Origin of the sequence: Kribbella sp. NPDC003505, from assembly GCF_040610875.1 — a bacterium.
Classification (GTDB): Bacteria; Actinomycetota; Actinomycetes; order Propionibacteriales; family Kribbellaceae; genus Kribbella.
Map to the genome: position 1 here is coordinate 1 of NZ_JBEXNA010000014.1, position 44,392 is coordinate 44,392.

Sequence of the window (44,392 nt, forward strand, 5' to 3'; positions counted from 1 at the left end):
GAGGTGCCAGCGGCCCTTGTGCAGGTCGGTGTGGTGACGACGGCAGAGCAGGGCCAGGTTCGAGACTTTGGTGTGGCCGCCGTCGATCCAGGAGATCAGGTGATGGGCGTCGCACATGACCGGCGGGGCTCCGCAGACCACGCAGCCACGGTCACGGACCTCCAGCGCTCGGCGCATCGCCTTGGTGACCAGCCGCACGCGGCGGCCGACGTCGAGCGGTTCCGAATTCGAGCCGAGCACCAACGGGATGATGTTCGCGTCACAGGCCAGCCGCCGGATCGTGGCGGCCGATAGCCCGCCGCTGTAGACGGTGCGCCCGACCGCGTCCGCGGTCGCGGCCTTCAGGTCGTCGAAGTCGATCGTGACCGTGATCGTCGCCTTCGCGCCGTACCCGGCCACCCGACCACCGGTCCCCGCGGCGCCCGCGGCACCGGCTGTGTCCTCGGCGCTCTCAGCCGCCGAAGCCGCGGCACCCGCGGTGCCTGCCATGTCCCCTGTACCCGCGGTGCGCGCGGCGCCACCTGTACCCGCAGCGCCCTCAGTACCCGCAGTGCCCGCGGCGGGGCCGGGTATGGGGCTGGTGGTGGGGCTGGGTGTGGGGCCGGTGGTGTCCCACGCGGCGGCGGCGATGCCCAGGGCGGTGGACAGCGCGTCGGCCTGGCGCTTGTCACGCGGCCGCGGGTCGTGTTCGCCGTCGACGGTCTTGTGCGGGCGGGCACCGGCATGCACGACCGCCCGCAACAGCTCGGCGTTCTCGTTGGCCAGGAAACCTTTGAACTTCACGCCGTTGTCCGCGGCCGACAGCGTCAGGGACTCCCGTTCATACGCCTTGTGCTCGTCGGGTTCGGGGCCGTCGGAGTCCAGCAGGTCGGCGATCTCCTTCGCGGCCGTCCGCAGTTCGCCGGGCGACAGGTGACCGGCGAGCCCGACCAGCTGCTCCGCGGCCGCGTCCAGGTGCTCCACCGGCACCCGGGAGCGGACCCGGTCCAGCCCGAACACGATCGCGGCCGCCTGCGCCGGCCGCAGCAACCACCCGCCGTCGGATCCGCCGTCGCCCGATCCGCTGTCATCGGCTTGGTTGTCGCCGGATCCGCTGTCGTCGGATCGGCTGTCGTCGGGGGCGTCGGCGGTGGCGGAGGAGGCCGTGCGGTCCAGGGCGGCCGCCACGGCCGGGTAGTGCGGGGCGGTCTGGGCCAGGCGCAGGGTGCGGCGGGCGGCCGGCGCGTCCAGACGGTACCGGAACCGCAGCAGCTCGGCGGTGTCGCGGGCGCCGAGCTCTTCGGCGTACCCGGTGGACTCGATCGCGGCGATCACGCTCAGCCGGTACGCCTCCCGGCGAGCCAGCTCGGCCTCCACCTCGTCGAGAGTGGACAGCAATTCGCTGCCACTCATCGACCACACCGGCCGCTCGCCCAGAAGTTCCATGGCATTGACTCTAGACGGCGCCACCGACATCCGAGCGAGATTCCCCTTATTTTGTGGGCTTTTCGTGGGCCCACACTCAGCAAACACCCCGGCCCACACACACCAACACCTGCGCTCAGGTCTGGTCGACGGTCGCGCAGACGTCGTCGAGTCCGACCCGCGAACTACTGGTGGAAGTCAACACGCAGCCGGTCGGCCCCAGGCACGCACTCCTACTCTTTCCGTGCTGCAGGTACTCGATGACCGGCCGCTGGGCTCGGGGCGCTCGGCGGCACGTCAGGACTTTCTTGCAGGGCGCGAGCTACCTGGTGAGCTGGCTGACGCACCAGGTGTAGTGGCCGTCGGTGGCGTTCTCGTCGTAGATGGTTGCGGTGATGATTGCGTAGGCCTTGCGGTAGACGCGCATGCGGTGCCGGTCGTGGCCCAGCTCTGCGAAACGCTCCGTCAGCAGGTCGTCCAGGCGGCGGGCCTCGGGTGAGTACATGTCGAAGAAGCCGGCCGCCAAGGAAGCCTCGAAGGTGCTGTCACCTGCTGTGGACAAGAAACCCCAATCGAGCACCGCCGCCACCTGCGTGCCGTCCATCAGGACGTTCGGCGGGCAGATGTCGCCGTGCACCACACTGAGCCCACCCTCGACCTCGGCAAGCTCGGCCAGCACCGTGTCCAACAGGATGGCGAAATCGGGTACGTCGCGCGCCAGGTGAACCCCCGAGGCGTTGGCGCGGCGGCGTACCAATGCGGCGAGGCTCTCGCCCCAGGACCCCTCCCAGAACGGCTGATTGAGGACGGGCAGCGACGTGCCGGCCGGGCCGGGTGTCGTGGCACCCAACGCCTCGACGACTGAGACGAAAGCGTCCACGGCGACTTTTTCAGGCAGCCCGGCCTCGTGCAGCGGGACACCGGTCAGCTTGTCCTCGACGCTGATCGCCAGCCCGTCCTCCCCCGCGGTGACCTCCCGGATCCGCGGCGTCCGGAACGGCAGCTCCGGCAGCTCGTCCAGGAACGCCTGCAACGGCCTGACATCCTCCGGCCGCCGGTCGAACCAGACCTTGCGGACCGTCCCGTCGCCGAGGTCGTAGACGGCGCCTTCCATGCCTTGCCCGATGAGCTCCACCGGGCCGACCCTAACGGACGAGGCGAATCGTCAACGGGTACCTGTAGTCGTTCCCGCCGGAGGCGGCGACCGTCGCGAGGATGATCACCACCAGCGCCACGACTGCTCCGATGACCACCAGCGGTACGACGATCAGCACCCCGAGGCCGAACGTGACGAAGATCAGCACGGCCGCGACCGCGGAGTAGATCAGCAGCGAGATCTGGAAGTTCAGCGACTCCACCGCGTGCCGGCGGACGAAGTCCGAGCGGTACCGGAACACCAGCCAGATGATCAACGGGCACAGGAACCCCATCGCGAACCAGGCCGCGACCAGCACCCCGATGTGCGCGACCATCGCCCACGTCCGCTCTTCCGAGGCCGAGAGCGGCGGCCCGGCGTTCGGCGTACTCATACTCAAGTCAAGCACACCGATTCCTTTTCGCGGGATTCTCGGTCTGTACCGGTGACAGACCTGCAACGAGAGGAACGGGCGATGGCGGCGGTGCCGAGCGAGGGAGTGGTGATGGGTGAGTTCGGTGTGACCGAGCCGTTCCGCAGGGAGTTGCTGGCGCACTGCTACCGGATGCTCGCGTCGGTACACGAGGCCGAGGACGCGGTGCAGGAGACGTACCTGCGGGCCTGGCGGTCGTGGGGCGACTTCGAGGGCAGGTCGTCGGTGCGGGTCTGGCTGTACCGCATCGCGACCAACGTGTGCCTGACCGCGCTCGAGCAACGTCGCCGCCGCGCGCTGCCGTCGGGGATCGCCGCACCGAGTACGGATCTGGCCGCCCCGTCGCCGGCCGAGCCGGACGGGACCGCCTGGATGGAGCCGATCGCCGAGTCGCTCGTCGCCGCCGATCCCGCGTCGATCGTCACGCTGCGGGAGAGCCTGCGGCTGGCTCTGATCGCTGCCCTGCAGTACCTGCCGCCCAAGCAACGCGCCGTACTGATCCTGCGCGAGGTGCTCGGGTTCCCGGCGGCGGAGGTGGCGGCGATGCTCGACACGTCGGTCGCCGCGGTGAAGAGCACGCTGCAACGCGCGCGGGCCCGCCTGGACGAGACGGCGCCGGCCCAGGACGAGGTCCTGGAGCCCACCGACCCGGTGGCTCGCGCCTTGCTCGACGACTACGTCACCGGCTTCGAGAACGCCGACACCGCGGCGCTCGAACGTGCCCTGCGTGCGGACGCCGCGATCGAGATGGTCGGTACGACGGCCTGGTTCGACGGCCGCGTGATGTGCCTGCAGGTGCTGGCCGCCGCTGTCGGCTCCCCCGGTGACTGGCGGATGCTCCCGATCGTCGCGAACGGCCAGCCCGCGGTCGGCGCGTACTTCAAGGGCGAGCCGTACGGCGTCGCCGTACTCACGCCGACTCGCACCGGTCTGACGCACATCCACGTCTTCAGCGACCCGGATCTCGTCACGCGCTTCGGGCTACCTGCACAGTCCGATGCGCCCGACGGCTCGTACTGAACAGGGCCAGCGCCAGTACGACGAGGCCGACCGCGACCGTCGGCCACCAGACCACGTGCTCGGCGCGGACGAACCGTTGTGGATCGGTCGTCGCGGTGCCGATGATCGACCCCGCGACCGCGACGCCGAGCGACGTACCGGTCTGCCGGCCGACCGACGCGAGCGACCCGGCCAGACCGGCCATCGACCCGGGCATGCCGGACACCGCCGCGTTCGCGATCGGCGGGTTGATCGTGCCGAGGAAGACGCCGAACAGCAGAAAGATCCCGAGCACGACCGGCAGCGGCGTCGCCGGCCCGATCCCGAGCGAGGCGAACGCGCCGAGCGTCAGCGCCGTACCGGCCACGACGAGCGGCAGCCGCGGGCCTCGCGCGCCCACCACCCGGCCCGTGAGCGGTGAGAGCACGGTGATCAGCAGGCCGACGGGGAGCAGGCACAGGCCCGCGTCCAGGGCGGACAGGTCGCGGATGCTCTGCAGGTACAGCGTCGTGACGAACAGGAACGCGCCGAACCCGGTGTAGGCGAACATCGCGATCACCACCGCGGAGCTGAACGGGATGCTGCGGAACAGGCGCAGTTCGAGCAGCGGCTCCGCCCGGCGGCGCTCGTACGCGATCAGCAGGACCGCGGCGACGGCGGCCGTGACGATCAACGGCGGACGCCACGCGTTCTTCTCGATGATCGCGGACACCACACTGCCGAGCAGCAGCGCCACCAGGAACTGGCCGACCGGGTCGAAGCGCCGGCCACGCGCGGCGCGGGACTCCGGCACGTACAGGCTGGTGAACAGCACCGCGAGCGCGACGATCGGCAGATTCACCCAGAAGATCGAGCGCCAGCCGAGGCCGTCGACGAGCGCGCCGCCGAGGATCGGGCCGAGGACCAGCGACAGCCCGGCGGTCGCGCCGAAGATCCCGATCGCGCGAGCGCGCTCGGCGCGGTCCGGGAAGACCGTCACCACGATCGCCATCGCGACCGGGTTCAGCATCGTGCCGCCGGCCGCCTGCACGGCGCGGGCGGCGACCAGCGCCTCGATGCCGGGCGCCAGGCTGCAGAGCAGCGAGCCGAGCCCGAAGACGATCAGCCCGAGGCGGAACATGCGCTTGCGGCCGAAGCGGTCGGCGGTGGAGCCGGCCAGCAGCAGGAAGCTCGCCAGCACCAACGTGTAGGCGTCGACGGTCCACTGCAGGCCGGCCGTCGAGGCGCCGAGGTCGTCGCGGATCGCGGGCAGCGCCATGTTCACGATCGAGATGTCCATCACCGAGACGAGCAGGCTCGCGCAACAGATCGCGAGCACGGCGTACCGGCGGGTGCCGACGGTTTCCTCGAGCAGTGTCATACCGGCCACGCTAGGATTTAGAGCGTGCTCGAAGTCAACGAACGCGGGATCAGTATCGCCGAAGCCGCCGAACACACCGGCGTCAGCGTCCACACACTGCGGTACTACGAGCGCGCCGGGCTGGTCGTCACCACGGTCGACCGGACCGCCGGCGGGCGCCGCCGGTATCGCCAGATCGACCTGGACTGGATCAAGATCTGCACCCGGTTCCGGGCCACCGGGATGCCGATCCGCACCATCCGCAAGTACGCCGAGCTCGTCACGGCCGGCCGCGGCAACGAGAAGGACCGCCTGGAGCTGCTGGAGACGCACCGCTCGGAGATTCTCACCCAACTCGCCGCGCTGCAGGACAGCCTCGAGCTCATCGACCACAAGATCGACGTCTATCGCGGCCGCCTCGAAGCAGGCGACGCGGACAGGCTCTGGGCGCCTAGCGCAGACTCCTGAGCCGGGCGGTCAGGAAGCGGCGCTCGGTTTCGTTGGCGGTCAGCTCGATCGCCTTCTCGTAGGCCTCGGCCGCTTCCGCCTGCCGGTCGAGGCGGGTCAGGACATCGGCCCGGGTCGCCGGCAGGTACGCGTACGCCGCGAGTGCGGGCTCGTTGCCGAGGGCATCCAGCTCGGCGAGCACCGCCGCCAGGTCGGCGCCGGGGACCAGACTGCGGGCGGCCACCCGGTTGAGCGCGACGATCGGGGTCGGCCAGCTCACCATCATCGCGTCGTACATCCGGACCACCTGACGCCAGTCCGTCTGCTCCCACGACGGCGCGGTCACGTGCAGACCGGCGACTGCCGCCTGCAGCGCGAACCGCCCGTGCCCGCGCTGCAGCGCCGCCGTGGCCCGCGCGACTCCCTCGGCCAGCAGCTTCCCGTTCCAGCGCGACCGGTCCTGGTCCGCCAGGAGTACCAGCTCGCCGTCGGCGCTGACCCGTGCATCGCCGCGCGCCTCGGTCATCAGCAGCAACCCGAGCAGCGCCTGCGGTTCCGGCTCGTCCGGCATCAACCGCTCCAGCAGCCGCGCCAGCTCGATCGCCCGCCCGGTCAGGTCGGTCCGGGTCAGCTCCGCCCCGGTGGCGACGTACCCGGCCGTGTAGACCAGGTGGACGACGGTCAGCACCACATCCATCCGCGCCGGCAGCTCGTGGTCGGCCGGGATGCGGTACGGGATCCCGGCCGCCGCGATCTTCTTCTTCGCCCGGGTGATCCGCGCCGCCGCCGTCGCCTCGGCGATCAGCAGCACCGCGGCGACCTCGCGCGTGGTCAGCCCGCAGATCAGCCGCAGCGTCAACGCCACCTGCGCCTCCCGCGCGAGCGCCGGGTGGCAGCAGGTGAACACTAGCCGCAACGGATCCGTCGGCTGCTCGGCGTCGCCGGGCTCCTCCACCAGCAGCGGCAGCTTCCGCCGCAGGTTGGTCTCGCGGCGCAGCCGGTCGAGCGCGAGCCGCCGGGCGACCGTGGTCAGCCAGCCGGCCGGGTTGTCCGGGATCCCGTCCGGCCAGGTGCGGAGCGCCCGGACGAACGCGTCCTGCGTGCAGTCCTCCGCCAGGTCCAGGTCGCGCGTCAAGCGGACCACGGACGCCAGCACGGTCGACCAGCTCTCCCGGTGCACCCTGTCCACCACCCGGGTCACCTCAACGGCTTCGGTCACCTTCTCCCCCTGCCCGACGGGTACGCCGGCGCGGCAGTACGCCGACGTACCCGGGTCGACGACACGCTCAGGCCGGCGGTGCGGCGTCCTCGGACGTCGGCATCACGGGCCGGACCTCGATGTTGCCGGACGGGCAGAGCTTCGCCAGCTCCAGCGCCTGGTCGAGGTCCCGGGCCTCGATGAGGTAGAACCCGCCGAGGGCTTCCCGGGTCTCGATGAACGGCCCGTCGGTGACCAGCGGCTCCGCGCCTTCACGGTTCTTGACCGTGCTCGCCGTGCTGGACCGCTCCAGCGCCTCCCCGCCGAGGATCCGCGCCCCGGCCTTCTCCACCGCGGCCGCGAACTCCCCGTGCAGCTTCATCGCCTGCTGCCACTCGTCGCGGGTCAGGTTGTCGTACCACTCCTCGCTGTCGAACAGCAGGAACATGTACTGCGCCATCTCGGACTCCCCTTGTCTCGCGCTTCCTCCGTGCGCTTCCTACTTGGACATCTTGCTGACGAACGCCCCGACACGGAATCGACAACACCCGGGAAGAATCTTTATTACCGTGGGGTACATGGAGCACCTCGACGTCCTGATCGTCGGCGCCGGCCTGTCCGGCATCGGCGCGGCGTACCGGATCCAGACGCGCTGCCCGGACCGCACGTACGCCGTGCTGGAGGGCCGTGCCGCGCTCGGCGGCACCTGGGACCTGTTCCGGTACCCGGGGGTGCGGTCGGACTCGGACATGTTCACGCTCGGGTTCCCGTTCCACCCGTGGAAGGCGGCGCAGGCGATCGCCGACGGTCCGGCGATCCTCGACTACCTGCACGAGACCGCGGCGGCGTACGGCATCGACAAGCACATCCGCTTCAACCAGCGCGTCGTCAGCGCCTCGTGGTCGTCCGCGGACGCGCTGTGGACGGTGCGGACCGCGGACGCGGCGTACACCTGCTCGTTCCTCTACGTGTGCAGCGGGTACTACGACTACGACTCGGGGTACGTCGTCGACTTCGACGGCAAGGAGGACTTCCAGGGGCAGATCGTGCACCCGCAGCACTGGCCGGACGAGCTGGACTACGCCGGCCGGCGGGTGGTGGTGATCGGCAGCGGCGCGACCGCGGTGACGCTGGTGCCCGCGATGGCGGGTACGGCGGAGCATGTGACCATGCTGCAGCGGTCGCCCAGCTACGTCGCCTCCCGTCCGGCGCGCGACGCACTGTCCGACCGCATCCGCGCCGTACTGCCGGAGAGGCTCGCGCACAGCGTCATCCGCGGGAAGAACGTCGCGCTGAGCACCGCGGTGTACGGCGCGTTCCGGAAGTGGCCGGCGCACGCAGCGTGGCTGCTGAACAGCACAGTCGCCAAGCAGCTTCCTTCGTCGATCCCTGTGGATCCGCACTTCACGCCCCGGTACAAGCCCTGGGACCAACGGCTCTGCCTGGTCCCGGACGCCGACCTGTTCAAGGCGCTGCGCAACGGCTCGGCGTCGGTGGTGACCGACGAGATCGACCGGTTCACCCCGACCGGACTGCGGCTGCGGTCCGGCCGGGAACTGGAGGCCGATCTCGTGGTCACCGCGACCGGCCTCCGCATGGTTGCGCTCGGCAACATCGAGGTGACGGTCGACGGGCGGCGGGTCGCGCCGCACGACACCTTCGTCTACAAGGGCATGATGCTGAGCGGCGTACCGAACCTCGCCTGGTGCATCGGCTACACCAACAACTCCTGGACGTTGCGCTCCGACCTCACCTCGAAGTACGTCACGCGGCTGCTCAACCACCTCACCGCGACCGGCACCCGGATCTGTGTCCCTGAGATCGACCCTGCCGAGTACGACGCACCACCCCGCCCGGTCGTCGACCTCACCTCCGGCTACATCCGCCGCGCCGCCGCCCTCCTCCCCCGCCAAGGCACCCAGGGCCCGTGGCGGCTACGGCAGAACTACCCACGAGACCTGCTGGCCCTCCGCTACAACCGCCTCGACGACGGCACCATGCACTTCAGCTGACCCGCCCCGTCAGCTGACGGGTGCCGGCGGTTGCGGGCCGACGTAGGTCGCGATCGGGCGGATGATCTTCGGGTCGGTGGACTGTTCGAGGATGTTGGCGGACCAGCCGATGATGCGGCTGACGGCGAACGTCGGGGTGAACATGGCGCGCGGGATGCCGCACAGCTCCATCACGACACCGGCGTAGAACTCCACGTTGGCGTAGAGGTTGCGGCCCGGCTTCAGCTCCGCCAGGACGTCGACGATGCGCTGCTCGACGGTGGTCGCGAAGTCCACCAGGTCGCCGCCGATCCCGCGGGCGATGTCGCGCAGCATCAGCGAGCGCGGGTCCTCGGTGCGGTACACCGCGTGCCCGAAGCCCATGATCCGGTCGCCGGCCGACACCTTCGCGCGGACCCAGTCGTCGATGCGGTCCGGCGTACCGATCTCGTCGAGGCTGGCGAGGGCGCGGTCCGGCGCGCCGCCGTGCAGCGGCCCCGAGAACGCACCGATCGCGCCCGCGACGCCCGCAACCACGTCCGCACCGGTGGAGGCGATCACCCGGGCGGTGAAGGTCGACGCGTTGAAGCCGTGGTCGACGGTCGAGACCAGGTAGTGCTCGATCGCGGTCGCGTGGACGGCGGTCGGCTCGGCACCGGTGACCAGATACAGCCAGTTCTCGGCTGCTGAGAGGTCAGCACGGGGTTCCAGCGGCTGCTGTCCCTCGCGGAGCCGGTAGAGGGCCGCGAGGATGGTCGGCGTCACGGCGCAGACCAGCATGGCGTCGGCCTTGCGACGGGCCGGGTCTGCGTCCCACAGCGGCGGCAGACCGCGCACCGCGGCGAGCAGCGACAGCGCGGTGCGGAGACCGGCGAGCGGGTTGAACGTCGTACCGGCGGTCGCGATCGCCGGGAGGACCGCGGCAACCTCGTCGGGGAGGACGCGCAGCGGGGCGAGCTCGGCGGTGAAGCGTGCCCGCTCGGCGTCGGTCGGGAGGCGGCCCTCGAACATCAGGTACCAGACGTCTTCGAGCGTCTTGGACTTGGCGAGATCGATCGCCGAGTACTGGCGGTAGTGGTAGAACCCTTCGTCGCCGCGGACGTCACCGAGGGTCGTCTCGGTGACGACGACGTTGCGCAGGCCGGGCGGTGCAGTGATCGTTGATGACATAGCTTCAGAGTTGACAGACGATCAACAGTTGTCAATATTGATCCAGTCAATATGAACGCTGTGAGGAGCGGGGAATGCCGGGCGAAGGTGACGAGAATTACCTGACCACCGCGGAGGTGGCGCGCCGTCTGCAGGTGAAACCGGCGACGGTCTACGCCTATGTCAGCCGCGGCCTCCTCACCAGCGTCCGCGCCCGCGGCCGCCGCGGCAGCCTGTTCCCCGCCGCCGACGTCGAACGCCTCGCCGCCCGCTCCGTCGAGCACTCCGGGGTCGTGGAACGCATCGAATCCGAGCTCACCCTCCTCGAGAACGACACCCTCTACTACCGAGGACGGTCCGCCCGCGACCTGGCCACAACCGCCACCCTCGACCAGGTCGCCACGCTCCTCTGGACACCCGGCGGCACGAGCGCGGTTGCCGGAGAAGGCTTGTTCACGGCGGATCGGGAGGGGGTCTTGCTGGCTCAGCGGGCTATGGGGGTGGTGCCGGAGGGGGCTCGGGTGACGGATCGGTTGCGGGTGGCGGTCGCGGTGTTGGGTGCGGCGGATCCGTTGCGGTTCGATCTGTCGCCGCCTTCGGTGACGGCTGCGGCCGGGAGGTTGATCGGCACGTTGATCGCGGCGCTGCCGGGACCGACGGCCGTCGGTACGACGCTGGGCGGGAAACTCTGGCCGAAGCTCTCGGACGCGGAACCGCGGCCGGAGGTGCTCGACGCCGCGCTGATCCTGCTCGCCGACCATGGGCTCGCGGTCTCCACCATCGCGGCGCGGGTCGCGGCCAGCGCCCGCGCGAACCTGTACGCCGTCGTCTCGGCAGGCCTCGGCGCGCTCGACGGGCAGTACCACGGCGCCGCACCGACCCTCGCGTACGAGTTTCTGGAGCGCGCGCAACGGGATCCGGTGCAGGCGCTCTCGGACCAGCTGCGATCCGGCGAACCCGTCCCCGGCTTCGGCCACCGGATCTACCAGCACCGCGACCCGCGCGCCGACGTACTGCTCGAGCTCCTCGGCGATCACCCGATCGTCGGCACGGTGCAAGCGATCGCCGAGCGGACGCCGACGTTCCCCAACAGCGACCTCGCGATCGCCGCGATCATGCACGCGTACGACTTCCGCCCCGACGCCGGGGACGCGCTGTTCGCCCTGGCCCGGATGGTGGGCTGGACCGCGCACGCCCTGGAGGAGTACGCGGCCCCAGCCCTCCGTTTCCGGGCCATGGGCATCTACACCGGCCAGACCACCTGACCGCCGGCCGGCACCGGACTACTTGGCGGTGAGTTTCACCAGCGCGGCGGCACCCGGGGCGAGGGTCAGCGGGAGCTGGCCGACGCGCTGCGCCGCGTACTGCTGACGGGCCGGCTGGAACAGCCCCACGGTGGCGACAGTCTGGCTGTTCAGCGACACCACCGCCCGGGCGCGGGTGCTGTGGGAGCGGTTGGCGACCAGGAGCCAGCGATCGCCGGAGGTGGTGTCCCGCGGGCGGAACGTGCCGACGACCACCGGATCGCCGGAGATTCCGGACACCAGGCTCGTCGGCGTGAAGCCGACGGTCCCGTTCGGCAGCGGGGTTTCGTTGACATGTTCGACGGTCTCGGACACCAGCGGCTTGAGCTCGCGTCCGACCTGGTGCAGCCAGGTGGTGTTGATCTGCTGCGCGGCGTAGTAACGCGACGTGCGTTCGCCGTCCACCGTGATCAGCGCCGGCCCGAACCCTTCCCCGCGGGCGGCTTCCGGCGTCCAGTAGGTGAAGTACTGGATCCCCTTCGCGCCGTACGCGAGGCTGATGTTCACCTGCCAGAGCAGCTCGGCCGCGGTCGGCTCGCGATGGTTGTTGTAGGCAAGCGTCTGGATGAACACCCAGGACGGGATGTCGCCGTGCAGCGCGGCGTCGCGGACGATCGCCCAGTTGTGGAAGTAGTTCGCGTCCTCGCGGCCCTCAGACAGCAGCGGGTACCGGTCGAACGAGATCAGCGACGGCTGCACCACGTCGACGAAGTTCCGGTAGTACGACGCGTCGTCGGACGGGAACAGGTTGATGTACGGCAGCAGCTGCGGCGCCAGCTCGCGGGAGATCGTCAGCGCCTTGGCCAGCGTCGCGAACCAGCCTGCGCCGGGTTCGTCGTAGAAATTGAAGCCGGCCAGCGATGAGTACGGGCCGTACGCGTTCCGGGCCCGGGTGTAGAGCTCCTTGGCCTCGGCCGGGGTGACGCTGAGGAAGTCCGTCGTGGTGTCGGAGATCGAGAACCAGCGGGACATGTTGCGGATCTGGATGTCGTCGGAGATCAGCATCTTCAGACCGGCGTCCCGGGCGAGCCCGAGCTGGTAGGTGAAGATGTTGCCGTCGCCGGCGTAGTTGCCGGAGATGACGAAGTCGAACCCGGCGCTCTTGATCTCCGCGAACCGCTCTGCGGTGCTCGCGAACGGGTGCGGCGGCCAGAACAACCCGATCGGGAAGTCCGGCCCGCCCGTCAGCGGCAGTACGTCCGGCGACGGTACGGCGGCCTCGGCAGCAGCCGAAGCGATCGAAGCGGAGGCGGTGGAGGCGGAGGCGACCGAGGCGGACGCCGCGGTGAGGGCGGTGGCGCCCGCGCCGAGCAGCAGGCTGCGGCGGCTGGGGCCAAGGGTCTGGTGTGGACTCTGCATGACTCTCCTTTGGAAGGCGGTCGAACGGAGTGCGGGAGTTCAGGAGCGGTGGCGATGCGTCGACACCGCGTCGGCCGTGGCGTCGAAGGCCTGTTCGGCCAGGGGGTAGTCGCGTTGCGCGACACCGAGGTAGAGCGCGTCGAGGACGATCATCTGGGCGTGCCGCCCGGACAGTCCGCCGGTGCGGAACGTGACGTCGCGGGCGGCGGTGACCAGCACGATGTCGGCCGCCTGCGCCAGTGGCGACCGCGGATAGTTGGTGATGGCAACAGTCGTCGCGCCCTGCCGGCCGGACCGGGTCATCGGCTCCAGCACCTCGAGCGTCTCGCCGCTGTGCGAGATCCCGATCGCGACATCACCGCTGCCGAGCAGCGCGGAGCTGGCCAGCGCGGTGTGCACGTCGCTCCAGGTGCTCGCGCCGCGACCGATCCGGTGCAGCCGCAGGCGCAGGTCCTCGGCGACGGCGGCTGACCCGGCGACGGCGTACAGGTCGATCCGGCGGGCGTTCGAGATCGCCTCGACGGCGCGTCCGAGCGCGTCCACGTCGAGCGCGGCGACGGTGTCCTCGAGCGCGCGGGTGTCGGCGCGCAGCAGGGTCCGCAGTACGTCGTCGAGCGAGTCGTCCGGGCCGACCTCGGAGCCGGTGCCACGCTCCCAACTCGGACTGGTCCGCCCGCTCTCGGCCGCCAGCGTGAGGCGCAGCTCGGCGTACCCGGACAGCCCGAGTGCGAGACAGAACCGCGTGACGCTGGGCAGCGACGTGCCGCACCGGGCCGCCAGCTGCCCGATCGTCGACGAGGCGACCGCCGCCGGGTCCCGCAGGACCTCGGCGGCGATCCGCGCCTGTGCCGGGCTGAGCGCCGGCAGCAGGCCGTGGATGCGTGCCTCCAGGCTCGGCGGCGGCGATTCGACAGCGCTCATGTGAAGAATTCTCAGAGCACTCCGGCGTTATTTACAAGAATTCACGCCGACCGGTTCCGGCCAGCCGATTCACACGCGATCAGAACAGGGCGGCCATCAGCCGGCGGCGGGCCTTGACGACCCGCTCGTCGTCCGCGCCGACGACCTCGAACAGCTCGAGCAGGTGCAGCCGCACGGTGTTCCGCTCGTCGCCCGCGGTCGCCTGGACGGTGGCGATCAGCCGCGCGAACGCGTCGTCCACGTGCCCGCCCATCAGGTCCACGTCGGCGACCAGCATCTGCGCCTCGACGTCCGCAGGGTCGTCGGCCGCCCGCGTGCGGACGTCGGCCGGCACGTCCTGCGTCCGCTTCACCAGCTGCACACGGGCCAGCCCCGACTTCGCCTCGGCGTCGTTCGGCGTCTCCTTCAGCAGCTCCTCGTACGCCGCGATCGCGCCGTCCAGGTCGCCCGTGCCGATCGCGTTCTCGGCCTTCTCGTACCGCGGGTTCGGCGCCTCTTCCGCGTCCGCAGCGGGACCGTCCGCCGCCGGGGCGACCGGCTCGGCGCGGCCGGTGATCCCGTTCGCGACCGCGACCGTCAGCAGCTGGTCGAGGTACTGCCGCGCCTCCGGCTCGCCGAGCGCACCCTGGAACAGCGGCACGACCTGCCCGCGCAGGACGGCGATCACCAGCGGAACCGTCTGCACGCCGACCGCCTGCGCGAGCTGCGGGTTCGCGTCGATGTCGATCCGGGCGAGCAGGAACTTCCCGGCGTACTCCGTGGACAGCGCGGCGAGCACCGGGCCGAGCGCGACCGACGCCTGCGAGCGCGGCGACCAGAACTCGACGACCACCGGGACCTGCAGCGAGCGCTCGATGACGTCGCTCTGGAAGGTCGGCTCGCTCACGTTCAGCACGTACGACCCCGCGGCACCGCCGCCGCCGGCCGGGGCACCGCCCGCCGGGCCGCCGGGCGCCGGCGCACCGGCGGGCTTGCGCAGGGCCGACAGGTCGATCGCCCCGGGACGGGAGAAGTTGGACTGGCTCACCACTGTCCTCGCAATCCGTACGTACCGTTCACAGCTCTATCCTCTACGACGCGGCCGAACCGCGCTGCGCCCGGGTCGCCATCAGCAGCCGGGCGAGCCCGCTGCGGGTGCCCGCGACCGCGAGCCGGTCCCCCGGGCGCAGCACCCGATCCGGCTCCGGATCCCAGTCCCACGGACCGTCGAAGTCCTGCCGGGCCAGCACCCGCAGCCCGCCGGCCTCGTCCAGCTCGCCGAGCCGCAGCCCGCCCGCGACCGATCCGGACTCGACGTTCACCTCGGTCAGCAGCAGGACGCGGCGCCCGGCCGGGATCGTCACCTGCTTGCGCCGGTTGGCGACCGCGGCCGCGACCGCCGGCGCCACCAGCATCGACACCGACCGGCTGTGGCCGAGGCCCAGCCGGCGCTCGACACGCTGCGCGAGGTCGTGGTCGAACATCCGCATCGTGATCCGGGCCTCCGGGTTCAGGTCCCGGGCCACCATCGCCGACTCCAGGTTGGTGATGTCGCCGTCGGTGATCGCGAGCACCGACTGGCAGCGCTGGACGCCGGCCGACCGCAGCGTCTCCTCGTTGCTGCTGTCCCCGATCACGACCGGGATCCGCAGCCGGTGCGCGACCTGGACGCCGGGCGCGTCCTCGTCCTGGTCGACGCCGACGACCGCGACGCCGCGCTCGGTGAGGATCTCCAGCACCCGCGCGCCGACCGTCCCGAGGCCGCACACCACGACGTGGTTGCGCGGCCGGCCGCGGACGCCGCCGATGATCCGCGACAGCCGGGCGCCGATCAGCGAGTCGACCACGACCGCGGTCAGCAGCGCCATCAGCACGATCCCGGTCAGCTGCACCATGACCGCACTGACCTTCACCCACGGCTGGGCATCGTTGAACTTGTCGTCGTCGATCCCCGCCGAGGTCACCACGCCGACCGCGAGATAGAGCGCCCGCCACCACTCGATCCCGCCGAAGTAGTGGACGATCGCCGTACCGGCCGCGACCAGGAGCGCCATCACCGCGGCGATCTTGCGCACCCGGCTGTCCAGGATGTCGCGAACCGCCATGAACCAGCCCGCGGGACGGACGTCGCGGCTGCGCCAGATCGGCCGTACGCCGGTGCCGAGCACGAGGTCGCCGTCCGGGTCCGCGCTCGACGTCGGCAGCAACTGCGGTGTGGCCGACGAGGTGGTGTCCGCGAGCACCGTCAGGTGCGGCTCGCGGATCAGGTCGGCCGGCCCCACGACGACGCGCTGACCGCCGAGCTCCATCCAGGTCAGCTCGTCGTCCTCGAGCGCGTCCGACACGAACGCGGGCGCGGCCAGCGACGGCCCGTTGATCACCACGCAGTCGCCGAGCAGGTCGTTCAACTGCTTGCTGAGCCGCGGGTTCACCATCTGGACGACGATCCGCAGCTCCGGATCCATGTCCCGCGCGGTCAGGGCGGTGTGCACGTTGTGGACGTCGTCGGTGTCCAGCAGCACCAGGGCGCGGGCAGTGGACGGCGTACCGTCGTCGTCCGCATCGACCCCTGCCCGGCGCAGCAGTCCCTCGCTGATCACCCGCGCGCCCATCACGGTCGCGCCGAGCTCGCCGATCCGGTCGTAGTGCCGGGACGCCGGGTTCACGATCGCGGTCACCCGCTCGCCGGAACTGACCAGCTCGGTCACCACGCGCAGCATCGTCCGGTCCGAACCGCAGACCACGACCCGGCGGCCGTCGGCCGGATCGCGGGCGCCGTCCTGACCGGACGGTGGCGGCTCGTCAGAATCGGGCGGGCTCTCGGTACTCTCCCCACTGTTCCCGAAGAACGTGACAGATTTCCCCCATCGTGGCCTCCGCACGCACCGCCTCCAGCATGGGCTCGATCAGGTTGCCAGTGCCGCTGGCCGCCTCCACCAGAGCCGTTAGCGTACGACGTACCCGGTCCTCGTCGCGGTGGGACTTGCGCTCCGCCAGCACCCGGCACTGCTCGACCTCGACCTCGTGCGAGACCCGGAGGATCTCCAGCTCGCCGGACACCGTGTCGGTGAGCGTGTTCACGCCGACGATCTTCTTCTCCCCCTTCTCGAGCTTCTGCTGGTACTCGAACGCGGCGTCGGCGATCTCGGCCATGAACCAGCCGTCCTCGATCCCGCGCAGGATGCCGCCGGTCATCGTCTCGTCCGGGCTCAGCTCCTTGATCCGCGCGAAGATCTCCTCGGCCTCGGCCTCGATCTCGTCGGTGAGCGCTTCGACGTACCAGGACCCGCCGAGCGGGTCGGCCACGTTCGTGACGCCGACCTCCTCCATCAGCACCGACTGGGTGCGCAGCGCGATCTCGGCCGACTCGGCGGTCGGCAGCGCGAGGGTCTCGTCGAGCGCGTTGGTGTGCAACGAGTTCGTCCCGCCGAGCACGGCGGCGAGCGCCTCGACGGCGGTCCGTACGACGTTGTTGTACGGCTGCTGCGCCGTCAGCGAGACACCCGCGGTCTGGGTGTGGAACCGCAGCCACTGCGCCTTGTCGGTCTTCGCCCCGTACACGTCGCGCAGCCAGCGCGCCCAGATCCGGCGGGCGGCCCGGAACTTGGCGATCTCCTCGAAGAAGTCCAGGTGGCTGTCGAAGAAGAACGACAGGCCGGGCGCGAACACGTCGACGTCCAGGCCGCGGGACAGCCCGAGCTCGACGTACCCGAAGCCGTCGGCGAGCGTGTAGGCGAGCTCCTGCGCGGCCGTCGAGCCGGCCTCGCGGATGTGGTAGCCGGAGACACTGAGCGGCTTGTACGCCGGGATCGTGGTCGCGCAGTACTCCATCAGGTCGCCGATCAGGCGCAGGTGCGGCTCCGGCGGGAACAGCCACTCCTTCTGCGCGATGTACTCCTTGAAGATGTCGGTCTGCAGCGTCCCGTTCAGCTTCGAGATGTCCGCGCCCTGGCGCTCGGCGGCGACCAGGTACATGCAGAAGGCCGGTACGGCGGGGCCGGAGATCGTCATCGAGGTGGTGACGTCCTGGAGCGGGATGTCCTTGAACAGCCGGTCCATGTCGGCGGCCGAGTCGATCGCCACACCGCAGTGCCCGACCTCGCCGAGCGACTTCGGGTCGTCGGAATCGCGGCCCATCAGCGTCGGCATGTCGAACGCGACCGACAGGCCGCCACCGCCGCCGTTCAGGATCATCTTGTACCGCTCGTTGGTCTGCTCGGCGTTGCCGAAGCCGGCGAACTGACGGATCGTCCAGGTGCGGCCGCGATAGCCGGTCGCGTACAGCCCGCGGGTGAACGGGAACTCGCCCGGCCAGCCGATCCGCTCCATCCGCGGGTCGTCGACCCCCTCGGGCGGCCCGTACACCGGCTGGACCGGGGTGCCGGAGAGCGTGGTGAAATCCGCCTCCCGCTTCCGAGCCGCGTCGTACCGCTGCTGCCACCGGCTCCGGCCGGCCGCGATCTGCTCGGCATCCATCAGTCAGACCTCCCTAGAGACTGGTCCCAAAATACTAGGACGTCCAACTATTTTCCAATGCCGGACGCCCGTCACTCACCAACCTTCGCGGAGCGCGCCGGGTCGCCCGGCCCCAAGCGTGCCGGCGTGGTTCGTGGCGCGGTTGGTGAGCGGTGGGCGTCCGCCCGTCAGGTGAAGTCGCCGGCGTTGTGGCGGAGCGGTTCGAGGACCGACCAGAGCATCTTCAGCTGGTCGTCGGTGAGGCCGGACAGCGCGAAGTCCGCGGCAACCAGGTCGGCGGTGGCGCGTTCGACCAGGTCGCGGCCCTCGGGGGTGATCTCGCAGAGCACCGCGCGGCCGTCGTCGGGGTGCGGCGTCCGGGTCACCAGCCCGGCCGCCTCCAGCCGGCGCACGATCGACGTCACCGAGGTCGGGTGCACCTGCAGCCGCTCCCCCATCTTGCCGAGCGGCAGCGACCCGCGGCGCGAGAACGTGAGCAGCACCAGCGCCTCGAACCGGGCGAAGGTCAGACCGTGCTTGCGGAGGATCTCGTCCAGCTCGTTGATCACGATCTGCTGCGCGCGCATCAGCGACGTGACCGCCCGCATCTGCTCGACGGCGCCCCAGCGCCGGCCCCACTGCCGCGACGCCTCGTCGATCGGATCGAACGGCAACGCCCTCTTCCTGGCCATGGGCGGAACCTTAACCCCACACTTGTCCCACCATGTCGAGAAGACTCAGAGATTCGGACTTCCCCGCACTGGGGACCGACGCGCCCGCCGAGCAGCTGATCAGCATCCGGTTCCGTTGGTACGCCGCGCAGTCCCGGCGGGCCCGTATCTGGTACCGGGCGCTCGGCACCGTGCAACTCCTGGCCGCCCTGGTGATCGCCATCTCCGTGGCCATCAAGGCGCCCACCTGGCTCGCTCCGACGCTGGGCGGTGTGATCGCGCTGGCCGAGGGGATCCGGACCTTGTTCGGGTTCAAGGACTCCTACCCGACCTACACCCGGACCGCGCAGGAGTTGCGGAACGAGGCCTGGCTGTACGCCCAGAAGGCCGGCCGGTACGCCAAGGCCGGCGACCCGGTGAAACTGCTCGCCGAGCGGGTCGTCGAGATCAGCCACACCGAGACCGAGGACTGGGAGGCGGCGCTCAAGGCGCGAAGCGTCTGAAGGTGCGCGCCTGAAACTGTCCATGGACCCTGCGATGGTTCGGGCATGGACTTTCTGGAGCACGTGCGGGCCGAGAGCGCCCGGCTCGGCGAGGTGGCGCGGACCGGGCTCGACGCGGCCGTGCCGAGTTGCCCGGGGTGGACGGTCGACGACGTGGTGCGGCACGTCGCGACGGTCTACGTGCACAAGGTCGAGGTGCTGAAGCTCGGCGCCCTCCCCGACCCCTGGCCGCCGGACTTCTCCGGCCGCACCTCCTTGGAGTGGTACGACGAGGCGCGGGCGGCGATCGTCGACGCGCTGGCGGCGGCCGGGACCGGGACGCCGACGTGGACGTTCAGCCCGCGCGACCCGACGTCGGCGTTCTGGCACCGGCGGATGGCGCACGAGACCGTCGTGCACCGGATCGACGTCGAGCAGGCGCACGACGCGGTCAGCCCGATCGATCCCGAGCTGGCCCTCGACGGCATCGACGAGATCCTGTACCCGACGCTCGGCGGTCCGTGGTGGGAGGAGGGCGACACGGCGTACCCGATCGACGCGACGGTCCGGCTCACCGCCGCCGGCCGCTCCTGGACCGTGTCCGCCGACGCGACGCGGGTCGACGTACGGCAAGGGGCCGAGGGGGATGCGGCGGCGGAGGTCACCGGGGATCCGGCGCAGGTCTATCTGTGGCTGTGGGGCAGGGCCGGCGAGGACGCGATCGAGGTCGCCGGCGACCCGAACGTGGTGCGCGCCTTCCGCGGAAGAATTTCCGAGGCTTCGCAGTGATGATGTCCTCTGTGGGGGTTGGCGTTCGTTCCCTTCACAACAGACGAGAAGGAGGACTCCCATGGCGCAGTACCTTGCACTGACCTACACCGCCGACGTCGACTGGTGGGCGCCCGAGCAGGCCGAGGAGCTGGCCGAGTACCGCAGGTTCGGGGCCGAGTTCGCCGAGCAGGTCAAGGCGAGCGCCGTGCTGCACCCGACCTCGACGGCGACCGTCGTCCGGGTCGAGGGCGCCCGCGGCGGACCGGTGGTCACCACCGACGGACCGTACGCCGAGACCAAGGAAGCGCTGACCGGCTACTACCTGATCGAGGCCGCCGACCTCGAGGAAGCGGTGCGGATCGCCGCCGAGATCCCGGCCGCCTGGGGCGGCGCGGTCGAGGTCAGGCCGGTCATCCTGGCCAGATGAACCACGACGCCCTCGCCGAGACGATCCGGATCGAGGGGACGCGGATCCTCGCGACCCTGATCCGGACCGTCGGCAACGTCCAGCTCGCCGAGGACGCCGTCCAGGAAGCGGCGGTGGCGGCGCTCGGCGCGTGGCCGGTCACCGGCGTACCGCCGGAACCGCGCGCCTGGCTCACGGTGACCGCGCGGCGCAAGGCGATCGACATCATCCGCCGGGAGCAGTCGCGCGGCGCGAAGGAGCGCGACGGCGCGGACCTGATCGAGCTGTCCAGGCGGGAGGTCGACACCGAGGACGTCGTCCAAGACGACCTGCTGCGACTGATCTTCACCTGCTGCCACCCGTCGCTGTCCCCGCCGACCCGGGTCGCGCTCGCGCTGCGCACTCTCTGCGGCCTCTCCCCCGCCCAGATCGCCGGCGTCCTGCTCACCACCGAGGCGGCGACGACCAAGCGCTTGGTGCGGGCGCGGCAGAAGATCGCGGCCGCCCGGATCCCGTACCGCGTGCCCACGGAGGACGAGCTCCCCGAACGGCTGCCCGCGGTCTGCGCGGTCATCCACAGCCTCTACACAGCCGGTCATGCACCGGCCGAGGGCGACGCGGCGTACGACGTCGACCTGTGCGGCGAGGCGATCCGGCTGGCCGAGCTTCTGCACGCGCTGCTCCCCGGTCAGCCCACGCCGACCGCCGTTCTCGCGCTCCTGCTCCTCACCGAGGCGCGCCGACCGGCCCGCCTCGACGACGCCGGCGACGTCGTCACGCTCGACCTGCAGGACCGCTCGTTGTGGGACCAGGAACTCATCACGCGCGGCGTGGCGCTGCTCAACGACTCACTCGAGCGGTCCGCCCGGCAGGCCGACGCCTATCAGTTGCAGGCCGCGATCGCGGCCGAGCACGCGCGCGTCCCCAGCTACACCGCGACCGACTGGCGCGAGATCGTCCGGTTGTACGACCTGCTCGTCGAGGTCTCCCCCAGCCCGGCCGCCGACCTGGCCCGCGTCGTCGCCATCGCCGAAACCGGCGAGGTGGAGACCGCGCTCGAACTGCTCGACGCGATCCCGCCCAGCTCCCGCCGGCACGCGGTCCGGGCCGAGTTGCTCGCCCGCACCAACCGGTACGCCGAAGCCGTCAGCGAACTGGACCAAGCGCTGGCCGTCGCCCCGCCCGACCATCCCGAACGCCGCCACCGGGAACGCCGCCGTGCGAGCTTCCAGGAACTCGCCGACTCCCGCTTCACCACAAACCGGCGGCCCCCCACCCGCCCAGCCTCGACCATCTGAGGGGTCAACCCCCGAGATCGCTGGTTGACACTCCGCATACAGGGGGCATAAGCCACCACCACCGGGGTTGACCCCTCAGATGGTCAGCCCTGTCGGACAGGCGGAGGATCGTCTCCGGCGCGGTGGCGTGGGTCGTCAGTCGCTGTCGGTCCAGTTGCCGCGCTCGCTGTTGAAGATCGACTTCGAGCCGGACGACGGCGGAGACGCCGGACGGGACTGCTGCGCGGCGGCCGGCGCCGGCGTACTCGCGATGACCTCCTGCGCCGAGTCCATCCCGATCGGACCGGTGCCGTCGTCGTCGGAGTCCTCGTCCCCCTGGAGCACGTCGACACTCGCCGAGGCCCGCAGGCCGGTGCGCTGGATGACGCGCTGGATGGTCAGGTCGCGGTCGTCGGGCCGGCTGACCCACTTGATCTCGCGGAAGCCCTGGTCCTGCGCGGCGGACTCGAAGACGAAGTGGCCGTAACCGAAGACCCTGCCGATGATCGGCTTCTGCAGGGTGATGTCGAGGACCCGCGCGATCGGGGTCGTCGCGACGGTCTGGGAGAACACGCCGCGGATCCGCATCACCCGCATGTTGGTGACCACGAACCGGTCCCGATGGTGGGTGAGGAACTGCCAGAAGGCATGCGCGCACAGCACGAGCACGATGGCCAGCAGCACCGGCTGCCCGCCGATCGAGGTGGTGGCCATCGTGACCAGCAGCGCCGCCGCCAGCACCACCTCGAGCATCGGCACCGAGTACACCACCCAGTGCTGCCGGACCTCGTCGATGACGACTTCGCCCTCGTCCGAGATCAGATGGCGCCGGACCTTCGGGTCGAAGATCCGGAACAGGCCTATTCCGGCCATCCGCTCACTCCCCTGTCACGCTGTTGTGTGACCCCGTACATCCAAGTGTCCCGCACGACGGCGCGTCACGGGACACTCGAAACGGCAGATCAGCTGAACAGCGCTGTCAGGAAGGCGATGACGCTGGTGAAAGCGTCACCAACAGCCGAGAACGCGCCACCTACCGCGTTGGCGGCGTTGGCCGGCTGAGTGAACAGATAGAAGCCGGCAAAGGCGATGAGCGACCAGATCAACAGCTTCTTCGGCATGTCGCCACTCCTTGTTCCTAACCCACTCGGTCGACTGTGTTTGAGTTTGTATCACGGACCGTCACCAATTGTCACTGACTGAACACAGCCCACCGCACAATGCTCACCAGCTACAAGGTCCATTCTGTAACGGATTGGGGGGCACGGCAGCCATCGGCGCGCCGCCCTGAGACGGGGACCACCGCACTCAGCGTAAATCCTGCGGTATTTGCCCGGATTCGGCACAACTCCCGGTGAACGAAAAGCAAAGACACAATGTGACACTGCGTGGTCGATTGTTCCACAGCGAGACAATCGTCACAACGCGGCGATCAACTCGTCGGCAGCCGAATAGGGGTCGGTGTCCCCGTCCGCGACCTTCGCCGCGAGCACGTCGAGCCGGGCGTCACCGTGCAGGTGCGCGAACCGGGCGCGGAGCGCGGTGGTCGCGATCGCCTCGATCTCGTCCCGGGCGCGACTGCGCCGGCGGTCGGTGAGCACGCCGTTCCCGCGCATCCACTCCAGCCGGTCCTCGATCGCCTGCACCACCTCGGCGACGCCCTCGTTGCGGGACGCAACCGTCTTCAGGATCGGCGGCGACCAGGCCCCCTCGGCGCGCTCGGCCAGCGCCAGCATCGCCCGGAGGTCCCGGGTGACCGACTGGACGCCGTCCCGGTCGGCCTTGTTCACCACGTAGATGTCGCCGACCTCGAGGATCCCGGCCTTGGCCGCCTGGATGCCGTCGCCCATCCCGGGCGCCAGCAGCACCAGCGTGGTGTCCGCCATCCCGGCGATCTCGACCTCGGACTGCCCGACGCCGACGGTCTCCACCAGCACCACGTCGAAGCCGGCCGCGTCCAGCACCCGCAGCGCCTGCGGCGTCGACCACGACAGCCCGCCGAGATGCCCGCGCGAGGCCATCGACCGGATGAACACCCCGCGATCGGTCGCGTGGTCCTGCATCCGCACCCGGTCGCCGAGCAGTGCGCCGCCCGAGAACGGCGACGACGGGTCGACCGCGAGCACGCCGACCCGCTTCCCGGTCTCCCGGTACGCCGACACCAGGGCCGACGTCGACGTCGACTTGCCGACGCCCGGCGACCCGGTGATGCCGACGATGTGCGCATGGCCCGCGTACGGCGCCAGCGTGGCCATCACGTCCCGCAACAGCGGCGACTCGTCCTCGACCAGCGAGATCAGCCGGGCCACGGCCCGGGAGTCACCCTCCCGGGCCCGCTCGACCAGCTCGCCGACAGGCGCCGTACGACGTGGCATCAGCTCTGCGTCAGCTCGGCGTCAGCTCTGCGGGACCCGCACGATGAGTGCGTCGCCCTGGCCGCCGCCGCCACACAGCGCGGCCGCTCCGACACCGCCGCCGCGGCGGCCGAGCTCGAGCGCCAGGTGCAGCACCAGACGCGCGCCGGACATCCCGATCGGGTGGCCGAGCGCGATCGCGCCGCCGTTCACGTTCACCTTGTCCTCGCCGACCTGCAGCTCGCGCGCGGACGCGATCCCGACCGCCGCGAACGCCTCGTTGATCTCGATCAGGTCGAGGTCGGCCGGCGCAATGCCTTCCTTCGCGCAGGCCTTCACGATCGCGTTCGCCGGCTGGCTCTGCAGGGTCGAGTCCGGACCGGCGACCGAGCCGTGCGCGCCGATCTCGGCGATCCAGCTGAGCCCGAGCTCTTCGGCCTTCGCCTTGCTCATCACGACGACCGCGCAGCCGCCGTCGGAGATCTGCGAGGCCGAACCGGCGGTGATGGTGCCGTCCTTGCCGAAGGCCGGCCGCAGCTTGGCCAGCGCCTCGACCGAGGTGTCGCCGCGGACGCCTTCGTCGCTGTCGACCACGATCGGGTCGCCCTTGCGCTGCGGCACCTCGACCGGGACCACCTCGTCGGCGAACAGGCCGTTCTTCCAGGCCTCGGCGGCGCGCTGGTGCGAACGGGCGCTGAACTCGTCCTGCTCCTCGCGGCTCAGCTTCTCGACGGTGTTGTTCTGCTGGTCCGTCAGCGCACCCATCGCCTGGTCGGTGAACGCGTCCCACAGCCCGTCGTATGCCATCGAGTCGACCAGCGTGGTGTCGCCGTACTTGAAGCCCTCGCGGGACTTCGGCAGCAGGTGCGGCGCGTTGGTCATCGACTCCATGCCGCCGGCCACGACGATCTCGTACTCGCCGGCGCGGATCAGCTGGTCGGCGAGGGCGATCGCGTTCAGCCCGGACAGGCAGACCTTGTTGATGGTGATGGCCGGGACGTCCATCGGGATGCCGCCCTTGACCGCGGCCTGACGGGCGGTGATCTGACCGCCGCCGGCCTGCAGGACCTGGCCCATGACGACGTACTCGACCTGGTCCGGCGCGACGCCGGCCTTGTCCAGTGCGCCCTTGATCGCGAACCCGCCGAGCTCGGCGCCGGTGAAGCCCTTGAGGCCACCCAGCAACCGCCCGATCGGGGTCCGTGCACCGGCGACGATGACGCTTGAGTTCCGCGTGTCAGACATGCCGTCACGATACCTGCGAAGGCACTGGTACGCCGCTGCTCGAGCACGTCAGACGGGTCACACGGATCGTGCCCCGAACTGTCACGTGGGCCACTTTCGATGGCCTCGGCAGACGTCCTGGGCCACGCTGGCGGGATGGATCAGTTGTTCGACGCGATCGACCACGTCGGCATCGCGGTGCCCGACTTCGACGAGGCCGTCCGGTACTACGCCGACGTGTTCGGCATGACCGTGGCGCACGAGGAGGTCAACGAGGAGCAGGGCGTCCGGGAGGCGATGCTCTCGGTCGGCGACTCGGGCTCCTCGATCCAGCTGCTGGCGCCGCTGTCGGACGCCTCGCCGATCGCCAGGTTCCTCGACCAGCGCGGCCCGGGCATCCAGCAACTCGCCTACCGCGTCAGCGACCTCGACGCCGTCTCCGAGGTCCTCCGGGAGCGCGGCGCCCGGCTCCTGTACGACGAGCCGAAGCGCGGCACGGCCGGCTCGCGGGTCAACTTCGTCCACCCGAAATCGGCCGGCGGCGTGCTCGTCGAACTCGTGGAGCCACCGGCCTCCCACCCGGCGTGACGGCTCGCTAAAACACCGCCTCGAGTTACCAGACCTGGCCTAAGCTGTGCGGGTGCTGAAGGACAGCGCCACCGATTCCTCCCATGGTGCGCCGGCCGGGTTCGAGCACGACGTCTTCGTCCACGCGTCGGACGAGGAGTTCGTGCAGCGCGCGGGCAGGTTCGTACGGCAGGGGCTGGCGGCGGGGGAAACCATCGTGGCCGTGCTGCCACCGGAGCGGATCGCCGTGCTGCGCGACGCCCTCGGACCGTTGCGGCACGACGTCTGCTTCACCGACATGACCGTTGCCGGGGGCAACCCCGCGCGGCTGATCCCGTTCTGGCGGGAGATCCTCGACCGGCACCCCGGCCCGGTCCGTGGGCTCGGCGAGCCGGGCTACCCCGGCCGCAGCCAGGCGGCGTACGACGAGGTGCTGCTGCACGAGGCGCTGACCGGGATCGCGTTCGCGCGCGACCGGTCGTTCCGGTTGTGCTGCGCGTACCAGGCGTCCGTCGGGATCGACCCGACCGAGACCCACGCGGGCGCGGATGCCCTTGCGGAGAAGGTGTTCCGGACCGCGCTGGACGACATCCCGGACCGGGCCGAGCGCTGGGAGTTCGGGCCGGGCGAGCTCGGGGAGATCCAGCAGTGGCTGAGCGGACAGGCGGCCTCGCACGGGGTGTCGCGGGACCGGCTCGAGGATCTGTCGCTCGCCCTGCACGAGATCTGCACGAACAGCATCCGGTTCGGCGGCGGGCGCGGCCGGCTGGCGGTGTGGATCGCCGACGGCACGCTGATCTGCGACGTACTGGACCACGGGCGGATCGACGACCTGCTGATCGGACGCGTGCTGCCGCCGCTGGACGGGCTCGGCGGCCGGGGCGTCTGGCTGGCCAACCAGTTGTGCGACCTGGCGCAACTGCGATCGGGCGACGACTTCACGCAGGTACGGCTGCACACGCGACTGCGATAAGACCACTGACAGCGGTGGACTGGAAAAGTGACGGTCGTCTCACCCGTCCTCCGCTGTGTTACAGGGCACAGCCACGCGTGCATACTCGACGGTAAGTTCCGCTCACACAGACCGCCGTTCCAGGAGGTACTTTCGTGAAGCAGATCCTCGATGCGATCCTCTCCGGCGACACTGCCGCCGTCGGTGAGCTCGATGTACCGGACCACTACCGGGGCATCACCGTGCACGCCGACGAGGCGACGATGTTCGAGGGCCTGGACGCGAAGGAGAAGGACCCGCGCAAGAGCCTGCACCTCGACGACGTCCCGACCCCCGAGCTCGGCCCGGGTGAGGCGCTGGTCGCGGTGATGGCCAGCGCGATCAACTACAACACCGTCTGGACGTCGATCTTCGAGCCGGTCTCGACGTTCTCGTTCCTGAAGCGGTACGGGAAGCTGTCGCCGCTGACCGCCCGGCACGACCTGCCGTACCACGTGGTGGGCTCCGACCTCGCCGGCGTCGTCCTGCGGACCGGCCCGGGCGTGAACGCGTGGAAGCCGGGCGACGAGGTGGTCGCGCACTGCCTGTCGGTCGAACTGGAGTCGCCGGACGGGCACAACGACACGATGCTCGACTCCGAGCAGCGGATCTGGGGCTTCGAGACGAACTTCGGCGGCCTGGCGGAGCTGGCGCTGGTGAAGTCCAACCAGTTGATGCCGAAGCCGGCGCACCTGACCTGGGAGGAGGCGGCGTCCCCCGGCCTCGTGAACAGCACGGCGTACCGCCAACTGGTGTCGGCCAACGGCGCCAACATGAAGCAGGGCGACGTGGTGCTGATCTGGGGCGCGTCCGGCGGCCTGGGGTCGTACGCGACCCAGTTCGCGCTGAACGGCGGCGCGATCCCGGTCTGCGTGGTGTCGTCGCCGGAGAAGGCCGAGATCTGCCGCGCGATGGGCGCCGAGCTGATCATCGACCGGACCGCCGAGGGGTACCGGTTCTGGAAGGACGAGACGACCCAGGACCAGAAGGAGTGGAAACGGTTCGGCGCGCGGATCCGGGAGCTGACCGGCGGGGACGACCCGGACATCGTGTTCGAGCATCCGGGGCGGGAGACATTCGGGGCCTCGGTGTACGTCGCCCGCAAGGGCGGGACGATCGTGACGTGTGCGTCGACGTCCGGGTTCATGCACGAGTACGACAACCGGTACCTGTGGATGAACCTGAAGCGGATCATCGGCTCTCATTTCGCCAACTACCGCGAGGCCTGGGAGGCGAACCGGCTGATCGCCAAGGGCATGGTGCACCCGACGGTCAGCAAGGTCTACCCGCTCGAGGACACCGCGCAGGCGGCGTACGACGTGCACCGCAACCTGCACCAGGGCAAGGTCGGCGTCCTCACCCTGGCCCCCGCCGAAGGCCTCGGCGTCCGCGACACCGCGCTCCGCGAGAAGCACCTCGACGCGATTAATCGCTTCCGTAACAGGTAGCTCGTTTGGGCGTTTGAGCGGGGTTCTGACAGGCTTATGGTGGGGGATTCACTGAAAGCCGCCAGAAGGGAATCTCGGGAAATGCCTGACGAGTCGAGCCTGCCGTTCTTCGATCGCACGGCGACCGCGGCCGGGGGCTTCCCGGTCAGCCGCCGCGGGTACGACAAGCAGGCGGTGGACGACTACGTCCGCGCGCTGGAGATGCAGCTCGTCGAGGCCCGCAACCGCGCCGACAGCCTGCAGCAGAGCGTCGCGCCGATGCAGCAGCAGCTCGAGGAGACCCGGCGTCAGCTGGAGGCCAGCGCCAACCCGTCGTACGCCGGGCTCGGCGACCGCGCCGCACAGATCCTCCGGCTCGCCCAGGACCAGGCGTCCGAGGCGCTCGAGGAGGCCAAGCGCGAGGCCGAGGAGCTGCGCGCGAACGCCGCCAAGGAGGCGGCGGCCGCGCGCGCGACCGGCGATCGCGAGGCCGAGGACATCCGGACCGTCGCGCTCAACGAGGCCGACAGCATGCGGCGTACGGCGGAGGGCGACGCGGCCGAGATCCGACGGACCGCCGAAACCGAGGCCGCGGAGGTCCTGCAGGCGGCACAGCGGAAGGCCGAGCAGCTGACGCTGACGGCGGAGTCGCAGGCCAGCACGCTGAAGAACGGCGCGCTGCACGAGGCCGAGAAGATCCGGACCGCGATCCAGCGCGAGTCGGCGGCGCTGCGCGCGCGGCTGGCGGACGAGCGCGAGCAGCAGGCCAAGGAGCTCGCCGACAAGCACCAGCAGATCGCGGCCGACACCGAGAACCTGACCACCCAGATGAAGGAGGCCGCCGAGGCGTCCGAGCGCCGGGTGGCCGAGGCGACCGAGCAGGCCCGCAAGATCCGCGCCGAGGCCGAGGAGTCGGCCGAGCGGACGCTGTCGCGCGCCCGCCGGGAGGCCGAGCAGCTCCTCACCACCGCGCGGACCCGCGCCGAGGCCGAGCTCGCGAACGCGGCCGACGAGGCGGAACGGTCCCGGACCGTCGTCGCCCGCGAGACCGAGCGGCTGGCGAAGCGCCGCGACGGCATCCTCACCCAGATCGCCGGCCTGAACGAGATCGCCAGCAACATCGCCCGCCAGGCGGCCGAGCTCGACTCCGAGACCGCCGCGGCGCCGTACGTGAACCCGTTTGCCCGGGGCACCGAGTCGTCGTCCGGTCTCGCGGACCGTGGTCCGTCCGGCCGCGGGGCGCAGGGCGGCAGCCCGTTCGGCACACCCGGCTCCGGCGCGGGCAGCCCGTTCGCCTCCGAGGGCCCGGCGGTGAGCCCGTTCTCCGCCGAGGGGCCAGCCACGTTCTCGCCCGAGGCGTCGACGGGCTCGGCCACGACCGACGTTGCCGCATCCGACGTTCCCGCGTCCGACGTTGCCGCGTCCGATGGTGCGGCGTCCGATGGTGCGGCGTCCGACGGTGCGGCGTCCGACGGTGCGGCGTCCGACGGTGCGGCGTCCGACGGTGCGGCGTCCGACGGTGCGGCGTCCGGTGCCGGCTCGGCCGCGTTCCCGGCAAAGGCCCCGGCCGATGCTGCTCCGGCCAATGCTGCTCCGGCCGACGACGACAACCCGTACCCGGCGACCACGCCGGCCGACAATCCGTTCCCCGGAGCGACGCCGGCCGCGTCCGGCTCGAGCGACGCGTCGTACGACGACGAGGAAGAGGGGCCGTTCACGGGCTCGAGCCCGTTCGTCGGCGCCGGGGCCGGGGACGCGCGCGTCGACGAGACCCGGATCGACACCAGTCTGCGCGTCGACCCGAAGGACGCCGACGACCTCGCGGACAAGACCAGCCGGTCCGCCGGCGGGCCGGCCGACGCCGACGACGAGGGCGCCGAGGAGCCGAAGGACTCCACGATGGTGGACGAGTTCCGGCTGAGTGACCTCGCGAGCGAGCAGACTCGGGCCAAGTCACGGCCGTCCGCCTCCGCCAAGTCCGGATCCGCGGCCGACGACACGACCAGCTCGAGCGCACGATCCCCGAAGGACACGATGTGACGCCACCCGGCGACGACACCTCCACAACGACCCCGGACGCGGACCTCGCCGAGGCAACGCGCGAAGCGAAGTCCGCGGCCGCCAAGGCCGAAGCCGCCGCCGGCAAGAGCGAACAAGCCGCCACCCAAGCCACCACCTCCGCCAACGAAGCGGAGGCCGCAGCCGACACCGCCGACTCTTCCGCAGACCAGGCGACCGACGCCGCCCGCGCCGCCGACTCCTCTTCGGATGAGGCGGCTGCCGCCGCACGTTCGGCCGACTCGTCATCCGACGAGGCAGCCGGCTCCGCGCATGCTGCGGACCTGTCCTCCGACGAGGCGGCGGACTCGGCGCGGCAGGCGGATGCGTCCGCCGACGAGGCCGACGCTCTCGCCGACCAGGCGGACGCCTCGGCCGACGAGGCCGACGCCTCCGCGGACAAGGCCGACGCTGCTGCCGACAAGGCCGACGCCTCCGCGGACAAGGCGGACGTCGCCGCGGAGGAGGCTGCGGCGGCTGGGCATCCGGCGGACACGAACATCGCCGACGAGCTGCTGATCGAGCAGCGGCACCCGTCGGTCGGTATGGGTACGCCGGGCCCGCCACTGCGCCGGGGCAACCCGTTCACGTTCGGCTTCTTCGCCGCGCTCGGCGTGCTCGTCGCCTGGGGGCTGTGGAACGCGGCCGGCCAGGCGCGCTCGGTCCTGATCCTGCTGCTGGTCTCGATGTTCATCGCCGTCGGCCTGAACCCGCTCGTCGAGTGGTTCATGCGCCGCGGCCTGAAGCGCGGCCTGTCGGTCGGCGTGGTGTTCCTGCTGATGATCCTCGCGGTCGCCGGCGTCGGGTTCGCGATCGTGCCGGTGGTCACCGACCAGATCAACAGCCTGATCAAGAACGCACCCGAGTGGCTCGACCTGCTGACCAAGTCGAAGACCCTCAACGAGCTCGACAACAAGTACCACTTCATCCAGAAGGCCCAGGACTACATCCAGGACCCGGCGCTGGCGCAGCGCGCGTTCGGCGGGATCCTCGGTGTCGGCAGGGTGGTCGCGGGCGCGCTGTTCAACACGTTCACGATCCTGGTGCTGACGCTGTACTTCCTCGCGTCGCTCCCCTCGGTGAAGCGCGCTGCCTACAGCCTGGTCCCCCGCACCCGCCGTACCCGCGTCTCGATCCTCGGCGACGAGGTCCTCGGCCGGGTCGGCGGCTATGTGAGCGGCCAGTTCATGGTGGCGCTGTGCGCGGGTATCTGCATGTTCATCTTCCTGGAGATCATCGGCCTGCGTGAGTACGCCGTGGCGCTGGCGATCGTGGTGATGTTCTGCGACTTCATCCCGATGGTCGGCGGCCTGATCGGCGTCGTCGTGGTCGCCCTGATCGGCTTCACCGCTGGTCTCTGGATCGGTATCGCCTGCCTGATCTACGGCATCATCTACCAGCAGGTCGAGAACTACATCGTGGCCCCACGCATCATGCGCCGCGCCGTCGACATCCCCGGCGCCGTCACCGTCATCGCCGCCCTCCTCGGCGGCGCCCTCCTCGGCGTCGTCGGCGCCCTCCTCGCGATCCCCTCTGCCGCCGCCATCCTCCTCATCATCCGAGAAGTCTGGGTCCGCAAAGCCGACGCCTCCTGAGAGATGTTGAGCTCGAGGATCAACTCGAGCTCAACATCGCGGATGGCGATCGGACGAACGGTACGCTCAGCAGGTGGCCAACACCGCTGCGCTGCAGGAGGCAATCGACTGGGCTCGAGGTGATCTCGAGCGACAGTACGGCGTGCCCTTCGCCAAGAGCACAGTCCGTCTACACACCGGTGGCACGAGGTCTTTCAACGCCGTCGCATCCGATGGCACGGTCGTTGCCACTGTTCTCAACAGCTCGGGCGCAACCTCGGGCGGCAAGAAGCCGGTCGGCAAGCTGCGCTATGCGATCGCCGAGCTGTACTACTTGTCTCTCGTGCAGTCACGTCATCGGCTGCTGGTCGTCACCAACGCCGACTTCCTCGAGTACCTCTCGAACGAGGTAGCTGGGGCGCTCATCGACGGCATAGAGCTCGTACACCTGCCATTGCCGCCGCTGCTGGCCGGCCGCGTGGCCGAGGTCACCACCGCCGCCAGCGAGGAGATGGGGCGCTAGCCGCGCACGCTCGCAATCGCCACGTCGGCAGGCCGATCGGATGCCGCCGTCTGCCTTCGTCAACTCCTCGTCGGTTCACCCACGCGGTCAGCGAGCGGCAGGGCTGGGACGCTTGGACGCGCGGGCACGCACCGCCTTCCGAACCCGACGATCGTTCTCCTCGGCGCCCTGTTCGATCTCCGGTTTTCCGGTCCGGCTGCGCTTCGGTTCGGTGATTTCGATCAGTTGTAGGGATCGTCCGTCGTCGAGTCTGATGACGAGGTCGTGGGTGAACTCCTGCCGCGCTTGCCGCATCGCCTTCCGGCCGGATTCTTCGTTTGCGGCTGCCTGCACCAACTGAGAGACGCGTTGGTGGGAGACGCCGAGGATGCTGCTCACGTCGCGGACGGGAACGCTTGCGTCCGTCAGTGCAGAGGCCACCTCGCGCGTGAGCTCGGCGACCAGGGCTTCGAGGTCCTTCGCCCGGCGGCGGAGGGCGTCGACCAGCGTTTTCGCCTCGAGCAGGTTCTGCCCGTCCGCGTCGATTCCGGCCACTTCGACCGCGACCTTCGACAGCGGTACATCGGTGGACACCGCGATGAACTCCCGTGCCATCTGCTCGACCTCGTCGAGCCGCCGCGCCTGGGTCACTCCCCCGAGCTCCGGGACAGCAACCATCCACCAACGGTCTTCCCGGCTGACTGTCACCTCGTAGGTCTTCACCGCTCCTCCTCACACTCGGCGAGTGCCTTGTCGACCTTCCGGACGATCCCGGGGGAGATCATCCGGTGGCCAACCGGCGTCCCTGAACGCCTTCACGACCTTCCGTGTCGGCTGCTCACTGACCATGATTTTAGGCTAGTTGGCTAGACACTTTCAAGGCAAATTGGATAGACGGATCCCTCAGGCGGTGACGTCGAGGATGTAGTGCTGGGCGGGGGTCAGGTGGTTGTAGGTGTTTACGCGGAGGTACGCCTGCTGGTCGAGTTGCTGGGGTAGGTGGCGCAGGGCGAAGTAGGAGTGCAGGGCCCGGCGGGGTTTGTCGGTGTGGTTCTTGGTGCCGCCGTGCCACAGATGGCTGTTGAAGACGACGACGGTGCCGGCCCGGCCGGTGAGCTGGATCTGGTCGGGGTGGGCGGCGGCTGGGTCGGGCATCTCGTCGGCGGGCATGGTGCCGCGGCGGTGGGAGCCGGGGACGACGCGGGTCGCGCCGTTCTCGGGGGTGAAGTCGTCGAGAAGCCAGATCGAGTTGCAGACCTCGTACGCACCTGGCTCGACCGGATGGCCGGAGTCGGCGTGCAGGGCCTGATGCCCTTCGCCAGGTAGAGCCGCGCGGCTGTTCAGCGACGACAGCCGGAACTCACCCAGCACATGCCGCATCGCCGCCAGCACCCGCGGGTGGCTGAAGCACACCGCGAACCTCGCATCCTTGTTCACCAGGTCCGCGAGCCGGTCCGTGCCCTTCTCCTGATGCACCTCCAGGCCGGCCCGGTCCCCCTCGGCAGCGGTCAGTTCGGCGAGCCGTTCGTTGATCGCGGCCACCTCGTCCGCGGTCAGGATCCCCTCCAGCGGCAGGTACCCGTCGCGGTCGAGCTGGTCTTTCTCGTCCTGCGTGAGTACGTCGTCGGTCACGCCGAGCTCGCGCAGCGCGGTCGTCATATCCATCCCAGGCACTCCTTCACAAGATGCACGAATCGATGCCAGCATCGACCCGACGTACCCGCCACACAATGCAGGAGGCGACAGGGCTTGTGCACAAATCGCCACGACTCCTCGGCGCCGGCGTCCACACCGCCGCGCCCGGCAAGGACTACCCGCCGCACGCGCACACCTCATGGGAGCTCGTGTACTACGTTCGCGGCCGGATCACCTGCCCCGTCGGCGACGAGACGTACGACGCCACGCCCGGCACCGTGCTCCTCACGCCTCCGCACACGTGGCACGCCGAGCTGAGCCGCACCGGGTACGCGAATCGTTTCGTCCAGGTGGACGCCGCAACCACCCACCCGTGGCCGCGCCTGTGTTACGACGACACGGACCACACCCTGCGCCGCGTGTTCGACGCCCTCGTCCGCGAGAGCACGCATCCCACGCCCGACAGCGACGAGCTTCGCACGCTGCTGCTGTCCGAGCTGGACCTCCGCCTTCGTCGCGCCGCCGCCACGCCCGCCGTAACTCCTGCCGAACAACTCGTCGCCCAGGCGGAGCAGCTGTTCGAAGAACGCTTCGCCAGCGGACTCCGGATCTCGCGGGTCGCCGACGAGCTGGGCATCTCCGTCTCCGGCCTCCGGGCCGCGTTCGCCCGCCTCCGCAACACGAGCCCGCAGGCAGCGCTCCAGGCAGTCCGCCTACGTCACGCCCTCGCCCACATCCGCAATTCGACCCTCCCCCTCCAAGCCGTAGCCGACCTGACGGGCTACCACTCGGTCAGCCACCTCACCCGCCACGTGAGGGCCGCCACCGGTTCGCCACCGGGCGCCCTCCGCACAACAGATGATGGACAGAAGCGCCGAACGGGACCTCCGGTCAAACCCGCCAAAGGCTCAAGACCTCCGCAAGCCGGCCACTGATCGCCCGAACGATGACGTTCAATTGGTCGAACGTGAGGCCGCACAACGCTTCGACGATCCCGAACATCGGCAGCGCCGCATCGAGCGCAAGGGACCGGTTGCGGATCTCGTAATGCATGCACCGATTTCGCACTTGCCGTACGCCGCGATCGTCGAGCAGCCCACGAGTCGACGACTCGTCCAGCAACGATCGAACCCGGATGGTCGCCGGCGAATCCGCCGCCGGATCTGCGTTCAAGATCTCCTCGACAGTTCGGAGTGCGTGGTAGGTACTGATCATGCGGGCCCGGAAGACCGCCTCCTCGTGGCCTTGTTCGATCAGCGGCAGGACGACGTCCGTGGTGTTGATCTCAGCCTCGACCATCAGCAGCAGAAGCTTCGACTCCATCGGAAGAACTGGGTCATACCGGTTTGCGAGATACGCCAACGTCTTCCGGTCCTTGCCGACCATGCGCCCCAGGCCGGCGTAGTCGAACGTCGAGGTGGGGGGTGTCGCGTCGCCGGCGGCAGCCGCGAGGACCGCTAGCGCTCCACCTTGTCCCTTTGCGACTTCGAACAGTTGATGGCCCATCTGGGCCAGGCGGACCTCGCTGCTCAGCCCCGCCCGAAAATGACCAGTCACGTTGTTGCCCAGGATGCGACCGCCTGGCACGCAATACAGCCCGAGATCAGTCTCGAGCCAGCGTGCGAACCACACCGCGTTACCCGAGAACTCGTCGTGATGAACGAGGTAGAACTCGGACATCTCGTCTTTGAGTTGTGCGTAAGACTTCAGCGTGTCGTCGAGCAACTTGCCGGCATGGCGAGACCGTTCGATCGTTTCGCCGTACCGGTCATCGAGGAGCGCGGCCAGGTGTGGCTCGCCTACAACTGGATCCGACGAACGAAGCAGAATCGATCCCTCGTAAACGATCCGTGAACTGTGTCCGATCAACACGAGTGGCAACCACCCCGAACCACTCTCGTGGTTCGACGTCGACAACATGGCGTCGGCGATCCATCGCGCGTCCTGGGCGACCATCCAGCGAGCAGCCGCCGCACGGGATCGAGCGTCCTCACTGACCACAGCCCGCGACCCTACCAATCCATGCCCACAACTGCCGAGTCGTGGCAAAAGGTTCGCAGGCAGGATCGCGAGTCGTGGATCGGTGCAGATTTCATCCACCATTCCTCACGACTCGACGGTTCCACGACTCGGCTGACAGGGTCAGCTGGCGAAGGCTGACTGGACGGTGGTCAGCTCGATTCGGCGGTCGTTGATCGACTGGCGGATGTCGGGGTCCACGGCGATGGTCTGGTCGGAGAGGCGGTATTCCTCGGCCCAGCGGTAGGTGTCGGAGCCGGGGCGGTGGAGGGCGGCCAGTTCGGGGTCGGGGGCGGCGCAGTGGGTGACGAGGAGGTGTACGCCGGGGGTCAGCGCGTCGAGATACGCGAGCATCCACGGCTTCTTGTCCGCGGCCTCCCGGTCGCTCAGGATCTCGATCGACGCGAACCGGGACGACCAGTCCGGCCCGTAGATGAACGGCTTGCCGAGCGCCGCGGACACCTCGTCGTACGCCGACGGCACCGACGCTCCCATGTGGAAGTCGAGGTACTCGGGCGTCAGCCCCTCGGCGGCGAACTTGGCCGCCTGCGCGGACAGCTCCCGCACCGCGTCCTCGTGGGAGATACCCGCCGCGGCCTCCGCGACCGTGCGGCGGAACGTGCCGTCCTCCCCCACCAGCGACGCCCCGTCCGTCAACGGCCGCCAGCGCAGGTTGTCCCACTCGCACGTCAGTGTCTGGTGCACCCCGACCGGAATCGCGAACTCCCGCGCCAGCGCGGCCGCCTCGGTGAACCAGGGACAGGCCGCCATCGTCGACACCTGCGTCACGATTCCCTCGCGGAACGCCTGGACGGTCCCGGTGTTCACCGCATGACACATCCCGAAGTCGTCCGACTGAACCACCAACCGCACCTCAGCCACAGCCCACTCCTCTCGATCACCGGTACGACGTAATCTACGGTCCGGCGAGCTTGCTGACCTCCGGCGACTGGCTGGTGTGGAACGCGCAGGCGCGGGGGTACGACGCGAGGCAGCCGCGGGTTGTCATCAGGGCGGTGTAGTAGTCGATGTAGCGGAAGCCGTACGTCTCGCCGCGGGCGAAGGCCTGGTGGCGGATGGCGTTCACCCAGAGATAGAAGGCCTCGTCGGGGATCGGAACGTACAGCGACGGCGTGAAGCCCTCCATGTCCTCCCAGTTCTCCGCGTGCAGGAACGAGCGGACGCCGTGCCGGGGCAGCGCGGCCACCTTCGCGGCGAGTTCCGGGTACGCCGTGATCGCCGGGAAGTCGTCGTCGGCCGACAGCGGCAGGCCCGCCAGGAAACGGGCGCGCTCGGCGAGCACCGCGGTGTGTTCGTGGTCGCGGTGGATGGAGTGTTTCCAGTGCGTGATGATCGTGTCCGGCTGCTTCTCGCGGATGATCTGGGCCAGCTGCAGCGCCACGTCGTCGGTCGACGGGAGGAATCCGTCGCTGTGGTCGAGCACCGTGAAGTCCGCGCCGATCGCCTCCGCGAACGCCGTACCCTCCGCGATCTTCTGCGTCTTGTACTCCGCCGGCGTCATCCGCGGGTGACCGCGTTCGCCCGGCGTCAGCGCAACGATCGTCGCCGACGCGCCCTCGAGCACGAGCTTGGCCAGGGTCGGCCCGGCGGTCAGGTCCATGTCGCCGATGTGCGCACCGACGGCGAGCACTGTTCTGGTCACAAGGGTCTCCTCACTTCAGGCCGCTGAGTACGACGCCACGCACGTAGTACTTCTGGAACATCAGGAACACGACCAGCACCGGCAGCGTGCTGATCACCAGGCCGGCCATCACGATCGGCATCGTGCGGTCCGGGTCGAGGAAGCTCTGCAGCAGCTGGATGCCGACCGGCAGCGTCTGCAACGAGGGGTCCGAGGACGAGATCAGCAGCGTCCAGATGTACTCGTTCCAGGTGCCGATGAACGTGATCAGGCCGAGCGTGATCGCGACCGGCTTGGTCTGCGGCAGCACGATCAGCCGCCAGATCTGCCACTGGTTCGCGCCGTCGATCTTGGCCGCCTCGAGCATCTCGTCCGGCAGCGAGACCATGAACTGGCGCATCAGGAAGATCCCGAACCCGGACACCGTGAACGGCAGGATCAGCGCGAGCAGGCTGGTGGTCAGTCCGCCGTCGCCGCCGCGGCCGAGGATGTCGTTGCCGCCGGCCAGCGGCCAGTTGAGCATGATCAGGAACGTCGGGATCAGCAGCAGGAACGGCGGCAGCATCATGGTCGCGAGGATGAACCGGAAGATCACCGCGCGGCCGCGGAACCGCAGCTTGGCCAGCGCGTACCCGGCGAGCGCCGACGTGATCAGCACCGAAACCGTCACGCTGACCGTGACGATCACGCTGTTGCGGAACAGCCGCGGCAGTTCCAGCTGCGAGAACGCCTCGCGGTAGTTGTCGAGGTTGAACGACGACGGCAGCAGCCTGTACGGGATCACGCCGTACTCGCCCGGGCCCTTGAACGAGCTCATCACCATGTCGAGGAACGGCATCACCATCGCGACGCCGCCCAGCACCACCACCAGGTACGCGAACCACGGGAACCTGCCGCGCCGCTTCACGAGGTCTCCTCTCCGCGCCGCCGGGCGATCCACAGCTGCAGCAGCGTGATCGCCAGGATGATCACGAACAACACCATCGCCATCGCGCTGGCCGTCCCCCAGGCGCCGTACTTGAAGGCCCGCTGGTACATCTCGAACGCCGCCACGTTGGTTGCGTTCACCGGCCCGCCGTCGCCGGTCATCACGATGATCAGCGCGAACGACTGCAGCCCGCCGATGAACTGCGTGATCAGCACGAACAGCAACGCCGGCCGGAGCAGCGGCAGGGTGATCGACCAGAACAGGTGCCACGCGTTCGCGCCGTCCACCTCGGCCGCCTCGTAGTACATCTCCGGGATCGCCTTCAGCCCCGCGGTCAGGATCAGCACGGCGCCGCCGATCGAGGCCCAGGCGTGCACGACGGTCACCGACGGCAGCGCGTAGGAGGAGTCGGACAGGAAGCCGACGCTGTTCACGCCGAGCCTGTTCAGTACGCCGTTGATCAGCCCGGCCGGCTGGTACATCATCTTCCACACGTTGCCGATGGCCACGACCGTGGCGACGACCGGCAGGAAGTACAGCACACGCCAGAACCCCTGGAACGCCAGCCGGTCGATGCAGTAGGCCACCAGCACCGATCCGAACGTCGCCAGGAACACCGAGCCGAACGCGAACAGCAGCGTGTTCACCAGGATCGGCTTGACGAACGTCCCGTCGAAGCTCAGCACCTCGCGGAAGTTCCCGGTCCCGGACCATTCCAGCGTGCCGAGGTCGAACCCGCCCCAGTCCGAGAACGCGAGCACGATCGCGAAGAGGAACGGCAGGATCAGGAACACGCAGAAGAACAGCAGCGCCGGCGCGAGGAACAGGTACGCGGCCCGTCCCTCGCGATGCAGCCGGCCGAGCCGCCGGGCCGGCGCCGCGACGGCACCGACCCTGCTGACCGCGGTCGTCATTGCGGTTTGACCGCCTTGGCTGCCTGCGCCAGCGCGTCGTCAGGACCCTTGCCGTCGGCCAGCACGCCCATGATCGCGTTGTGCAGCGCGGTCTTCGCCTCGTACGCCCCCGGCTGGTTCGGCTCGGCCATCGCGTACGTCGCGGCGTCGTAGATCGGCGTCAGGTTCGGGTCCGACAGCGACTTCTTGTACTCCGCCTGGTCGGCAGTCCGCGGCGGAATCAGGCCCTGGTCGGCCAGCCACTTGCCGGTCTCCGTGACGTTACCCTCGGCCGCCTTGTGCTCGTTCATCCAGGTGAGGAACTTCCACGCCTCGTCCGCGTGCTTGCTGCGCTGGTTCACGCCCATGAAGAAGCCGTACGCCAGCGAGCCCTTGCTGCCCGGCGTCGGACCGGGGATCGCCGTCACGCCGACGTCGGTGCCGTACTTGTCCTTCATCTGGGTCTTCAGGCTGCCGATCCACCAGCCGGCCTGGATCGCCATCGCGACCCCGCCGCTGCGGAACTGCTTGGTCGGCATGATCGAGGGGTTGGTCGCCTTCGCGGCCGCCAGGTCGGCCTCGAACTTCAGCGCCGCCTTGCCCTCGGCGTTGTCGAACTGCGGCGTTCCGTCCGGGCCGAGGAACTTCCCGCCGGCCGCGTCGAGCAGCGACAGGAACGGATGCACCGACTTGTTGTCGCCGTCCTGGATCAGGCTCAGGCCCTCGACCTGAATGTTGCCTTTCGCATCACGCTTGACGGTCTTGCGCGCCGCGTCGGCGAGCTCGGCCCAGGTCGTCGGCGGCTTGCTGACACCGGCCGCGGCGAGGATCTTCTTGTTGTAGAAGAGCACATACGTGTTCAGCTCGGTCGGGTAGCCGAGCAACGTGTCGCCGGTGGTGACGGCGCCGAGCGCGGCCGGGCTGTACTCGGCCTTGATCTTCGTGGCGATGTCGTCCGGCACCTTCGCGACGACGTTCGCCTTCATCAGCTGGCCGCCCCACAGGCCGTAGGCGCTGACGATGTCGGCGCCGCGACCGCCGGTCTGCCGGACCGTCATCGTGGTCAGCAGGTCGTCGAACTTGACCACCTGCGCCTTCACCTGGATCTTCGGATTGTCCTTGTTCCACTGCTGGATCATCTTGTCCAGCCCGTCCTTCGACGGGCCGTCGCTGTAGTGGCTCAGCAGTGTCAGCTCGACCTTGTCGCCGCTGCCGCCCGAGCCGCTGCCGCTGCCGCAGGCAGCGGCCGTAGCGAGGAGCCCCAGGACAACAGCAAGCCGCAAACCTCTGGCGATGCTCATGTCACTCCTTTCAGCCAGCCGGGTGCAGGGGCGCCCGGAGGATGGTGAACGTGCGGGTGATCTCGAACCCCGTCTTCAGGTACAGCTGCCCGGCGGCGGACTTCTCGCCGGTCCACAGGAACCAGGCGCTGTGCGCGCCGGCGGCGACCATCCGTTCGAGCGTCAGGTGCAGCAGCACCTTCCCGAGTCCGGTGCCGCGGGAGGCCGGCAGGACGCCGAACGGCCCGAACCGGTCGATCACCGCCTCGTACGTCCCGTGCATCGCCCAGCCGAGGATCGCCCCGCCGGGCTCACGTGCCACCACGATGCGATCGAGCGGCAGACCGGACACGACGCCCTCGCGGATCGCGCGCGCCCAGTCCGGGTTGAACTCCGCGCCGGCGATCGCGATCAGCGCGGTCAGCTCGTCGCCGGACGGTGTTCCGAACGTGTAGCCCGCGGCCGTCAGGGCGTCGATCCGCTCACGGACGTCGTCCGGAACGGCGTACCCGACGAGGCCGCGGTCCATCGCGACCGCGTCGTACCGGCGCTCGAAGCCCAGCGCGCCGAGCAGCCGGGCGGCCTGTGGGTAGCGCTCCGCGTCGAGGCCGGGGAGGAAGTAGTTCGGGGTGTACGACGAGAAGAACACCTCGGACCGGCCCTGCGACCGGAGCCAGTCCATTGCCGCGGACAACAACTCGCGGCCGATCCCCTGGCCCCGGAGCGACGGATGCACGAAGAAGAACGGGATCCAGCCGGGCGCCGGCTCCAGGTCGTCGGCGTCGACGGCGATCAGGCGGCGGACGGCGTACGCGGCGCCGACGATCTGATCATTGATCACGGCAACCTGGAGACCGGCCGCGTCGAAGTTGCGGTCGAGCAGTAACAGGTCCCGCAAACGCCGGTAGCTGATCGGATCGGCCGGCGCGGCGGCGGTCCACGCGGCAGCGATCGCCGGTCCGTCCCCGACCTGGAACGAACGGATCGCCACATCACCACCCGCAGCCGCACCTGCGGAGCGGATGGTGGCGTTGCCGCCCGCCGCGGGCGGACCCTCGGAGCGGCTCATCCGGCCTTCCCTTCGTAAAGCAGCACGCCAGGCCGCGTCCAGCCGGCGGGGGTGGTTGCCGTAGGCAAGAGCTCGAGCGGGTCGTCGCCGGCCTCCAGCGTTTTCCGCAGCGAGTCCGAGCCCCACAGCTTGTCGAGCGACGGCAACAGCCCGAAGTCGTCGGGGTAGAGCTCGTTCAGCACCCGGAGCATCACCAGCGCGGTCCGCACCGGCTCGAACGCGTCCCGGTCGACGACGTGCAACTGGACGCCGGGCACCGGCTGGCCGGCGTACTTGCTGAACACCGGCTCGAACCAGGTCCGCCGGAACATCACGCCGGGCAGCTCGCACGAGCGCAGCGCCCGGACCAGCCGGTCGTCGACGTACGGCGCCCCGATCGTCTCGAACGGTCGCGTCGTACCGCGGCCCTCGCTGAGGTTGGTGCCCTCGAAGAGGCCGGTGCCGGGGTAGACGAGGGCGGTGTCGGGCGTCGGCATGTTCGGCGACGGCGGCACCCAGGGCATCCCGGTGCCGGTCGCCGTCCGGCTCCAGCCTTCGAGTTCGACGACGGTTGCCGGGCCCAGCTGCCGGGCGAGTTCGCCGACCGTGAGCCCGTGCCGCAGCGGGATCGGCGCCCGCCCGACGAAGCTCTCGAAGCCCGGCTGCAGCATCGGTCCCTCGACGCGGACGCCACCGAGCGGATTCGGCCGGTCCAGCACGACGAACGGCAGACCGAGCCGCGCGGCCGCCTGCTGGCTGTCGTACATCGTCCAGATGTAGGTGTAGAACCGCGTCCCGATGTCCTGGATGTCGAACAGCAGCACGTCGACGCCGGAGAACAGGTCGTCGAGCTCCCGACCCTTGCGCCGGTACGTGTCGAAGACCGGGAGCCCGGTGTCCGGGTCGACGCCCTCGCCTTCGCTTTCGCCCGCTTGCGCCGTACCGCGGAGGCCGTGCTCGGGACCGAACAGCGCCGTCAACGGCAGGCCGGCCGCACGCAGCGCCACCGGCGTCGGCGTGAGATCCGGCAGCGCGCCGGTGAAGTTCGTGATCAGTCCCAGGCGCCCGTCCGGCACCAGCCCCGGGTCCTCGGCCAGACGCTGCGCGCCGGTCCGGACCGCCATCGCCACCACACCCAACCCAGATCGTGGATCCTGCAGGAACTGGGTTGAAAACTTACCGACGCAGCCGCTCTGAGGTCAATGGATTACTGACAACCGTTTGCCAGACACCTGAGCCAGCTCGCCCGGACGGCCCACGAGGAGCGAGCACACCCCGGCCAGGCTCCCACTCCGAGTTGGTCGGTTGTCTGCTGTGCAGGCCCGGAGTCAGGTAGCTGTCTCGGGGGTGCTTGGGCGGCATCTCGACAGGAATATCTCTGTTCTTTCTTTCTGTGTTCTTCAGTTGATGAAGGGTGTCAGGGCGGCGAGGAAGTCGTCGAGGCGTTCGGCGTGGACCCAGTGGCCGGCTTCGGGGACCTCGGTGTATTGGACGTGCGGGAAGTACGCCGCGATGGCCGCGCGGTGGTCCTGCTGGACGTAGTCGGACTTGCCGCCGTAGATGAACAGCGTCGGCCCGTCGTAGTGCAGCCCCTCGACCGCGGGCCAGCCGGAGATGGCCGGCAGCGCAGCCTCGATCACCGGCAGGTTCGGCCGCCACCGGGCGCCGTCGGAGTCCAGGATCAGATTCTGCAGCAGGAACGCCCGGGTCCCCGGCGTCGGTACGGCGTCCGCGAGCTGGGCGTCGACCTCGGCGCGCCGGGTGACCGACGACAGGTCGGCAGTCCGCATCGCCCGCGCGTACTCGACGAACGCCGGCGGGTACGCGACCGGCGCGGCGTCCACGACGACGAGCCGCTCGACCGCGGCCGGGTACTGCAGCGCGGTGAGCATCGCCGTCTTGCCGCCCATCGAGTGCCCGACGAGCGCGACCGGCCCGACCCCGAGCGACTCGATCGTCTCCCGGACGTCGTCGGCCATCTCCGGGTAGCTCATCGTGGCGACGTGCGGCGACGTGCCGTGGTTGCGCAGGTCGAGCGCGAACACGCGGTGCCGGTCCGCGAGCCGGCGCGCGGCGGTCATCCAGTTCCGCCCGGAGCCGAACAGCCCGTGCATCACCACGACCGGCGATCCCGTCTCGCCGTACGCCGTGACCGGAAGCTTCATCCGCACACCTTTCCGTGCCGAGATCAACGGCTCCGTTGCCAGCACGCCGTGTGCCAGTGCCGCCGCTCGTCGAGGGACTGCGCACCGCCCAGGGCGCCGAGCAGGCTGGGGTTGTCCGGCCACACCACGACGTGCGGGGTGGCCGGTGGGATCTGCTGGTCGCAGCCCGGGCAGCGGTACGACTTCGCCGACGCGGATCCGGAGACCCGCCGGACGTTCCACTCGCCGCCCGCCTTCACCTCGCGGGACTGGGTACCACCGAGCAGCGGGGGGGGGGGGGGGCGCGGCGCCCCCCGGGGGGCAGCGGTGGCGCCCCCAGCACCCCCCCCCCCGGCCGGGGGGGGGGCGACGCCTAGGGGGGGCCG

Annotated in this window: 44 protein-coding genes; 15 read left to right on the forward strand and 29 right to left on the reverse strand. The window is 69.9% G+C overall.

Annotated elements, in window-relative coordinates:
• From ABZX12_RS36000 to ABZX12_RS36010, 3 genes are all read right to left on the reverse strand, one after another.
• Window positions 1–1,425 (reverse strand): DUF222 domain-containing protein (locus ABZX12_RS36000; RefSeq protein ID WP_355699925.1); only part of this gene is annotated, 1,425 nt, incomplete at its 3' end.
• A gap of 301 nt (window positions 1,426–1,726) precedes the next feature.
• The gene (locus tag ABZX12_RS36005; RefSeq protein WP_355699926.1) at window positions 1,727–2,539 is read right to left on the reverse strand and encodes an aminoglycoside phosphotransferase family protein; all 813 of its coding nucleotides are present in this window, start codon (window positions 2,537–2,539) and stop codon (window positions 1,727–1,729) included.
• Between the two features lie 10 nt (window positions 2,540–2,549).
• A complete protein-coding gene (locus tag ABZX12_RS36010) occupies window positions 2,550–2,948 on the reverse strand; it encodes a DUF4870 domain-containing protein (RefSeq protein WP_355699927.1) in 399 nt (132 codons plus the stop codon).
• Between the two features lie 96 nt (window positions 2,949–3,044).
• Here ABZX12_RS36010 and ABZX12_RS36015 point away from each other — a divergent pair, with 96 nt between their 5' ends.
• Window positions 3,045–3,992 carry an RNA polymerase subunit sigma-70 gene (locus tag ABZX12_RS36015; RefSeq protein ID WP_355699928.1) on the forward strand — a complete coding sequence of 316 codons (948 nt, stop codon included), beginning with the start codon at window positions 3,045–3,047 and terminating at the stop codon, window positions 3,990–3,992.
• Here the strand turns inward: ABZX12_RS36015 and ABZX12_RS36020 are convergent.
• Window positions 3,940–5,331, reverse strand: coding sequence for an MFS transporter (locus ABZX12_RS36020; RefSeq protein ID WP_355699929.1), 1,392 nt, complete (start codon window positions 5,329–5,331; stop codon window positions 3,940–3,942). The genes ABZX12_RS36015 and ABZX12_RS36020 overlap by 53 nt on opposite strands.
• 24 nt (window positions 5,332–5,355) lie before the next feature.
• Between ABZX12_RS36020 and ABZX12_RS36025 the strand changes: the two genes are divergently transcribed.
• Window positions 5,356–5,778 carry a MerR family transcriptional regulator gene (locus tag ABZX12_RS36025; RefSeq protein ID WP_355699930.1) on the forward strand — a complete coding sequence of 141 codons (423 nt, stop codon included), beginning with the start codon at window positions 5,356–5,358 and terminating at the stop codon, window positions 5,776–5,778.
• On the opposite strand, the gene ABZX12_RS36030 is transcribed toward ABZX12_RS36025, so the two are convergent.
• Both ABZX12_RS36030 and ABZX12_RS36035 read right to left on the reverse strand, forming a co-directional pair.
• Entirely contained in the window at window positions 5,762–6,976 is a 1,215-nt protein-coding gene (locus tag ABZX12_RS36030; RefSeq protein ID WP_355699931.1) for a sigma-70 family RNA polymerase sigma factor, read from the reverse strand. The two genes, ABZX12_RS36025 and ABZX12_RS36030, sit on opposite strands and share 17 nt — an antisense overlap.
• A 67-nt stretch (window positions 6,977–7,043) precedes the next feature.
• The gene (locus tag ABZX12_RS36035; protein ID WP_355699932.1) at window positions 7,044–7,415 is read right to left on the reverse strand and encodes a YciI family protein; all 372 of its coding nucleotides are present in this window, start codon (window positions 7,413–7,415) and stop codon (window positions 7,044–7,046) included.
• Window positions 7,416–7,533: 118 nt separating this feature from the next.
• Here ABZX12_RS36035 and ABZX12_RS36040 point away from each other — a divergent pair, with 118 nt between their 5' ends.
• A complete protein-coding gene (locus ABZX12_RS36040) occupies window positions 7,534–8,967 on the forward strand; it encodes an NAD(P)/FAD-dependent oxidoreductase (protein WP_355699933.1) in 1,434 nt (477 codons plus the stop codon).
• 9 nt (window positions 8,968–8,976) lie between these two features.
• On the opposite strand, the gene ABZX12_RS36045 is transcribed toward ABZX12_RS36040, so the two are convergent.
• On the reverse strand, window positions 8,977–10,116 hold the full coding sequence (locus ABZX12_RS36045; protein ID WP_355699934.1) for a citrate/2-methylcitrate synthase: 1,140 nt from the start codon (window positions 10,114–10,116) through the stop codon (window positions 8,977–8,979).
• 74 nt (window positions 10,117–10,190) lie between these two features.
• On the opposite strand from ABZX12_RS36045, the gene ABZX12_RS36050 reads away from it, so the two are divergent.
• On the forward strand, window positions 10,191–11,360 hold the full coding sequence (locus ABZX12_RS36050; protein WP_355699935.1) for a citrate synthase: 1,170 nt from the start codon (window positions 10,191–10,193) through the stop codon (window positions 11,358–11,360).
• Window positions 11,361–11,378: 18 nt separating this feature from the next.
• Here the strand turns inward: ABZX12_RS36050 and ABZX12_RS36055 are convergent, their stop codons facing one another.
• The 6 genes from ABZX12_RS36055 to ABZX12_RS36080 all read right to left on the reverse strand — a co-directional run bounded on the left by ABZX12_RS36055 (window position 11,379) and on the right by ABZX12_RS36080 (window position 18,805).
• Complete coding sequence (locus ABZX12_RS36055; protein WP_355699936.1) at window positions 11,379–12,758, reverse strand: hypothetical protein; 1,380 nt, start codon at window positions 12,756–12,758, stop codon at window positions 11,379–11,381.
• Between the two features lie 39 nt (window positions 12,759–12,797).
• Window positions 12,798–13,679, reverse strand: coding sequence for a MurR/RpiR family transcriptional regulator (locus ABZX12_RS36060; protein ID WP_355699937.1), 882 nt, complete (start codon window positions 13,677–13,679; stop codon window positions 12,798–12,800).
• 79 nt (window positions 13,680–13,758) lie between these two features.
• On the reverse strand, window positions 13,759–14,706 hold the full coding sequence (locus ABZX12_RS36065; protein ID WP_355699938.1) for a tetratricopeptide repeat protein: 948 nt from the start codon (window positions 14,704–14,706) through the stop codon (window positions 13,759–13,761).
• Between the two features lie 43 nt (window positions 14,707–14,749).
• On the reverse strand, window positions 14,750–16,540 hold the full coding sequence (locus ABZX12_RS36070) for an NAD-binding protein (RefSeq protein ID WP_355699939.1): 1,791 nt from the start codon (window positions 16,538–16,540) through the stop codon (window positions 14,750–14,752).
• Window positions 16,461–18,134, reverse strand: coding sequence for a methylmalonyl-CoA mutase family protein (locus ABZX12_RS36075; RefSeq protein ID WP_355699940.1), 1,674 nt, complete (start codon window positions 18,132–18,134; stop codon window positions 16,461–16,463). The genes ABZX12_RS36070 and ABZX12_RS36075 overlap by 80 nt, the downstream gene beginning before the upstream one ends.
• A 167-nt stretch (window positions 18,135–18,301) precedes the next feature.
• Window positions 18,302–18,805: a MarR family transcriptional regulator gene (locus ABZX12_RS36080; protein WP_355699941.1), complete on the reverse strand. Its 504-nt coding sequence runs from the start codon at window positions 18,803–18,805 to the stop codon at window positions 18,302–18,304.
• 32 nt (window positions 18,806–18,837) lie between these two features.
• Here ABZX12_RS36080 and ABZX12_RS36085 point away from each other — a divergent pair, with 32 nt between their 5' ends.
• The 4 genes from ABZX12_RS36085 to ABZX12_RS36100 all read left to right on the forward strand — a co-directional run bounded on the left by ABZX12_RS36085 (window position 18,838) and on the right by ABZX12_RS36100 (window position 21,741).
• On the forward strand, window positions 18,838–19,287 hold the full coding sequence (locus tag ABZX12_RS36085; RefSeq protein WP_355699942.1) for a DUF4231 domain-containing protein: 450 nt from the start codon (window positions 18,838–18,840) through the stop codon (window positions 19,285–19,287).
• A gap of 45 nt (window positions 19,288–19,332) precedes the next feature.
• Window positions 19,333–20,055: a maleylpyruvate isomerase family mycothiol-dependent enzyme gene (locus ABZX12_RS36090; RefSeq protein WP_355699943.1), complete on the forward strand. Its 723-nt coding sequence runs from the start codon at window positions 19,333–19,335 to the stop codon at window positions 20,053–20,055.
• Between the two features lie 61 nt (window positions 20,056–20,116).
• Window positions 20,117–20,464, forward strand: a complete 348-nt coding sequence (locus ABZX12_RS36095) for a YciI family protein (RefSeq protein WP_355699944.1) — start codon at window positions 20,117–20,119, stop codon at window positions 20,462–20,464.
• Entirely contained in the window at window positions 20,461–21,741 is a 1,281-nt protein-coding gene (locus tag ABZX12_RS36100) for a DUF6596 domain-containing protein (RefSeq protein WP_355699945.1), read from the forward strand. The genes ABZX12_RS36095 and ABZX12_RS36100 overlap by 4 nt, the downstream gene beginning before the upstream one ends.
• 135 nt (window positions 21,742–21,876) lie before the next feature.
• Here the strand turns inward: ABZX12_RS36100 and ABZX12_RS36105 are convergent, their stop codons facing one another.
• The 4 genes from ABZX12_RS36105 to ABZX12_RS36120 form a co-directional block, all read right to left on the reverse strand.
• The gene (locus ABZX12_RS36105; RefSeq protein ID WP_355699946.1) at window positions 21,877–22,593 is read right to left on the reverse strand and encodes a PH domain-containing protein; all 717 of its coding nucleotides are present in this window, start codon (window positions 22,591–22,593) and stop codon (window positions 21,877–21,879) included.
• Window positions 22,594–22,682: 89 nt separating this feature from the next.
• Entirely contained in the window at window positions 22,683–22,841 is a 159-nt protein-coding gene (locus ABZX12_RS36110; RefSeq protein ID WP_355483178.1) for a hypothetical protein, read from the reverse strand.
• A 297-nt stretch (window positions 22,842–23,138) separates the two neighbouring features.
• The gene (meaB, locus tag ABZX12_RS36115) at window positions 23,139–24,095 is read right to left on the reverse strand and encodes a methylmalonyl Co-A mutase-associated GTPase MeaB (protein ID WP_355699947.1); all 957 of its coding nucleotides are present in this window, start codon (window positions 24,093–24,095) and stop codon (window positions 23,139–23,141) included.
• A gap of 21 nt (window positions 24,096–24,116) precedes the next feature.
• Window positions 24,117–25,319, reverse strand: a complete 1,203-nt coding sequence (locus ABZX12_RS36120) for an acetyl-CoA C-acetyltransferase (RefSeq protein ID WP_355699948.1) — start codon at window positions 25,317–25,319, stop codon at window positions 24,117–24,119.
• A 135-nt stretch (window positions 25,320–25,454) separates the two neighbouring features.
• Between ABZX12_RS36120 and mce the strand changes: the two genes are divergently transcribed.
• The 6 genes from mce (at window position 25,455) to ABZX12_RS36150 (ending at window position 32,438) form a co-directional block, all read left to right on the forward strand.
• On the forward strand, window positions 25,455–25,886 hold the full coding sequence (mce, locus tag ABZX12_RS36125) for a methylmalonyl-CoA epimerase (protein ID WP_355699949.1): 432 nt from the start codon (window positions 25,455–25,457) through the stop codon (window positions 25,884–25,886).
• A gap of 52 nt (window positions 25,887–25,938) precedes the next feature.
• A complete protein-coding gene (locus ABZX12_RS36130) occupies window positions 25,939–26,838 on the forward strand; it encodes a sensor histidine kinase (RefSeq protein ID WP_355699950.1) in 900 nt (299 codons plus the stop codon).
• A gap of 134 nt (window positions 26,839–26,972) precedes the next feature.
• A complete protein-coding gene (ccrA, locus tag ABZX12_RS36135; protein ID WP_355699951.1) occupies window positions 26,973–28,304 on the forward strand; it encodes a crotonyl-CoA carboxylase/reductase in 1,332 nt (443 codons plus the stop codon).
• Window positions 28,305–28,385: 81 nt separating this feature from the next.
• Window positions 28,386–30,323 (forward strand): transposase, encoded by a 1,938-nt coding sequence (locus tag ABZX12_RS36140; RefSeq protein WP_355699952.1) that lies wholly within the window; start codon window positions 28,386–28,388, stop codon window positions 30,321–30,323.
• Window positions 30,320–31,936 (forward strand): AI-2E family transporter, encoded by a 1,617-nt coding sequence (locus ABZX12_RS36145; RefSeq protein ID WP_355699953.1) that lies wholly within the window; start codon window positions 30,320–30,322, stop codon window positions 31,934–31,936. The genes ABZX12_RS36140 and ABZX12_RS36145 overlap by 4 nt, the downstream gene beginning before the upstream one ends.
• A gap of 73 nt (window positions 31,937–32,009) precedes the next feature.
• On the forward strand, window positions 32,010–32,438 hold the full coding sequence (locus ABZX12_RS36150) for a hypothetical protein (RefSeq protein ID WP_355699954.1): 429 nt from the start codon (window positions 32,010–32,012) through the stop codon (window positions 32,436–32,438).
• 87 nt (window positions 32,439–32,525) lie between these two features.
• Here ABZX12_RS36150 and ABZX12_RS36155 read toward each other — a convergent pair whose 3' ends face one another.
• Window positions 32,526–33,140, reverse strand: a complete 615-nt coding sequence (locus ABZX12_RS36155; protein ID WP_355699955.1) for a hypothetical protein — start codon at window positions 33,138–33,140, stop codon at window positions 32,526–32,528.
• Between the two features lie 180 nt (window positions 33,141–33,320).
• A complete protein-coding gene (locus ABZX12_RS36160; protein WP_355699956.1) occupies window positions 33,321–34,082 on the reverse strand; it encodes a phytanoyl-CoA dioxygenase family protein in 762 nt (253 codons plus the stop codon).
• A gap of 65 nt (window positions 34,083–34,147) precedes the next feature.
• On the opposite strand from ABZX12_RS36160, the gene ABZX12_RS36165 reads away from it, so the two are divergent.
• Window positions 34,148–34,987, forward strand: coding sequence for an AraC family transcriptional regulator (locus ABZX12_RS36165; RefSeq protein WP_355699957.1), 840 nt, complete (start codon window positions 34,148–34,150; stop codon window positions 34,985–34,987).
• Here the strand turns inward: ABZX12_RS36165 and ABZX12_RS36170 are convergent.
• The 10 genes from ABZX12_RS36170 to ABZX12_RS36215 all read right to left on the reverse strand — a co-directional run bounded on the left by ABZX12_RS36170 (window position 34,944) and on the right by ABZX12_RS36215 (window position 44,266).
• Window positions 34,944–36,053 (reverse strand): hypothetical protein, encoded by a 1,110-nt coding sequence (locus tag ABZX12_RS36170; RefSeq protein ID WP_355699958.1) that lies wholly within the window; start codon window positions 36,051–36,053, stop codon window positions 34,944–34,946. The genes ABZX12_RS36165 and ABZX12_RS36170 overlap by 44 nt on opposite strands.
• 141 nt (window positions 36,054–36,194) lie before the next feature.
• Entirely contained in the window at window positions 36,195–36,953 is a 759-nt protein-coding gene (locus ABZX12_RS36175) for a ChbG/HpnK family deacetylase (RefSeq protein ID WP_355699959.1), read from the reverse strand.
• Window positions 36,954–36,987: 34 nt separating this feature from the next.
• The gene (locus ABZX12_RS36180; protein ID WP_355699960.1) at window positions 36,988–37,734 is read right to left on the reverse strand and encodes a PIG-L family deacetylase; all 747 of its coding nucleotides are present in this window, start codon (window positions 37,732–37,734) and stop codon (window positions 36,988–36,990) included.
• A gap of 10 nt (window positions 37,735–37,744) precedes the next feature.
• Entirely contained in the window at window positions 37,745–38,620 is an 876-nt protein-coding gene (locus tag ABZX12_RS36185) for a carbohydrate ABC transporter permease (protein WP_355699961.1), read from the reverse strand.
• Entirely contained in the window at window positions 38,617–39,555 is a 939-nt protein-coding gene (locus tag ABZX12_RS36190) for a sugar ABC transporter permease (RefSeq protein WP_355699962.1), read from the reverse strand. Before ABZX12_RS36190 ends, ABZX12_RS36185 begins: the two co-directional genes overlap by 4 nt.
• Window positions 39,552–40,835, reverse strand: a complete 1,284-nt coding sequence (locus ABZX12_RS36195; protein WP_355699963.1) for an extracellular solute-binding protein — start codon at window positions 40,833–40,835, stop codon at window positions 39,552–39,554. Before ABZX12_RS36195 ends, ABZX12_RS36190 begins: the two co-directional genes overlap by 4 nt.
• Window positions 40,836–40,845: 10 nt before the next feature.
• A complete protein-coding gene (locus ABZX12_RS36200; RefSeq protein WP_355699964.1) occupies window positions 40,846–41,883 on the reverse strand; it encodes a GNAT family N-acetyltransferase in 1,038 nt (345 codons plus the stop codon).
• Window positions 41,880–42,986, reverse strand: a complete 1,107-nt coding sequence (locus tag ABZX12_RS36205) for a DUF1343 domain-containing protein (protein WP_355699965.1) — start codon at window positions 42,984–42,986, stop codon at window positions 41,880–41,882. The genes ABZX12_RS36200 and ABZX12_RS36205 overlap by 4 nt, the downstream gene beginning before the upstream one ends.
• 276 nt (window positions 42,987–43,262) lie before the next feature.
• The gene (locus ABZX12_RS36210; protein ID WP_355699966.1) at window positions 43,263–44,027 is read right to left on the reverse strand and encodes an alpha/beta fold hydrolase; all 765 of its coding nucleotides are present in this window, start codon (window positions 44,025–44,027) and stop codon (window positions 43,263–43,265) included.
• Window positions 44,028–44,050: 23 nt separating this feature from the next.
• Window positions 44,051–44,266 carry a hypothetical protein gene (locus ABZX12_RS36215; RefSeq protein WP_355699967.1) on the reverse strand — a complete coding sequence of 72 codons (216 nt, stop codon included), beginning with the start codon at window positions 44,264–44,266 and terminating at the stop codon, window positions 44,051–44,053.
• Window positions 44,267–44,392: the final 126 nt, after the last annotated feature.

What these genes read in the sequence shown, in the direction of transcription:
- ABZX12_RS36015 (WP_355699928.1), top strand. Translation starts at nt 3,045, where the DNA reads ATGGGTGAGTTCGGTGTGACCGAGCCGTTCCGCAGGGAGTTGCTGGCG.
- ABZX12_RS36020 (WP_355699929.1), bottom strand. Translation starts at nt 5,331, where the DNA reads ATGACACTGCTCGAGGAAACCGTCGGCACCCGCCGGTACGCCGTGCTC.
- ABZX12_RS36035 (WP_355699932.1), bottom strand. Translation starts at nt 7,415, where the DNA reads ATGGCGCAGTACATGTTCCTGCTGTTCGACAGCGAGGAGTGGTACGAC.
- ABZX12_RS36040 (WP_355699933.1), top strand. Translation starts at nt 7,534, where the DNA reads ATGGAGCACCTCGACGTCCTGATCGTCGGCGCCGGCCTGTCCGGCATC.
- ABZX12_RS36045 (WP_355699934.1), bottom strand. Translation starts at nt 10,116, where the DNA reads ATGTCATCAACGATCACTGCACCGCCCGGCCTGCGCAACGTCGTCGTC.
- ABZX12_RS36050 (WP_355699935.1), top strand. Translation starts at nt 10,191, where the DNA reads ATGCCGGGCGAAGGTGACGAGAATTACCTGACCACCGCGGAGGTGGCG.
- ABZX12_RS36055 (WP_355699936.1), bottom strand. Translation starts at nt 12,758, where the DNA reads ATGCAGAGTCCACACCAGACCCTTGGCCCCAGCCGCCGCAGCCTGCTG.
- ABZX12_RS36060 (WP_355699937.1), bottom strand. Translation starts at nt 13,679, where the DNA reads ATGAGCGCTGTCGAATCGCCGCCGCCGAGCCTGGAGGCACGCATCCAC.
- ABZX12_RS36075 (WP_355699940.1), bottom strand. Translation starts at nt 18,134, where the DNA reads ATGGATGCCGAGCAGATCGCGGCCGGCCGGAGCCGGTGGCAGCAGCGG.
- ABZX12_RS36080 (WP_355699941.1), bottom strand. Translation starts at nt 18,805, where the DNA reads ATGGCCAGGAAGAGGGCGTTGCCGTTCGATCCGATCGACGAGGCGTCG.
- ABZX12_RS36085 (WP_355699942.1), top strand. Translation starts at nt 18,838, where the DNA reads ATGTCGAGAAGACTCAGAGATTCGGACTTCCCCGCACTGGGGACCGAC.
- ABZX12_RS36090 (WP_355699943.1), top strand. Translation starts at nt 19,333, where the DNA reads ATGGACTTTCTGGAGCACGTGCGGGCCGAGAGCGCCCGGCTCGGCGAG.
- ABZX12_RS36095 (WP_355699944.1), top strand. Translation starts at nt 20,117, where the DNA reads ATGGCGCAGTACCTTGCACTGACCTACACCGCCGACGTCGACTGGTGG.
- ABZX12_RS36100 (WP_355699945.1), top strand. Translation starts at nt 20,461, where the DNA reads ATGAACCACGACGCCCTCGCCGAGACGATCCGGATCGAGGGGACGCGG.
- ABZX12_RS36105 (WP_355699946.1), bottom strand. Translation starts at nt 22,593, where the DNA reads ATGGCCGGAATAGGCCTGTTCCGGATCTTCGACCCGAAGGTCCGGCGC.
- ABZX12_RS36110 (WP_355483178.1), bottom strand. Translation starts at nt 22,841, where the DNA reads ATGCCGAAGAAGCTGTTGATCTGGTCGCTCATCGCCTTTGCCGGCTTC.
- meaB (WP_355699947.1), bottom strand. Translation starts at nt 24,095, where the DNA reads ATGCCACGTCGTACGGCGCCTGTCGGCGAGCTGGTCGAGCGGGCCCGG.
- ABZX12_RS36120 (WP_355699948.1), bottom strand. Translation starts at nt 25,319, where the DNA reads ATGTCTGACACGCGGAACTCAAGCGTCATCGTCGCCGGTGCACGGACC.
- mce (WP_355699949.1), top strand. Translation starts at nt 25,455, where the DNA reads ATGGATCAGTTGTTCGACGCGATCGACCACGTCGGCATCGCGGTGCCC.
- ABZX12_RS36140 (WP_355699952.1), top strand. Translation starts at nt 28,386, where the DNA reads ATGCCTGACGAGTCGAGCCTGCCGTTCTTCGATCGCACGGCGACCGCG.
- ABZX12_RS36160 (WP_355699956.1), bottom strand. Translation starts at nt 34,082, where the DNA reads ATGGATATGACGACCGCGCTGCGCGAGCTCGGCGTGACCGACGACGTA.
- ABZX12_RS36165 (WP_355699957.1), top strand. Translation starts at nt 34,148, where the DNA reads ATGCAGGAGGCGACAGGGCTTGTGCACAAATCGCCACGACTCCTCGGC.
- ABZX12_RS36190 (WP_355699962.1), bottom strand. Translation starts at nt 39,555, where the DNA reads ATGACGACCGCGGTCAGCAGGGTCGGTGCCGTCGCGGCGCCGGCCCGG.
- ABZX12_RS36195 (WP_355699963.1), bottom strand. Translation starts at nt 40,835, where the DNA reads ATGAGCATCGCCAGAGGTTTGCGGCTTGCTGTTGTCCTGGGGCTCCTC.
- ABZX12_RS36200 (WP_355699964.1), bottom strand. Translation starts at nt 41,883, where the DNA reads ATGAGCCGCTCCGAGGGTCCGCCCGCGGCGGGCGGCAACGCCACCATC.
- ABZX12_RS36205 (WP_355699965.1), bottom strand. Translation starts at nt 42,986, where the DNA reads ATGGCGGTCCGGACCGGCGCGCAGCGTCTGGCCGAGGACCCGGGGCTG.
- ABZX12_RS36210 (WP_355699966.1), bottom strand. Translation starts at nt 44,027, where the DNA reads ATGAAGCTTCCGGTCACGGCGTACGGCGAGACGGGATCGCCGGTCGTG.